Source organism: Albimonas marina (genome assembly GCF_029223255.1).
In the GTDB taxonomy this organism is placed as follows: Bacteria; Pseudomonadota; Alphaproteobacteria; order Rhodobacterales; family Rhodobacteraceae; genus Albimonas.
On sequence record NZ_JARHUC010000009.1, the window covers coordinates 224,682 to 281,830 of the forward strand.

General features: G+C 74.4%; 44 protein-coding genes (2 of these 44 cut by a window edge). 21 read left to right on the forward strand and 23 right to left on the reverse strand.

Annotated features, from left to right (window positions below):
• From P2H44_RS22240 to P2H44_RS22260, 5 genes are all read left to right on the forward strand, one after another.
• Positions 1-123, forward strand: the 3' portion of a protein-coding gene (locus P2H44_RS22240; protein ID WP_275767193.1) for a ring-cleaving dioxygenase. 804 nt of this gene lie to the left of the window's left edge; only the last 123 of its 927 coding nucleotides appear in the window; the start codon falls outside the window, past its left edge; it ends in the stop codon at positions 121-123.
• A gap of 58 nt (positions 124-181) precedes the next feature.
• On the forward strand, positions 182-835 hold the full coding sequence (locus P2H44_RS22245; RefSeq protein WP_275767194.1) for an alpha/beta hydrolase: 654 nt from the start codon (positions 182-184) through the stop codon (positions 833-835).
• Positions 836-860: 25 nt separating this feature from the next.
• Positions 861-1,550, forward strand: coding sequence for a pirin family protein (locus P2H44_RS22250; RefSeq protein WP_275767195.1), 690 nt, complete (start codon positions 861-863; stop codon positions 1,548-1,550).
• 62 nt (positions 1,551-1,612) lie between these two features.
• Positions 1,613-2,563, forward strand: coding sequence for a pirin family protein (locus tag P2H44_RS22255; protein WP_275767197.1), 951 nt, complete (start codon positions 1,613-1,615; stop codon positions 2,561-2,563).
• 258 nt (positions 2,564-2,821) lie between these two features.
• Positions 2,822-3,712, forward strand: coding sequence for a hypothetical protein (locus P2H44_RS22260; RefSeq protein WP_275767199.1), 891 nt, complete (start codon positions 2,822-2,824; stop codon positions 3,710-3,712).
• Between the two features lie 337 nt (positions 3,713-4,049).
• Here the strand turns inward: P2H44_RS22260 and P2H44_RS22265 are convergent, their stop codons facing one another.
• A complete protein-coding gene (locus P2H44_RS22265) occupies positions 4,050-5,453 on the reverse strand; it encodes a M20 family metallopeptidase (protein WP_275767200.1) in 1,404 nt (467 codons plus the stop codon).
• Positions 5,454-5,585: 132 nt separating this feature from the next.
• Between P2H44_RS22265 and P2H44_RS22270 the strand changes: the two genes are divergently transcribed.
• Together P2H44_RS22270 and P2H44_RS22275 are read left to right on the forward strand one after the other, a co-directional pair.
• A complete protein-coding gene (locus P2H44_RS22270) occupies positions 5,586-6,719 on the forward strand; it encodes a M20 family metallopeptidase (protein ID WP_275767201.1) in 1,134 nt (377 codons plus the stop codon).
• Positions 6,720-7,216: 497 nt separating this feature from the next.
• Positions 7,217-8,914 carry a DEAD/DEAH box helicase gene (locus tag P2H44_RS22275; RefSeq protein WP_462976316.1) on the forward strand — a complete coding sequence of 566 codons (1,698 nt, stop codon included), beginning with the start codon at positions 7,217-7,219 and terminating at the stop codon, positions 8,912-8,914.
• 39 nt (positions 8,915-8,953) lie between these two features.
• Here P2H44_RS22275 and P2H44_RS22280 read toward each other — a convergent pair whose 3' ends face one another.
• Complete coding sequence (locus P2H44_RS22280; RefSeq protein WP_275767202.1) at positions 8,954-10,528, reverse strand: winged helix-turn-helix domain-containing protein; 1,575 nt, start codon at positions 10,526-10,528, stop codon at positions 8,954-8,956.
• Between the two features lie 131 nt (positions 10,529-10,659).
• Here P2H44_RS22280 and P2H44_RS22285 point away from each other — a divergent pair, with 131 nt between their 5' ends.
• Together P2H44_RS22285 and P2H44_RS22290 are read left to right on the forward strand one after the other, a co-directional pair.
• The gene (locus tag P2H44_RS22285; protein WP_275767204.1) at positions 10,660-11,262 is read left to right on the forward strand and encodes a DUF1326 domain-containing protein; all 603 of its coding nucleotides are present in this window, start codon (positions 10,660-10,662) and stop codon (positions 11,260-11,262) included.
• On the forward strand, positions 11,262-12,059 hold the full coding sequence (locus P2H44_RS22290) for a DUF2182 domain-containing protein (protein ID WP_275767206.1): 798 nt from the start codon (positions 11,262-11,264) through the stop codon (positions 12,057-12,059). Before P2H44_RS22285 ends, P2H44_RS22290 begins: the two co-directional genes overlap by 1 nt.
• A 123-nt stretch (positions 12,060-12,182) precedes the next feature.
• Here the strand turns inward: P2H44_RS22290 and P2H44_RS22295 are convergent, their stop codons facing one another.
• The 3 genes from P2H44_RS22295 to P2H44_RS22305 form a co-directional block, all read right to left on the reverse strand.
• A complete protein-coding gene (locus tag P2H44_RS22295) occupies positions 12,183-13,124 on the reverse strand; it encodes a hypothetical protein (RefSeq protein WP_275767207.1) in 942 nt (313 codons plus the stop codon).
• Between the two features lie 65 nt (positions 13,125-13,189).
• A complete protein-coding gene (locus tag P2H44_RS22300) occupies positions 13,190-16,306 on the reverse strand; it encodes a FecR domain-containing protein (RefSeq protein WP_275767208.1) in 3,117 nt (1,038 codons plus the stop codon).
• 220 nt (positions 16,307-16,526) lie between these two features.
• Positions 16,527-18,377: a CHASE2 domain-containing protein gene (locus P2H44_RS22305; RefSeq protein WP_275767210.1), complete on the reverse strand. Its 1,851-nt coding sequence runs from the start codon at positions 18,375-18,377 to the stop codon at positions 16,527-16,529.
• Between the two features lie 348 nt (positions 18,378-18,725).
• Between P2H44_RS22305 and P2H44_RS22310 the strand changes: the two genes are divergently transcribed.
• Positions 18,726-20,597 (forward strand): heavy metal translocating P-type ATPase, encoded by a 1,872-nt coding sequence (locus tag P2H44_RS22310; RefSeq protein WP_275767211.1) that lies wholly within the window; start codon positions 18,726-18,728, stop codon positions 20,595-20,597.
• 76 nt (positions 20,598-20,673) lie between these two features.
• On the opposite strand, the gene P2H44_RS22315 is transcribed toward P2H44_RS22310, so the two are convergent.
• The 3 genes from P2H44_RS22315 to P2H44_RS22325 all read right to left on the reverse strand — a co-directional run bounded on the left by P2H44_RS22315 (position 20,674) and on the right by P2H44_RS22325 (position 23,672).
• Positions 20,674-21,447 carry an ATP-binding cassette domain-containing protein gene (locus P2H44_RS22315; RefSeq protein WP_275767212.1) on the reverse strand — a complete coding sequence of 258 codons (774 nt, stop codon included), beginning with the start codon at positions 21,445-21,447 and terminating at the stop codon, positions 20,674-20,676.
• Positions 21,444-22,514, reverse strand: a complete 1,071-nt coding sequence (locus tag P2H44_RS22320; protein ID WP_275767214.1) for an ABC transporter permease — start codon at positions 22,512-22,514, stop codon at positions 21,444-21,446. The genes P2H44_RS22315 and P2H44_RS22320 overlap by 4 nt, the downstream gene beginning before the upstream one ends.
• Before the next feature lie 138 nt (positions 22,515-22,652).
• Positions 22,653-23,672: a sugar ABC transporter substrate-binding protein gene (locus P2H44_RS22325; RefSeq protein ID WP_275767215.1), complete on the reverse strand. Its 1,020-nt coding sequence runs from the start codon at positions 23,670-23,672 to the stop codon at positions 22,653-22,655.
• 191 nt (positions 23,673-23,863) lie between these two features.
• Here P2H44_RS22325 and P2H44_RS22330 point away from each other — a divergent pair, with 191 nt between their 5' ends.
• The gene (locus P2H44_RS22330) at positions 23,864-25,036 is read left to right on the forward strand and encodes an ROK family transcriptional regulator (RefSeq protein WP_275767216.1); all 1,173 of its coding nucleotides are present in this window, start codon (positions 23,864-23,866) and stop codon (positions 25,034-25,036) included.
• A gap of 46 nt (positions 25,037-25,082) precedes the next feature.
• On the opposite strand, the gene P2H44_RS22335 is transcribed toward P2H44_RS22330, so the two are convergent.
• The 8 genes from P2H44_RS22335 to P2H44_RS22370 all read right to left on the reverse strand — a co-directional run bounded on the left by P2H44_RS22335 (position 25,083) and on the right by P2H44_RS22370 (position 29,583).
• The gene (locus P2H44_RS22335) at positions 25,083-26,003 is read right to left on the reverse strand and encodes a class I mannose-6-phosphate isomerase (RefSeq protein WP_275767218.1); all 921 of its coding nucleotides are present in this window, start codon (positions 26,001-26,003) and stop codon (positions 25,083-25,085) included.
• A 104-nt stretch (positions 26,004-26,107) separates the two neighbouring features.
• The gene (locus P2H44_RS22340) at positions 26,108-26,242 is read right to left on the reverse strand and encodes a hypothetical protein (RefSeq protein ID WP_275767220.1); all 135 of its coding nucleotides are present in this window, start codon (positions 26,240-26,242) and stop codon (positions 26,108-26,110) included.
• Positions 26,243-26,510: 268 nt separating this feature from the next.
• On the reverse strand, positions 26,511-27,386 hold the full coding sequence (locus P2H44_RS22345; RefSeq protein ID WP_275767222.1) for a transglutaminase family protein: 876 nt from the start codon (positions 27,384-27,386) through the stop codon (positions 26,511-26,513).
• A 49-nt stretch (positions 27,387-27,435) separates the two neighbouring features.
• Positions 27,436-27,630, reverse strand: a complete 195-nt coding sequence (locus tag P2H44_RS22350) for a hypothetical protein (RefSeq protein WP_275767223.1) — start codon at positions 27,628-27,630, stop codon at positions 27,436-27,438.
• The gene (locus tag P2H44_RS22355; RefSeq protein WP_275767225.1) at positions 27,627-27,938 is read right to left on the reverse strand and encodes a hypothetical protein; all 312 of its coding nucleotides are present in this window, start codon (positions 27,936-27,938) and stop codon (positions 27,627-27,629) included. The genes P2H44_RS22350 and P2H44_RS22355 overlap by 4 nt, the downstream gene beginning before the upstream one ends.
• 116 nt (positions 27,939-28,054) lie before the next feature.
• Positions 28,055-28,855, reverse strand: a complete 801-nt coding sequence (locus P2H44_RS22360) for a hypothetical protein (protein WP_275767226.1) — start codon at positions 28,853-28,855, stop codon at positions 28,055-28,057.
• Between the two features lie 84 nt (positions 28,856-28,939).
• On the reverse strand, positions 28,940-29,290 hold the full coding sequence (locus P2H44_RS22365) for a hypothetical protein (protein ID WP_275767228.1): 351 nt from the start codon (positions 29,288-29,290) through the stop codon (positions 28,940-28,942).
• Positions 29,291-29,319: 29 nt separating this feature from the next.
• A complete protein-coding gene (locus P2H44_RS22370; RefSeq protein WP_275767230.1) occupies positions 29,320-29,583 on the reverse strand; it encodes a hypothetical protein in 264 nt (87 codons plus the stop codon).
• A gap of 443 nt (positions 29,584-30,026) precedes the next feature.
• Between P2H44_RS22370 and P2H44_RS22375 the strand changes: the two genes are divergently transcribed.
• The 8 genes from P2H44_RS22375 to P2H44_RS22410 all read left to right on the forward strand — a co-directional run bounded on the left by P2H44_RS22375 (position 30,027) and on the right by P2H44_RS22410 (position 44,885).
• Positions 30,027-31,643 carry a choline dehydrogenase gene (locus P2H44_RS22375; protein ID WP_275767231.1) on the forward strand — a complete coding sequence of 539 codons (1,617 nt, stop codon included), beginning with the start codon at positions 30,027-30,029 and terminating at the stop codon, positions 31,641-31,643.
• Between the two features lie 277 nt (positions 31,644-31,920).
• Positions 31,921-32,871, forward strand: coding sequence for a COX aromatic rich motif-containing protein (locus P2H44_RS22380; RefSeq protein WP_275767234.1), 951 nt, complete (start codon positions 31,921-31,923; stop codon positions 32,869-32,871).
• On the forward strand, positions 32,868-35,000 hold the full coding sequence (locus P2H44_RS22385) for a cbb3-type cytochrome c oxidase subunit I (RefSeq protein WP_275767236.1): 2,133 nt from the start codon (positions 32,868-32,870) through the stop codon (positions 34,998-35,000). Before P2H44_RS22380 ends, P2H44_RS22385 begins: the two co-directional genes overlap by 4 nt.
• Positions 34,997-35,626, forward strand: coding sequence for a cytochrome c oxidase subunit 3 (locus P2H44_RS22390; protein WP_275767238.1), 630 nt, complete (start codon positions 34,997-34,999; stop codon positions 35,624-35,626). Before P2H44_RS22385 ends, P2H44_RS22390 begins: the two co-directional genes overlap by 4 nt.
• Complete coding sequence (locus tag P2H44_RS22395) at positions 35,623-36,000, forward strand: cytochrome o ubiquinol oxidase subunit IV (protein WP_275767240.1); 378 nt, start codon at positions 35,623-35,625, stop codon at positions 35,998-36,000. The genes P2H44_RS22390 and P2H44_RS22395 overlap by 4 nt, the downstream gene beginning before the upstream one ends.
• Positions 36,001-36,094: 94 nt before the next feature.
• Positions 36,095-38,413, forward strand: coding sequence for an FdhF/YdeP family oxidoreductase (locus P2H44_RS22400; RefSeq protein WP_275767242.1), 2,319 nt, complete (start codon positions 36,095-36,097; stop codon positions 38,411-38,413).
• Between the two features lie 389 nt (positions 38,414-38,802).
• Positions 38,803-43,368, forward strand: a complete 4,566-nt coding sequence (locus P2H44_RS22405) for a molybdopterin cofactor-binding domain-containing protein (protein WP_275767243.1) — start codon at positions 38,803-38,805, stop codon at positions 43,366-43,368.
• Between the two features lie 41 nt (positions 43,369-43,409).
• Entirely contained in the window at positions 43,410-44,885 is a 1,476-nt protein-coding gene (locus P2H44_RS22410) for a hypothetical protein (protein ID WP_275767244.1), read from the forward strand.
• Between the two features lie 58 nt (positions 44,886-44,943).
• On the opposite strand, the gene P2H44_RS22415 is transcribed toward P2H44_RS22410, so the two are convergent.
• The 6 genes from P2H44_RS22415 to P2H44_RS22440 all read right to left on the reverse strand — a co-directional run bounded on the left by P2H44_RS22415 (position 44,944) and on the right by P2H44_RS22440 (position 54,025).
• On the reverse strand, positions 44,944-46,155 hold the full coding sequence (locus P2H44_RS22415; protein ID WP_275767245.1) for an acyl-CoA dehydrogenase family protein: 1,212 nt from the start codon (positions 46,153-46,155) through the stop codon (positions 44,944-44,946).
• Positions 46,156-46,158: 3 nt separating this feature from the next.
• On the reverse strand, positions 46,159-47,265 hold the full coding sequence (locus P2H44_RS22420) for an acyl-CoA dehydrogenase family protein (protein ID WP_275767247.1): 1,107 nt from the start codon (positions 47,263-47,265) through the stop codon (positions 46,159-46,161).
• A 219-nt stretch (positions 47,266-47,484) separates the two neighbouring features.
• Entirely contained in the window at positions 47,485-49,431 is a 1,947-nt protein-coding gene (locus tag P2H44_RS22425; RefSeq protein WP_275767249.1) for an adenylate/guanylate cyclase domain-containing protein, read from the reverse strand.
• A 61-nt stretch (positions 49,432-49,492) separates the two neighbouring features.
• On the reverse strand, positions 49,493-52,903 hold the full coding sequence (locus P2H44_RS22430; RefSeq protein ID WP_275767250.1) for a TonB-dependent receptor domain-containing protein: 3,411 nt from the start codon (positions 52,901-52,903) through the stop codon (positions 49,493-49,495).
• The gene (locus tag P2H44_RS22435) at positions 52,900-53,331 is read right to left on the reverse strand and encodes a hypothetical protein (RefSeq protein ID WP_275767252.1); all 432 of its coding nucleotides are present in this window, start codon (positions 53,329-53,331) and stop codon (positions 52,900-52,902) included. Before P2H44_RS22435 ends, P2H44_RS22430 begins: the two co-directional genes overlap by 4 nt.
• A 322-nt stretch (positions 53,332-53,653) precedes the next feature.
• On the reverse strand, positions 53,654-54,025 hold the full coding sequence (locus tag P2H44_RS22440) for a YchJ family protein (RefSeq protein ID WP_275767254.1): 372 nt from the start codon (positions 54,023-54,025) through the stop codon (positions 53,654-53,656).
• A gap of 207 nt (positions 54,026-54,232) precedes the next feature.
• Between P2H44_RS22440 and P2H44_RS22445 the strand changes: the two genes are divergently transcribed.
• Both P2H44_RS22445 and P2H44_RS22450 read left to right on the forward strand, forming a co-directional pair.
• Positions 54,233-55,183, forward strand: coding sequence for an aminotransferase class IV (locus tag P2H44_RS22445; protein WP_275767255.1), 951 nt, complete (start codon positions 54,233-54,235; stop codon positions 55,181-55,183).
• A complete protein-coding gene (locus tag P2H44_RS22450) occupies positions 55,183-55,902 on the forward strand; it encodes a sulfotransferase-like domain-containing protein (RefSeq protein ID WP_275767256.1) in 720 nt (239 codons plus the stop codon). Before P2H44_RS22445 ends, P2H44_RS22450 begins: the two co-directional genes overlap by 1 nt.
• A gap of 144 nt (positions 55,903-56,046) precedes the next feature.
• On the opposite strand, the gene P2H44_RS22455 is transcribed toward P2H44_RS22450, so the two are convergent.
• Positions 56,047-57,149, reverse strand: the 3' portion of a protein-coding gene (locus tag P2H44_RS22455; RefSeq protein ID WP_275767258.1) for an AMP-binding protein. 457 nt of this gene lie beyond the right edge of the window; only the last 1,103 of its 1,560 coding nucleotides appear in the window; its start codon lies off the right edge, out of view — the gene reads right to left on this strand; it ends in the stop codon at positions 56,047-56,049.

Consider the following 57,149-nt stretch of genomic DNA (forward strand, 5'->3'; position numbering starts at 1 on the left):
GACGAACCCGGCTTCGACCGGGACGAGGCGCCCGAGGCGCTGGGCACGGCCCTGAAGCTGCCGCGCCAGCACGAGCGTCTGCGCACGCGGATCGAGGAGATCCTCGAGCCCATCGACGCCTGATCCCGCCGGAGGGGGGCCTCGCCCCCCCTCCGCCCCTGAAGCAGAGGAGAGCCGAGCCATGACCCGCACCGCCCCCGATCTCGCCGGCGCCGAGCGCATCGGCCCCCTCGACGGCCGCATCGCCCTGGTGCGTCCGCCCAGGCGCCCCGGCGCGCCGCTGGTCTTCGCCTTCCACGGCACCGGCGGGGACGAGACCCAGTTCGCGGAGCTGCTCCCCCGCCTTCTGCCCGAGGCCGGGGTGATCGCGCCGCGGGGCGACGTCTCCGAGCACGGGGCCGCCCGCTTCTTCCGCCGCAAGGCGGAGGGCGTCTACGACATGGAGGACCTCGCCGCCCGGCGCGACGCGCTGGCCGACTGGGTGGCGGCGCGGATCGCCGAGCATCCGGGCTCGCCGGCCTGGGGCCTGGGCTATTCCAACGGCGCCAACATCCTGGCGGCCATGGCCTTCACGCGTCCGACGCTGTTCGCGCGGCTGGCTCTGCTGCACCCGCTGATCCCGTGGACGCCCGAGCCCCAGCCGGGGCTCGCCGCCGCCCGGGTCCTGGTCGCGGGCGGAGAGCGCGACCCGATCGCGCCCGTCGCCGGCACGCGGGCGCTGGCGGAGTGGTTCCGCGCCCAGGGGGCGCGGACCCGCCTCGCCCTGCATCCGGGCGGACACGAGGTCCGGCCGGAGGAGCTGACCGCCCTCGCCGAACTGTTCGGCGAGCCCTGACCCCAGGGACGAAAGGAGACGCGCGATGACCCACCTGATCCATGAGAGCATGAACCGCGGCCGCAGCCGTCTGGGCTGGGTCGACGCGTTCCACAGCTTCTCCTTCGGCGGCTTCCACGACCCCGAGCGCATGGGCCACGGCCGCCTGCGGGTGCTGAACGAGGACCGCATCGCCCCCGGCGCGGGCTTCGCCCCGCACGACCATGCCGACGTCGACGTGATGACCGTGGTCCTCAAGGGCCGCGTGCGCCACGAGGACGACCGCGGCCATGTCGAGGAGATCGGCGCCGGCGAGGTGCAGCTGATGCGCGCGGGCTCGGGCATCCGGCATTCGGAGTCGAACCCCTCGCCCGACGAGGCGGCGCAGCTCCTGCAGATCTGGCTGATCCCGCGCCTGCGGGGCGGCGACCCCGCCTACGCCCGCGCGCGCCTGCCGGAGGGGGAGGGGCCGCACCTTCTCGCCTCCGGCGACGGCACGGGCCTGCTGACGCTGGGCTCCGACGTCCGCGTCTGGTGGGGCCGGCCGACGGAGGGGACGGCGAGCCGCTTCGACCTCGCCCCCGGCCGCAAGGGCTTCGTGCAGCTGGTCGAGGGTTTCGGCACGATGGAGGGCGAGCGGCTGGTGGCCGGCGACGGCCTCCAGGTCGAAGAGGCGCCGCCCGAGCTCGTCTGGGCCTCCGACGGGGCCTACCTGTTCTTCGACCTTCCCGCCTGACCGCCCCGGGCGGCGCGGCCCCGCCGCGCCCCCACCTCGCCCCCCACCGGAAAGGACATGCCATGAGCTGGAACCCCACCCAGTCCCCCGACTGCCCCGCGGCCGGCGGGCTCGACGCGATCGAGACGCTGATCGTCCCCCGCGCCCGCGACCTGGGCGGGTTCGAGGTGCGCCGCGCGCTGCCCGCGCCCCGGCGGCAGATGGTCGGCCCCTTCATCTTCTTCGACCAGATGGGCCCGGCCGAGTTCCTGACCGGCGGCGGCATCGACGTGCGCCCGCACCCGCACACCGGCCTCGCCACCGTCACCTACCTCTACAAGGGGGAATTCCATCACCGCGACAGCACGGGCGCCGACCAGATGGTCTATCCCGGCGAGGTGAACTGGATGATCGCGGGGCAGGGCGTGACCCATTCCGAGCGCACCTCGGAGGAGATGCGCCGCAAGCCCGGCTCGCTGTTCGGCATCCAGACCTGGGTGGCGCTGCCCGACGAGGCCGAGGACGTGGACGCCGCCTTCGAGCACCACGGCAAGGAGGCGCTGCCCTTCCTCGAGGACGGCGGCGTCTCGACCCGGCTGATCCTGGGCCATGCCTGGGGCGCGAAGGCCCCGGTGAAGACCTTCACCGAGACCTTCTACGCCGACGTGGCGCTGGCGCCGAACGCCTCCCTCCCGCTGCCCGACGACCACGAGGACCGCGGCGTCTACATCGTCGAGGGCGCGGTGGAGATCGCGGGCGAGCGGTTCGAGGCCGGCCGAATGATGGTCTTCCGCCCCGGCGACCGCATCACCCTGAAGGCGGGCGAGCAGGGCGCGCGGCTGATGGCGTTGGGCGGCGAGACGCTGAACGGGCCGCGCTACATCTCGTGGAACTTCGTCGCCTCCTCGCCCGAGCGCATCGAGGAGGCCAAGCGCGCCTGGGCGCAGGGCGACTTCGCCCACGGCCGCTTCGCCCTGCCGCCGGGCGACACGTCGGAGTTCATCCCGCTGCCCGACGCGCTGAAGCCCGCCTGAGGCGACCTTCCCTGTCCCAGGGCGGGACAGGGCGGGCCGAGGCGCCTGAGGCATTTCGTCCCTGTCGTCGCGGCGGGGGCGAAATCGAACTGTTTCAATGACCTCGCTTGGGCGATGAACGGCGAGGAGGCCCGGCGCGTCGCGCTGCGGCGCTCATTTCGAAACGCCATTTTCCGGACGCCCGCCCTGACCGACCGCCGTTTTCCGAGCCGCCCCGCCCGACCGCGCGATTTCGGGGCGAAGCTGCGCCTGACGGCGATGATGTGGGGCTGCGACAGCCAGAAGGCGCTGGCCGCGCGGTTCCGCGAGGCCGATCCCAACACCGACTTCGACGTCGCGCGCTCCTACAAGTGGATCCAGGGGCGGGCGGCGCCGCGTTCGGCCAAGCTCTACGAGGAATGGGCGCGGCTGCTCGACGTCGGGCGCCCCGGCGCCTGGCTCGCGGCCTGCGACCTGGGCGCCTTCGTCGCCACGCTGGAGACGCGCCACGGCCCGGCCGCCGCCGGCCTGCGCGAGGCCGCGGGCCTGGCGCCGGAGCCCGCCTCGGCCGGCGAGCCGCATGCCTTCCTGCCCGGCCGCTTCGCCCTCTACGGCCTCGCCCAGTCGCCCTATTACGAGGACCGCATGATCCGCGGCGACCTCCAGATCTCCCCCGGCCTCGAGGGGGAGCCGGGCCACCGGGTGCGGGTGCGCGAGTCCTTCGCGGGGATCGACGCGGTGTGGACCGGCGCCGTCGAGCCCCACGCCCAGGGCGTCTCGGGGGAGCTGCGCAACGAGGGCGGGGTGTTCGGCCCCTGCTACCTCGCGCTGATCGCGCCGACCCTGCCGGCGAGCCTGCTGACGGGGATGATGGTGGGCTTCGTCTCCCTCCAGCCCGGCGCGCAGCGGCCCTATGCGACCCGCTTCGCCGCCGTGCGCGTCCCCCCGGCGGCGGTCGAGACGCTGGTCGCGTCCAACCGCTACCTCGGCGTGCAGGAGCCCATCGCGGACGACCTGCGCGCCCTGGGCCTGCCCGTGGACGACGAGCCGGGCTTCGCCGAGGCGCTCGAGCGCTGGCTGCGCAGCCCCGTCGCTCCCGCGGCGCTGGCGCCCGCGGAGATGACCGAGCTGGTCGCCGGCGCCGACCGGCTGTGGCTCGCCACGCTCTAGGCCCGCGCGCGGCCGCGGCCGTCCCCGGTTTTCCAATCCGTTCCAAAATTCGCCGCCGAAACGACGAACATGCGCGTTGAGGGCGCCCGCCCACCGCGGCAGGGTGCGCGCCGAGGACGCCCGCCGCGGCGGCGTCCGAGGTGATCGCATCGAGGCGAGGGCGGAGGCGCGTTGGGGCGCCCTTCGCCGAACCGGAGGAGACGGCGGCCCGGCCCCGGGGGGGACGCCGGGGAACGCCTCCTCCGGTTCCCCGCCTCGGGGCGGCGCGGGGCGAACCCCAGGCCCGCGTCGCCCGAAGACCCGCCGCTTTGGATGGCGGCGCCGGGGCGGGGCGGGATCAGGCCGCGGCGTCGGCGTCCTCGCCGAGGTCCCACCACAGGGCGGCCATCAGACCCAGCGCCTCGCGGCACAGCGGCAGCAGCACATGCTCGTCCGGCGCGTGCTGGGAGCAGGCGGTGTAGGAATGCGGGACCCAGATCGCCGGGATGCCCAGCAGGTCGGTGAACAGCTCGTTGCAGATCGAGGCGCCCATCTGCGGGATCACCGCCGGCGCCGCGCCCGAGGTCCGCTCGATCGAGCGGCGCACGCGCGCGGCCCAGGGGTCGTCGGGCTCGGTCCGGCTGGCCGCGAAGCCGCCGCGGTTGGCCTCGGGCGGCTCCTCGATCGCGACCATCGGAAAGCCGCGGGCGTCGAGGTGGCGGCGCAGGCCGGGGAGGATGTCGTCGACGTCGGTGCCGGCGATGTAGCGCAGCTGGCAGCTCGCCCGCGCCACCGGCTGGATCGCGTTCACCGGGCTCTCGGGCGTGCCGGTCAGCATCGCCAGCACCGCGAAGCTGTTCCAGGCGTAGACGTTCTCGGCCGGCGAGAAGCCGGGCTCCCCCCAGTCGGGGTCGGGGCGGGGGCCGTCGGGGCCGGCCTCGATCCGCACCCCGGCCAGCAGCTCGCGCACCAGGGCCGAGGGCGGGGCGGGGCGCCAGGCCTCGACCTCGATGCGCCCGGTGGCCGAGACGATGGAGGCGATGGCGTGGCTCAGGATCGCCGCCGGATCCGCCAGCGCCCCGCCCCAGTTGCCGGAGTGATGCGCCCCCTCGCGCAGGGCGCAGACCAGCTCGAAGTTCACCGCCCCGCGCGCGCCCAGCGACACGGTCGGCCGGTCGACCGAGACCCGCGGCCCGTCGGAGGCGACGAAGACGTCGGCGCGGAAGGCGTCGAGATCGCTCTCGATCACCTCGCGCAGGCCTTTCGAGCCGTTCTCCTCCCCCGTCTCGATGATCCATTTCACGTTGTAGCCCAGCCGCCCGCCCCGCGCGGCCAGCGTCGCCTCCAGCGCCTTGAGGTTGATCCAGTGCTGGCTCTTGTTGTCGGCGGTGCCGCGGCCGTAGAGCCGCTCGCCCTCGCGCGCCGTGCGCCAGGGGCCGGCGCCGCGGGTCCAGCGGTCGTCCATGCCGCGCACCGTGTCGCCGTGGCCGTAGCCCAGCAGCGTGGGCAGGGCCGGATCCTCGATCCGGGTCGCCAGCAGCACCGGGCCGCAGCCGGGCAGGGGGTTGTCGTAGACCCGCGTCTCGAACCCCAGCGCCTGGAAGGCGGGGGCCATCGCCTCGTCGAGGTAGCGCCGGCAGTGGGGCAGCCCCTCGGGGACCTGGCTCTCGGTCGGATAGGACACCAGGCGGGCGAGGTCCTGCTCGAACCCGCCGGCGTCGAAATAGGCCTGGGCGTGCTGGATGGCGGCGGCTCGGCTCATGCGGTCGGTCCCTCGTGGCTGTCGGCGGGGCGAAGCGGAGCACAGCGCGCGCGCGAAGGCCAGCGGCCGCAGGGCTCTGGCGCGGCCCGCGGCCTTCGGCCACTGTCGGCGCAGCCAGCTCAGGAGCCTGCGATGCCCATCCCCGACCATTCCCCCGACCCCGCGCGGATCCAGGCGGACCTCGAGGCGCTGGTCGCGCTCGAATCCCCGACCGAGGACGCGGCCCGCGTCACCGCCGCGATCGCCGCGGTCGAGACGCGCCTGGCTGAGGCCGGGGCGGAGACGACCCGGATCCCCGGCCGCGACGGCTTCGGCGATCACCTGGCCGCCACCCTCGCGGGCGGGCGCGAGGGCGCGCCGGTGCTGATCCTGTGCCACCTCGACACCGTCCACCCCGTCGGCGCCTTCGGTCCCGCGCCGGTGCGGATCGAGGGGCGGCGGCTGATCGGCCCCGGCTCGGTCGACATGAAGGGGGGCGTGGCGCTGGCGTTGGCGCTGGTGCGCACGCTGGCGGCCGATCCCGCGCCGCGCCGGCCCGTGCGGCTGCTGTTCACCTCGGACGAGGAGGTCGGCTCCCCCACCTCCCGCGCCCTGATCGAGGCGGAGGCGGCCCCCGCCTCCCACGTGCTGGTGGTGGAGCCCGCGCGCGAGGGCGGCGGCGTGGTGACCGGCCGGCGCGGCGTGGGGCGCTACGTGGTGCGCGCCCACGGGCGGCCCTCGCATTCGGGCCTCGACCATCCGGCGGGGCGCAGCGCGATCCGCACGCTGGCCCGCGCGATCCTCGAGATCGAGGCGATGACCGACTACACGCGCAACGTGGCCCTGAACGTGGGCACGGTGCGCGGCGGCACCGGCGCCAACGTGGTGCCCGAACATGCCGAGGCGCTGGTCGACCTGCGCATCGACGATCCCGCCGACGCCGAGGAGTTCGACGCCCGCATCCGCGCCCTGGCCAGCGGCGACGAGGGCGTGACCCTGACGGTCGAGGGCGGCATCAACCGCCCGCCCTACCGACGCTCCCCGGGGATCGACTCGCTTCTCGCCCTGGCGCGCGAGGCGGGGGCGCCGCTGGGCCTGGCGCTGCCCGACGTGCATACGGGCGGGGGCGGCGACAGTTCCTTCGTCGCGGCGATGACCCCGGTTCTGGACGGTCTGGGCGTGGCCGGCGGGGGCGCGCACACGCTGGGCGAGTGGGTGGACCTCGACAGCCTCGCCCCCCGCGGCGCGCTGCTCGCGCGCCTGACGGATCGCGTCGCCCGCATGTGAGGGCGCGGGGCGGAGGCGGCGCCCCGCGCGCCCCCCGGCCGGTCCCGCGGACGGGCGGGCGCGGCGGGGAGCGTGCGCCCGGAAGCTGTATGTGGGCGGCGCGCTTCGCGCTGCAAGCGTCTGCTCCGGATCGGTAAAATTCGAATGCGGCGGCCCTTGAGCGGGAAGGCCGCGGCATCGGTCCGGGCTGGCCGCAGCGTGGAGGACGCAGGGCCGGACGGGCGCGCGCCGGTCAGCTCAGCGCTTCCGACGCCGGGCGGATCGCGGCGTCTCCGCGCTCCGCCACGGGCGCTCCGACGACGTCCGGCGCGCCCGCCTCCGCCGGCGCCGCGCCAGGCGCGCGAGGGGCCTGCGGGGGCGCCGAAAGGGCGCTCGCGGGGTGTCGCGCCGCGGCCTCGCCTTCGCGGCGATGGTCCGAACATGCTTGCGGAACCGCGCGCGAGGCGTCATGTCCCCCGCCAGAGGCGACGCCGCCCCATCCCTGAAAGGTTTTCCTGATGTCCGACGCGCCGCGCGTTCCGCCGTCGCTCGCCTCCGCGTTGGCGGAGCGCGGCTACGAATCCCTCACCCCCGTGCAGGAGGCTGTGCTGGCCCCCGACGTCGCCGGCCGCGACGCGCTGGTCTCGGCGCGCACCGGCTCGGGCAAGACCATCGCCTTCGGCCTGTCGATGGCCGAGGACCTGCTGCAGGGGGCCGAGCGTCTCGGCCCGGCCGAGGCGCCGCTGGGCCTGATCGTCGCCCCCACGCGCGAGCTCGCCATGCAGGTGCGCCGGGAGCTGGAGTGGCTCTACGCCCCCGCCGGCGCCGTCTTCGCCTCCTGCATCGGCGGCATGGACCCGCGCGCCGAGCGTCGGGCGCTGGAGCGCGGCGCCCATATCGTCGTCGGCACCCCCGGCCGCCTGCGCGACCATATCGAGCGGCGCGCCCTCGACCTCGCCGAGCTGCGCACCGCGGTGCTCGACGAGGCCGACGAGATGCTCGACCTGGGCTTTCGCGAGGACCTGGAGTTCATCCTCGCCGCCGCGCCCGAGAGCCGGCGCACGCTGCTGTTCTCGGCCACCGTGCCCAAGGGCATCGCGGCGCTGGCCGAGCGCTTCCAGCGCGACGCCGCCCGCATCACCACCGCGGGCGAGCGGCGGGCCCATTCCGACATCGACTACCGCGCCTACGCGGTGATGCCGGCGGACCGCGAGAACGCGGTCTACAACCTGCTGCGCTTCCACGACGCCGAGCGGGCGCTGGTGTTCTGCACCACCCGCGCCTCGGCCGCTCACCTGGCGGCGAGGTTCTCGAACCGCGGCCTGCCGGTGGTGGCGCTGTCGGGGGAGCTGAGCCAGTCCGAGCGCACCCACGCCCTGCAGGCGATGCGCGACGGGCGGGCGCGGATCTGCGTGGCGACCGACGTCGCCGCCCGCGGCATCGACCTGCCGGGGCTGGACCTGGTGATCCACGCCGACCTGCCCACCAATTCCGAGACGCTGGTCCACCGCAGCGGCCGCACCGGGCGCGCGGGCCGCAAGGGCCTGTGCGCGCTGATCGTGCCGGTGAAGGCGCGCCGCAAGGCCGAGCGCCTGCTGGCCGGCGCGGGGGTCGAGACGGTGTGGGCCGCGCCTCCGGGCCCGACCGAGATCCTCGCCCGCGACGACGCCCGCATCCTCGAGGATCCGGGCCTCGCCGAGGCGGTGGCCGAGGACGAGCAGGCGCTGGTCGCGGCCCTGCTGGAGCGTCACGGTCCCGAGCGCGTCGCCGCCGCCTTCCTGCGCCGCCTGCGCGCCGGCATGGCCGCGCCCGAGGAGCTGGCCGATCCCGGCGACATGGCCGCCGGCAAGCGCCCCGCGCGCGAGGCCTTCGGCGCCAGCGTCTGGTTCGAGCTGTCGGTGGGCCGCAAGCAGCGGGCCGAGCCGCGCTGGCTGCTGCCGATGATCCTCACCGGCGGCGGGCTGGAGCGCCGCGACGTCGGCGCGATCCGCATCGGCGAGACCGAGACCCACGTCCAGATCGCCGCCGACCGGGCCGACGCCTTCCTCGAGGCGATCTCGCCGGGCCGCACGCTGGAGAAGGGCGTGCGCGTGGCCCCCTCCGACGGCCCGCCGCCGGACAGCGAGCGTCCGGGCGGCCGCGGCGGCCCGCGCCCCCGGCGCCCCGCCCATCCCCGCCCGCATCGCAAGGGCCGTCCCGGCGACGACCGGCGCTGAGCGGATCCCCGGGGGCGGCGCCCGCTCCCGGGGCCGCCTTCAGGCCTCCAGCCCGGCCTTGCGCAGCCCCTCCATCAGGTGCGCGAGGTCCTGGGGGGAGGCGTTCCACTTGCGGATCTCTTCGGCCGGCGACAGGCCGCGGCGCAGGTTGCGCATCCGCGCGATCGACAGCGCCGCCTCGGGCCGGCCCAGCTGGCCCTGCGCCGCGGCGTTGAGGATGTGGGACCAGTAGAACCCCGGCAGCCCCACCCGCGCCATGTCCACCAGCACCGCTTCGTAGTCGCCGCGGTGATAGTGGTGGCGGGCCGAGGCGAAGTGATACCAGCCCGGATGCAGCGGGTTCAGCCGCCGCGCCCGGCGCGAGAGCTCCACCCCGCGGTCATGCTCTCCCAGGAAGGCCAGGTAGTGCCCGGCCTCGGCCAGGATCTCGGGGTCGTTGGGGTTGAGGTCCAGCGCGCGCTGCATCTCGGCCTGGAACGTGGCGTTGTCCTTGCGGAAGAAATGCGCGATCGCCAGCCAGCAGCGGGCGTAGGCGCTCTGCGGATCCAGCTCGGTCGCGCGCTGCGCGGTCGCCAGCGCCCGGCCCAGCGGATCGGGGCGCGGATTGGCGCCGAAGCGGTGCTCGGCCAGGTAGACGTTGGACAGCAGCGCATGCGCCTCGGCATAGGTCGGGTCCAGCGCCACCGCCCGCTCCAGCAGCTCGCGCGCCTCGGCGTGGACCGCGTCGTCGAGGCTCGCGGTCCAGCGCCGCGCGCGCAGCAGGCAGTCGTAGGCGTCGAGCTCTGGCGGGGTCTTGCGCAGCGCCCGCGACAGGGTGGTGTCCTGCACCTGCACGCCCAGGGCGGCGGCGACCATGCGGGTCAGCTCGTCCTGCACCTCGAAGAGGTCGGCCACCTCCCGGTCGTAGCGCCCGGCCCAGAGCGAGACGCCGGTCGCCGCGTCCACCAGCTGCACGTTCAGCCGGATGCGCCGGGCGTCGCTGCGCGCGCTGCCCGCCACGATGAAGTCCGCGCCCAGCCGCCCGGCGATGTCGGGGGGCGACATCGCGCTGGCGCGGAAGTGGAAGGCGGTGCCCCCGGCGATGACGCGCAGCTCCCGGAAGCGGGTCAGCGCGCCGATCAGGTCCTCGGTCAGCCCGTCGCAGAGGTACTTGTCGGTCTCGGCGCTCGCGGCCTTGAAGGGCAGGATCAGCAGGGTGGGCGGGTGCGCGGCGCCGTCCGGCTCGGGCGGCGGCGCCTCCGGGGCGATCTCTACAGGCGGGCCCGCGGGCGCCGCGCCGGCGGGGACCCGCCGCTCGGCGCAGGCGCGCGCCTCGACCTCGGCCACGAAGCGGAAGCCCCGGCGGGGGATCGTGCGCACGTAGCTCTGTTCCGCCCCGCTGTCGCCCAGCGCCTTGCGCAGCGCGAACAGGCGGCTGCTGATCGTGGTCTCGGCCACCGCGCGGCCGTCCCAGATCGCCTCGACCAGCTCGTCGCGGGGCACGATCCGGTCGCGCCGCTCGATCAGGTGCAGCAGGATGTTGAACACCAGCGGCTCCACCGGCAGCGCCGCCCCGTCGCGCCGCAGCTCGTAGAGCTCCGCGTCGGCCTCGAACGGGCCGAAGGCATAGATCATCTCGCCCTCCTGGCCTGACCCTGATCGAACCCTGATGAAATCAGCAGGGTTTCAGCATGCGGCCGACAAGCGGGGAAGTCGACCGGCATCCATCATCCTGTGCGAATATCCCGACGCAACAGGAGGCCCGCATGGCCTGGTCGATCTCCGGCACCTACTTCGAGAGCTGCAACTGCGACACGGCCTGCCCGTGTCTGTTCCTCAGCCCGCCCACGCAGGACGACTGCACCGCCCTGGTGGGCTGGCACATCGCCGAGGGCGAGCATGAGGGGACCCCGCTGGCGGGGCTAAACATGGCGCTGGCGGTGCATTCCGACGGTCCGATGCCCACCACACAGTGGACCGTCGCCGTCTATGTCGACGCCCGCGCGGACGAGGCGCAGAACGCCGCCCTGATGAAGATCTTCGGCGGCCAGGCCGGCGGGCACCCGGCGCGGCTCGCCTCCCACATCGGGGCCATCGCGGGCGTGCGCAGCGTGCCCATCGCCTTCACCGTCGAGGGCGGCCGCCACCGGCTGGAGATCCCGGAGATCGCCGAGGTGGAGATCGAGCCCATCGTCGGCCAGGGCGACGGACCGGTCACCGTCGAGGGCCATCCGCTGTGCATCGCGCCGGGCTTTCCCGGGACCATCTCCAAGGGCAAGCGGCTGACCTACTCCGACCACGGGATGTCCTGGTCGCTGACCGACAAGACGGGGGTGTTCTCGCCCTTCGCCTACTCGGACGCGAGCTGATGGGGGGCGTGGGAACGGGGGCGGCGGCGGGGCGGAGCGCGCGGCCGCTCCGCCTTCTGCCGCTGCTGGCGGCGCCCGCGCTGGTCGCGGCGGGGGCCTGGGCGTGGCTGGCGCTGATGATCGGGGACATGTCGCGCATCCCCGGCTTCTCGCCGATGGCAATGATGGCGCCGCAGCCGGTCTCGGGCGCGATGCTGTGGGGCCTGTTCGTGATGTGGGCGGTGATGATGGCCGCGATGATGCTGCCCACCGCCGCCCCGATGCTGGTCGCCTTCGCCCGGATGCAGGGCGCGGGGAAGGCGGGAAGCTGGGCGCCGGTCGCGGGCTTCGCCGGCGGCTACCTCGCGGTCTGGTCGGGCTTCAGCCTGGGGGCCGCGCTGCTGCAGGCGGCATTGACCGACCTCGCGCTGATGTCGCCGATGATGATGACGGCGGCGGCGCCGGTCTCGGGCGCGATCCTGATCGCCGCGGGCCTCTACCAGTTCACCCCCTTCAAGCATGCGTGCCTGCGGCTCTGCCGTTCGCCGATGAGCTTCCTGATGACCCGCTGGCGGGAGGGCGTGGGCGGCGCCCTGCGCATGGGGCTGAGCCACGGCGCCTGGTGCCTGGGCTGCTGCTGGGCGCTGATGCTGGCGCTGTTCGCCGTGGGGGTGATGAACACCGCCTGGATCGTGGGGATCGCGGCCTACGTGCTGCTTGAGAAGCTGGTCCCCCGCAGCCTGCTGCTGTCGCGCCTGTCGGGGGCGGGCCTGCTGGGCGCCGGGCTGTGGCTGGTCGCGGGCGCCGCGATGGGCTGAGCGGCGGCGGCGAGGCCCGGCGCAGGGGGGGCGGGCGCGAGGCCCGGGCGTGGGGGCGCCCGGGCCGTCTTCGTCTCGCGCGCGCCCGGGCCGGGCGCGATCCCCGGCCCGGGCGCGGCCGCGTCAGTCGCAGTGCTCGGTGGCCGGGTCGAAGGCGCACTGGCAGATGTTGCGGTTCGGCGGGTTCTCCTGGAAGTAGACCTTCGCCTCCTGGATGAAGGGCTTGTCGCAGGTCCTCAGCTTGGTCTCGACATAGACCGAGCCGCCGATGTCGTAGGCCTTCCAGGCGCGGATCAGCCGGTCGGCGCCCACCTCGTTGTTCTTGATCGCGTAGTCGATGAACCACTCGGAGCTCGAGGTGCTCTGCGCCAGGATCACGGTCGAGGCCTGCTTCGCCGCGGGGGTCAGGTAGCGATGGCCCCGAAGCTCCCACACGCCCTTGCGCAGCTCGAGCCGCACCAGCGCGGTGCGCGGCCGCTCGTAGGGGCTGCGCAGGTTGTAGACGTCGCCGAACACCACCAGTTCGCGCAGGTCCGCGCCCTGCATCCGCTGGCGGAACAGGTCCTCGGCCCGCACGGCCAGCGCCCGCAGCTCCCGGCCGTTGCGCAGCTTCGGGCCGCCCGGGGGCATCGGATCGGCGCCCACGTCGCGGTCGTCGCGGCAGGGATCGACCCCCGCGGGCGGGAAGCGGTTCGAGGCGTCGAGCTCCCACCGCGATCCCGCCTCGGGGACGGGGGCGTCGTCGGCCGACGCCTCGGAATAGCGCAGGTAGACGCAGCGCTGCGCGGACCAGCCGTGGAAGTTGAGGTTCGTCGGCCGGAACGCCCGGCCCTTGCCCGGCAGCCCGTCGTTGATCAACAGGCACAGGTCGTGGGCCAGGTTCTCGACGTCCGCGGCGCCCGGCTCGGAGGGCGCGGCGCAGACGGCGGGGGCCTGCGCGGCCTCCTGGGCTGCGGCGAGCGTGTAGGTCGCATCCGAGACCGCCCCGGCCGGCGCTGCGATCAGGGCGGATAGGACCAGCGCCGACCCCGCGGCGGCGACGGCTTTCGGAAGCGGCAGGGGCATCGGTGTTCTCCTGGGTGACGCTCGCCGGGGCGGACCCGGCGAGACCCTGCGATGTGGGGAAACGCTCAGAAACGCACCGCCAGGCGGCCCATGACGGCGAGCCCGGCGGAGAACCGGCGCAGGCCGGGGTCTTCGACGCGATACACGGGTTCCTGGAACCGCACGTCCTGGTCCGTGAGGTTCAGGGCATCCAGCGACACGACCACCGGCCGGTCCGAGAAGCGCCAGCCGATCGAGGCGTCGAGCACGTGGCCCGCCACGCTCTCCTGGCTGGCGATGCCGGCCGCGGTGCGTCCCGCCTGCTGCTGGTAGAAGGTCAGGCGGGCCATCGCGAACAGGCCCGAGGGATCGTGCCAGGCGACGGTGGCGGGGAAGGTCCAGCTTTCGAGGGACTCGGTCAGCAGGCCGCGGCGCTCCTGGTCGATCCGCTCGGCCGCGAGGTTGACGGACAGCGACTCCCCGATCACGCCCGAGATCCAGGCGCGGAACCGCTCCTCCTCCCAGGGCTGGGGGACGAAGGCGCCGGAGAGCTGGATGGGCGTCTCGATGCTGCGGGTCACCCACTCGGCGCCCAGGCTCAGCTCGTCCAGCGGCGTCCACTCGGCGCCCAGGCCGAAGGCGTCGTACTCGGCGCCGTTGTAGTCCTGGAAGCTCTGGTTGAAGCCCGCGAACTGCGTGGGCTCGAGCTGCTGGTCGAAGATCAGGCGCTTCTTGATGCCCTGGAACCAGGCGGCGCGCAGGGACAGCGTCTCGACCGGGCGCAGGACCAGGCCGAACCGGGGGGAGATCTCCTCCTGGTTCAGGCGGCCGGGGCCGGCCGGGTCCTCGACGTAGCTGTCGAAGGAGAGGCCCCCCTCGACGTCCAGCCAGTCGGCGGCGGCCCAGGACAGGTAGGCGTAGAGGGTCGCCTGGCTGGACTCGAGGTCGGTCGTCCCGAAGAAGGGCGTCGCGGTCTCGGCGTCCGAGGCGCCGACCTCGCCGCCGAAGGTCAGCGTCAGGTCGTCCGTCGGCCGCCAGTCGCCGCGCAGCTGCACCTGGCCGCCGTCCTCCTGGTTGCGGGTCGCGCCCAGCGGGCTGAGGACGCGCGCGTCGACCGAGCGCCACACCGCCAGCGCCAGCAGGTCGAGGTCCGGGCCCATCCGCGCATGGGCGCCCAGGCGCGCGCGGTGGTCCTCCTGCGCGAAGCGGGTGCTGGGGCGCACGGGGGTCAGCAGCCGGTCGTTGATCACGCCGCGCTCGGATTCGAGGAAGCGATACTCGCCGAACAGGTCCAGCCAGGGCGCGGCGGAGGCGCGGAGCTGGCCCACCAGGATCTCGTCGCGCACGTCGTTGTTGGGGCCGAAGCCGTCGTTCTGGAAATGGAACTGCCCCAGCGCCGCCGACCAGCGCCCGCCGTCGTAAGCGGCCGAGGCGGTGTCGCCGTAGGTGTCCTGCGTGCCGGCCTCGCCCGCGAATTCGCCCGCGAAGCCGGGCTGGCGGAAGAAGGCGGAGTATTCGCGGAAGCTCGGCCGCAGCTCGCCCAGCCCGTCGAGCAGGCCCAGGTTCACCTCGCCGTCCTGGGGGCGGATCGGGGCGTTGGTCGGGCCCGAGAGCAGATCCGCGACCAGCGTCTGGGAGCTGCGCGCCACCTCGTAACCGCTGCGCGGCGTCAGCGCCCGGGCGAGGAAGCGATGCGCCCCCGCCGAGGTCGGGTCCGCGGCCACCGCCTGGCCGGCGGAGGCGACCGCGGCGTCGTCCTGGCCCAGCGAGCGGTAGGTCTGCGCCAGCGCCGCGCCGCGCTGGGCGGCGTCTTCGTCGAGGCCCCGGCGGTCGCGCACCGGGGCGCGGGCCGCCCCCCGACGCTCGGCCGCGCGCAGGGCGCGCAGGGCGCCCACGGGATCGTTGTCGGCATAGCGCTGGAGCGCGGCGAACAGGTAGGGCAGGGGGGAGTCCGGATCTTCGGCCCGCGCCAGCTCGTACTGGGCGGCGGCCTTGTCGTCCCGGCCTTCCTCGTAATAGGCGCGGCCCAGCCAGACCCGGAGCGAGGCCTGCCGGGGCGCCAGCGCCGCGGCCGCCTCGAGGTCGGCGCGCCCGCCCGCGACGTCGCCCTCGCGGATGCGCAGCAGGCCCCGGCCGAGCCAGCCCAGCGGCTCGTCCCCGTCGCCCTCCAGCGCGCAGTCGAGGCGCACGCGGGCGGCGTCGAGGTCCTGCTGGGACAGCAGCGCGAAGCCCGCCACCGCGTTCACGAAGGGGATCGGGTCGCAGGGCGTCTGCGCTTCGAGGATGTCGAGCGCGCCCGACGCGTCGCCGCGCAGCAGGCGCAGCTCGGCCGCGCGGGCGCGGGTCAGCCGGTCGGCGGGGGCGAGCGCCACGGCCGCTTCGGCGTCCGCCTCGGCCGCGCGCAGGTCGCCGCGCGCCTGCCGGGCGTAGGAGGAGGCGATCAGCCAGGGCGCGCCGGGCGCGGGCGGGGGCGAGGCGAGCCGCGCCGCGGCCGCCTCGGCGTCGTTGCGCCCGACCGCCACCAGCAGGCACAGCTCCGCCGTCGGGGAGGGCGCGCCGGGCCTGCAGTCGAGCGCCGCCTCGGCCGCGTCGAGGTCGCCGTCGGCCAGCGCCGCCAGCGCCGCGGGCGGCGCCTCGCGCAGCGGGTCGAGGGCGGGGGCGGGGTAGTGGATCGCCCAGTCCACCGCGCCCTCGGGGTTCAGCACGTAGGCGCGGAACGGGGCGGGCAGGGCGTCGGCGTCCGCCGCGCCGACCGGCCTGACGGGGCCGCCCGGCGGGGCGAAGGCGGTCTGCCCGCCCGCCACCGGGGTCGAGGCGCCGCCGCCCGTGGCGGTCACCCGCCCCTCGCGCACCGAGACCGCGGCGCCCAGCGCGGGCAGCACGTGGACCACCGCCTCGGTCCCGTCGATGCCCGCGGTGACCAGCGGCGTGTCGATCGAGAAGAACACCCGCGTGGAGGAGAGGAAATGCAGCAGGCCCCGGGTCAGCCCGACGCCCGGCGTGGGGTCGGAGGCGGGGCGCAGCCGGAGTTCGGAGTTGCGGTTCAGCCGGATGACGGTCTGGGTCGCGGGCATCCGCAGCGCCAGCCGCCCGTCGCCCGAGGTGCGCAGCGTGTCGCCGGGGCACAGCCAGCCGCCCGGCGCCAGCGCGATGGCCGCGCCGTTGGTGGCCGTCGCCTCGACCGCGCCGGAGACGGAGATCACCTGCGCCGCATCGCAACCCGCTTGCGGACGCGCACCCGTTCCAGGCGGCGGCGCGCCCGTCTGGGCCCGCGCCGGCTGCACGCCAGCGGTCAGCGTCGCGCAAATGGCGACGACGCATGCGACGAGACCGGCGGCCAGGCGCGGCCGTTCGCCCCGAGTGTTCAGCATAACCCCTCCGGCGCCCAGCCGGACAGGACCCCCGCGGACAGCGGTCCCGTCGTCAGGCGCTTTCAATCCCTCTGCGCGTCGACGGGCAAATGAACACCGTGACCGGCTCGTCATGGCCCGCGAAGATCTGGCTCCCGATCTCATGGACCGGCCAGCTCGACCCCGAAAGCTGCGACGCAACGCTCCCTGAACACAGTATGGTCGTGATGTCGCCCGAGTCTAACCTTTTTCCATGTTGTTCAAGGCGTGTGGCCACGATCACGGGGTCCCCCAGCACGTCCGCCGCGATCTGCCGGGCCGAGCCCACGGCGACCAGCGCCACCGTCCCGCAGTCGATCCCGACGCGCATCCGCACCGGCAGCGGGGGCAGGGAGGGGGGGCGCGGCGCCTCGTCCACCCGCTCGCCCAGGGCCTGGGCGGCGGCCATCGCGCGCCGCGCATGGTCGGGGCCCGAGACCGAGGCTGCGAAGACCGCGATCAGCCCGTCGCCGGTGTACTTGGCGACGAAGCCGCGCTCGGCCTCGATGGCGGTGGTCATCGCGTCGAGGCAGGCGCGCATCAGGCGGGCGTAGGCCTCGCCCCCCGCCTGCACCGCGAGGCCGCTGGAGTTCACCACGTCGATCACCACCACGGTCGCAGTCTCGCGCCGCAGCGGATCGCCGGAGTCGCCGACCGCGCCGCGCAGCGCGGCCTGCAGCGGGCGGGGCACCAGCCGGGTCAGCATCGCCGCCGCCTCCCGGTAGCCGAGCGCCAGCCGCAGGGCCGCGGCGGCGGGCGCGGCCAGGATCGCGGGCCCCGCCACCGGCAGCCAGATCGACCACAGCGAAAAGGCCGCCGTCGCCCCCGCGATCCAGGCCAGCGCGCCCCCCAGCGCCGCGAAGGCGCCCGGCAGCCCCGGCCAGGGCCCGCCCAGCGCGAAGAAGCCCAGCCCCAGCGCCAGGGTGATCGCCATCTCCGCCGCCGGCGCCGGCCGGCGCAGCTCGGATCCGTCGAGCCCGTTGAGATAGGCGGTCGCCACCAGCTCCACCCCGCTCAGGTCGCCCTGGCGCAGGGTGCTCCACGGCGTCTCGAACCGGTCGCGCACCGGCCCGTCGCCGGGCTGCGAGGCGCCGATGAACACCGCCCGGTTCGCCGCGGGCGCCGTCGCCGCCGGATCGCTCAGCAGCCGGCTGAGGCGAAGGGTGGGGATGGTCCCGCCGGGGCCGTAGAGGTTGAAGTTGCGGTAGATCACCTCCCCCGGCGCCGGCGGGGAGACCGACGCTGCGGCCGCCGTCGGCGCGGCCGCCAGCTCCAGCGCCCGCGCGGCCAGGTTGCGCGCCTCGGGGTGATCGCCCAGCGCGTCGGCGTAGCGATAGGTGTCGCCCGTGCGCCATTCCGCCAGGAAGAAGCCGGTCCGCGCATGGGCGGCGAAGCGCCGGGCGGGCAGCCGGCGCACGAGCTGGCCCGGCGCCGCCGCGCTCAGCTTCTCGAGCAGGATCGCCACGCCCAGCCGGTCGAGCCCGCGCACCAGGACCTCGTCCTCCGCCGCGTCGCCCTCGGCCGCGAGGTGGATGTCGACCGCCACCGCCGCGGGGCGACGCTCCGACAGCGCCTCGAGCACGCAGCCGTGGATGCTGCGGGGCAGGTCCTCGACGTTGCGCACATGGGCCAGCGCCTGCCGCGCGGCCTCGGGCAGGCAGGCGCGCAGGTCGGGGCGCAGGGGCTCCAGCGCCGGGGCGTGGAACGCCAGCCAGTCGACGCTGTCCTGGTCGACGGCGACGATCAGCGCGGCCTCGCCCGGGTCGCGCTCCCCCCGCAGGGCGTAGAGCAGCGGCAGCCCGAGGTCCGGCTCCAGCGAAGGCGCCACGACCGCCGCGGCGGCGGCGGCGACCAGCGCGGCCAGCCATCTGGGACGCAGGCGCATACGCGGCCCCCCTCGCCGCCTGAAGATCGTCTCGCGCTCCGGCACGGCGCACGCTTCGCCCCGGGTCCGGCGCCGCTGCGGCGCGACGGATCGGGCGTCGGGGGGAATCGTGCCGCCCCTGCGACCCGGTGGCAAGGGGAGGGCGCGTCTCGGCGGGCCTCGCCGGCGCCGGCGGATACGGGCGAGGGGCGGGATTCCAGCGGCGCGCGGGCCCGCCGGAGCCGCGCCTCGGGGGCCTGCGCCCCGCTCTCGACCTCGCGCCCGGGCTGCACGATGATGGCGGCCGGGGACGGGCGGCGACGGGCGCCGCCGGGCCTTCGGGCCGACCGGCGGGGGGATCGCGGCCGCATGGAGCAGATCCGCATGGATCGCGTGAAGACGGCGGTCCTCGTCGCCGCGGCGCTCGGCCTCGCGGCCGGGCTGGCGCTGCATGTCGCCGGGCAGGGGGAGGCGGCGCGCCTCGCCTGGATCGCGGGGACCGCGCCCGCGCTCGCCGCGCTCGTGGTCGAGATCCTGCGCAGCGTCGCGCGGGGGGAGGCGGGGCTCGACATCGTCGCGGCCCTCTCGATGAGCGCGGCGCTGATCTTCGGCGAGACCCTGGCGGCCTCCGTCGTGGCGGTGATGTACGCCGGCGGCGCCTTCCTCGAAAGCTTCGCCGAGGGGAAGGCGCGGCGCGAGATGCACGCGCTGCTCGCCCGCGCGCCGCGCACCGCCGCCCGCCACCGCGACGGCGGGCTCGAGGACGTGCCCCTCGACGCGGTCGCGCCGGGCGACCGGCTGCTGATCCGGCAGGGCGACGTGGCGCCGGTGGACGGCACGCTCGCCTCGGACGCGGCCTTCGTCGACACCTCCGCGCTGACCGGCGAATCCCTGCCCGTGCGCCTCGCCCGCGGGGCCGAGGTGCTGAGCGGCTCGACCAACGCCGGCGACGCCTTCGACCTGGTCGCCGCCCGCCCCGCGGCGCAGAGCACCTACGCCGGCATCGTGCGGCTGGTGGAGGCGGCGCAGCGCTCCAAGGCGCCGATGTCTAGGCTCGCCGACCGCTGGTCGCTGGGCTTCCTCGCCGTGACGCTGGCCATCGCCGGCGCGGCCTGGGGGCTGAGCGGCGATCCGATCCGGGCGGTCGCGGTGCTGGTGGTGGCGACGCCCTGTCCGCTGATCCTCGCCGTGCCGGTGGCGCTGGTGGCGGGCCTGTCGCGGGCCGCGCATTTCGGGGTGCTGATCAAGGGCGCCCGCCCGCTGGAGGCGATGACGCGCATCCGCACGCTGGTGCTCGACAAGACCGGCACGCTCACCGACGGGCGCCCGCGGATCGTGGCGATCGAGACGGCCGAGGGGCTGGGGGAGGACGAGATCCTGCGCCTCGCCGCCGCGCTCGACCAGGCCTCCAAGCATCCCGTCGCGCAGGCGACCGTCGCCGCCGCCCGCGCGCGGGGCCTGGCGCTGCCCGTGCCTGACGGGGTGGCCGAGGTCCCGGGCGAGGGCGTGCTGGGCCGGGTCGAGGGCCGCGAGGTGATCGTGGGGGGCGAGGGCTTCGTAGCCTCTCGTGTCGGCGCCCCGCCCGGCGCCCACCCCGCGCTCGCCGCCGGCTCGGTCGTGGTGGCGGTGGCGGTCGAAGGGCGCTTCGCGGGGCGGCTGGTGATGGCCGATCCCCTGCGCGAAGGGGCGGGGGAGATGCTCGCCGGCCTGCGCGCGCAGGGGGTGGGGCGCATCCTGCTCGCCACCGGCGACCGGGTCGAGGTGGCCGAGCGGGTGACCGAAGGGCTGGGCCTCGACGGGCTGCGCGCCGGGCTGACGCCGGACCAGAAGGTCCTGCTGGTGCTGACAGAGCGCAAGAACGGCCCGGTGATGATGGTCGGCGACGGTGTGAACGACGCGCCGGCGCTGGCCGCGGCCGACGTGGGCGTGGCGATGGGCGCGCGGGGGGCCGCGGCCTCGGCCGAGGCGGCGGACGTGGTGCTGCTGGTCGACCGGATCGACCGGCTGGGCGCGGGGATCGAGATCGCCCGCGGCGCCCGGGGCATCGCGCTGCAGAGCGTGGCGGTCGGGATCGGCCTTTCGGTGCTGGGCATGATCGCGGCGGCGGCGGGCCACCTGACCCCGGTCGAGGGCGCGCTGTTGCAGGAGGCGATCGACGTGGCGGTGATCCTCAACGCCCTGCGCGCCCTGCGCATCGCCCCCGCCGACGTCCCCGGCCGGGGCGACGGCGCCGCCCCCTGAAACGGACCCGCCCGGCGGGCGCAGGGCGCCGCCGGGCGGGGAAGGGGGCGTCGGGGCCGCCCGTGAGGCCGAGGGCTCAGGCGGCCAGCGCCTCGGGCTCCTTGGCGCCGGTCATGTAGGCGACCGCGTCGGACATGGTGCAGTCCTTGGGGTCGATCACGCACAGCCGCCGGCCGAGGCGGTGGACATGGATCCGGTCGGCCACCTCGAAGACATGGGGCATGTTGTGGGAGATCAGGATGATCGGGATCCCGCGGGAGCGGACCTCCTGGATCAGCTCCAGCACGCGCCGGCTCTCCTTCACCCCCAGCGCCGCCGTCGGCTCGTCGAGGATCACCACCTTCGAGCCGAACGCCGCCGCCCGCGCCACCGCCACCCCCTGGCGCTGGCCGCCCGAAAGCGTCTCCACCGCCTGGTTGATGTTCTGGATGGTCATCAGGCCGAGTTCGGCCAGCTTCTCGCGGGCGAAGGTCTCCATCCGCCGGCGGTCGAGCTTGCCGAAGACCGAGCCCAGGATCCCGGGCATCTTCAGCTCGCGCCCCATGAACATGTTGTCGGCGATCGACAGGGCGGGCGACATGGCCAGCGTCTGGTAGACCGTCTCGATCCCCGCCTGGCGGGCGTCGTTGGGGGTCTCGAAGGCGATGGGCTCGCCGTCGAGGCGGATCTCGCCGCCGTCGGGGCGGATCGCCCCCGACAGCGCCTTGATCAGGGTGGACTTGCCCGCGCCGTTGTCGCCGATCACCGCCAGGATCTCGCCGGGCATCAGGTCGAAGTCGCAGTTGTTCAGCGCGGTCACCTTGCCGTAGCGCTTCACGAGGCCGCGCGCCTCCAGGATGGGCCGGGTCATGCCGTCACCTTTCTGATCCACTGGTCCACGGACACGGCGGCGATGATCAGCACGCCGATCAGGAGATAGGTCCACTGCGGGTCGGCGCCCGACATCCTGAGGCCGAGCTCGAACACCCCCACGATCAGGGCGCCGAAGAAGGCCCCGAGGATCGAGCCGCGCCCGCCGAACAGCGAGATGCCCCCGATCACCACCGCGGTGATGGACTGGATGTTGCCGATCACGCCCGTCGTGGCCGAGGGAGAGACCGAGCCGAAGCGGCCGATCATCACCCAGCCGGCCAGCGCGCAGATGAAGCCGACCAGCATGTAGACCGACATCAGCGTCCGGTGGACGTTCACGCCGGCGAGCTTCGCGGCCTCCGGGTCGTCGCCGACCGCGTAGACGTGCCGCCCCCAGGCGGTGGAGCGCAGCGCGTAGGCCAGGACCAGCACCAGCAGCAGCATCAGCACCACGCCCAGCGTCAGCGTCGCCCCCCCGACCTGGAGCTTCAGGCCGAGGAACTGGAGGAACGGCGCCTCGGTCTCGATCTCCTGGGCGCGGATCGTCTCGTTGGAGGAGTAGAGGTAGTTCGCCGCCAGCACGATCTGCCACATGCCCAGCGTCACGATGAAGGGGGGCAGCTTCATGCGGCTGACCAGCCAGCCGTTGGCGGCCCCGATCAGAGTGCCCACGGCCATGCCGCACGCCACCGCCGCCGGCGCCGGCAGCCCGTAGCGGAAGGTGAACTGGCCCATGACGACCGAGCACAGCACCGCCACCGCGCCCACCGACAGGTCGATGCCCGCGGTGAGGATGATCAGCGACTGGGCGGCGGCCAGCACGCCCACGATCTGCACCTGCTGCAGGATCAGCGTCATCGCGAAGGGCGAGAAGAACTTCTCCCCCAGCACGATCCCGAAGATCGCCAGCGCCGAGACCAGCACGATCAGCGGCACCAGCGAGGGGGTGGAGTGCAGGGCGTTGTGGAACCGTCCGAACAGTCCCGGGTGCTGGTCCTCGAACTCGGCGAAGCTTTCCTCTCGCCGCGTCTTGACCACGTCTTCAAATCGATCCGCGTCGGTCATCGTCGCCTCCTCGGAACGGCTCGCGCGACGCGCCGGCGGCGCGGGGCGAGGGGGCGCCTTCAGGCGCGCCGCCGTTCGCTGGGTCAGGGGTGGGGCGTCAGGATCCGGGCGGCCGCGCGCCGCCCGGACCGGTCGGGATCAGCCCCAGCAGCGCTCGAGCCCCTCCTTGGAGGTGATCGAGTCCAGGCCCTCCACCGGCTCGTCGGTGATCAGGGTCACGCCGGTGTCGAAGAAGTCCTTGCCCTCGGTCGCCTGGGGCTTCACGCCGTCCTCGGCCCAGGCCTTGATCGCCTCGATGCCCTTGGAGGCCATCAGCAGCGGATACTGCTGGGAGGTCGCGCCGATCACGCCGTCGGCCACGTTCTGCACGCCGGGGCAGCCGCCGTCGACCGAGACCACCAGCACGTCGTTCTCGCGCCCGATCGAGCGCAGCGCCTCGTAGGCGCCGGCGGCGGCGGGCTCGTTGATCGTGTAGACGACGTTGATGAAGGGATCCTGGGCCAGCAGGTTCTCCATCGCCTTGCGGCCGCCCTCCTCGTTGCCCTGGGTCACGTCGTGGCCGACCACGCGGGGGTCGTCCTCGTCGCCCCACTTGCCGGGGTCCTTCACGTCGATGCCGAAGCCGGTCATGAAGCCCTGGTCGCGCAGCACGCCGACCGTCGGCTGGGAGACGTCGAGGTCGAGCATCGCGATCTTGGCGTCCGCCGCGTCGGCGCCCAGCTTGCCGGCCGCCCACTTGCCGATCAGCTCGCCGGCGCGGAAGTTGTCGGTCGCGAAGGTCATGTCGGCCGCGTCGATCGGGTCCAGCGGCGTGTCGAGCGCGATCACCAGGATGCCCGCGTCCCGCGCCTGCTGGAGCGAGGGCACGATGGCCGAGGTGCTGGACGCGGTGATCAGGATGCCCTCGGCGCCGTTGGCGATGCAGGTCTCGACCGCGCTGACCTGGGCCTCGTTGTCGCCGTCGACCTTGCCGGCGTAGCTGTTGAGCGAGATCCCCAGCTCCTTCGCCTTGGCCTCGGCGCCTTCGCGCATCTTCACGAAGAACGGGTTGGTGTCGGTCTTGGTGATCAGGCAGGCGGAGATGTCCGCGGCCTGGGCGGCCCCGCCGGAGGCGAGGGCGATCGTGGCGAGCGCGGTGGCTGCGAGAAGCGGCTTCATGGGGATCCTCCCGAGTGTCTGGTCGCCGGATCGCAGGCGTCCGGCTGTTCCTCCCGGCCGCGACTCGGCGACCGGCGCACCCCTTGGATGCGGGATTCGCGCCCTTGCGTCAATTAATAAATCCATTTGATATACAAATCGGGAGCAGGCATGCTTTCCCCGGGGATCGAGGCACAGGCGGGCGACGCGAGATGAAGGACACCGAAATCCGGGGCCTGCGGCCGGGCGTGAACCTGACCGGCGTGCGCGCCCATAACGAGCGGCTGATCCTGTCCCTGATCCAGCGGCACGGAGAGATGCCGGGCGCCGAGCTCGCGAAGCTCGCGGAGCTGTCGCCGCAGACCGTCTCCAACATCCTGCGCCGGCTGGAGGCGGACGGCTTCCTGCTGCGCGGGACGCCGCAGCGGGGGCGGGTGGGCAAGCCCTCGGTCCCCATGGCGCTGGACCCGGACGGGGCGCTCTCCTTCGGGCTGAAGCTGGGGCGGCGCACCTCGGACCTGGCGGTGATGAACCTGCATGGGACCGTGCTGGAGGAGCGGCGGATCGCCTATCGCTATCCCATGCCCGAGCAGATCTTCGGCTTCCTGCGCGAGGGGATGACCACGCTGTCGGCGGGCCTGTCCGAACGCCAGCGGTCGGCGCTGTGCGGGGTGGGCATCGCCGCGCCGGCGGAGATCTGGCGCTGGGTCGACGCGCTGGGCGCCTCGGACGAGATGTCGGTCTGGCAGGACGTCGACTTCGCCGAGGAGCTCGCCGCCTTCTCCGGCCTGCCGCTGTTCACCGAGAACGACGCCACCGCCGCCTGCCGGGCGGAGCATGTCTTCGGCCGGGGGAGGGAGTTCGGCGACTACGCCTATTTCTTCATCGGCTCGTTCATCGGCGGCGGGGTGGTGATGAACTCCTCGGTGGTGGTGGGGGGGCGGCGCAACGCCGGCGCCTTCGGCTCGTTGCCCGCGATCGGGGCGGACGGGCGGCGCACGCAGCTGCTCGACACCGCCTCGATCCACCTGCTCGAGGCCGAGATCGCGCGCGCGGGCGGCGACACGGGCGCCCTGTGGACCGAGCCGCAGGACTGGTCCGCCTTCGCCCCGCAGCTCGCCCCCTGGATCGAGCGGACGGCGGTGCAGCTCGCCGAGGCCGCCTGCACGGTCTGCGCGGTGATCGACTTCGAGGCGGTGCTGATCGACGGCGCCTTCCCCGTCGCGGTGCGCGAGGCGATCGTGACCCGAGCGCGGGAGGCGATGGAGGGCATGGACATGCGCGGCCTGATCGCCCCGCGGATCGAGGCCGCCCGCGTCGGCGGAACCGCCCGCGCCATCGGCGCCGCGGCCCTGCCGATCTTCTCGCAGTTCTTCCTGGAGTGATCCGAGGCGGGCGCGGCGCGCGCCGCTCGCTCGCCCGGGCCGCCGCCTAGCGGCCGGAGGGGCCGGCCTGGGCCCGGTGGTCCGACGGCGCGCCGGCCGCGCCCCGGGCCGAGCCGGACAGCGCGAACAGCAGTGCGGGATCGGGGGTGGGGCCGGGGTAGGCGCACAGGATCGTGGCGCCCAGCGGGCCCGCCTCGATCACCGCGCGGTCGGCGTTGAGGTGGAACGCGTCGCCCACCTCGCCGGGGTTGAGCCCGATCTCGGCGGTTCCGTCGGTCACCAGCAGCCAGGTCTCGCGCGCCGCGGCGATGCGCCAGCGCGCGCCGGGGGCGAAGCTCAGCCGCTCGAAGATGAAGGGGGCGCTCTCGACCAGCACGCTGCGCGCCGCGCTCAGGCGCAGGGCGGGGGAGGCGTCGGGCGCGGTCTCGCGGTCGGCGGCCCCGACCGCGGCGTCGCGGTGCAGGGGGCGGGCGCCTGCGAAGTCGAACATGCGGTAGGAGTCGTCGCAAAGCTGCTGGATCTCGGCCACCACCAGCCCCGCGCCCAGCGCGTGGATCGTGCCCGCCGGCAGGTTCAACACGTCGCCCTCCGAGACCGGACGCCAGTCCGCGAGCTGCGCGATCGAGCCGTCGTCGATGGCCGCGCTCAGCTGCGCCGAGGTCTGCGGCCGGTTCAGCCCCAGCGCGACATGTGCGCCGGGGGCCGCGCGCAGCACGCACCAGGCCTCGCTCTTGCCCCGCCGGCGTCCGGCGAGATGCGCGGCCGCGTCGTCGGGATGCACCTGGAGGGAGAGGGGCGCGTCGGCGAACAGCAGCTTGAGCTGCAGCGCCGGCGCCGGCGCCTCGCGGTCGTCGAGGTCATAGCGGATCTCGCCGATGCGCCGGCCCGCGCCCTCGCGGCTCCAGGGATGCAGATCGTCCGTGCCCCAGGGCTTCGCCACCAGCCGCGCCTGCGCCCGTTCCACCATCGTCGCGGTCTCCTCGGCTGTGGGGGCGGCGGCCCGGCGTCCGGGCCGCCCTGTGCTGTCCGCAAGGACCGCGAGGTCCCTGCGGACCGGCGAGGCCCGGGGCCTCACTTCTGCTTCTTGGCGCCCGTCGTGGCGAGCTCGCCCTTCGCGAACGGCGACACGGCCGTCGCGGCGACGGTCGGCTTCTTCGTCTTGGGCTTCTTGGCTTCGCGGTTGCTGCGTTTCTGACCTTTGGCCATCGGGATCTCCCTGCGTGCCGGACGATGGGGGTGCGCCGCCCGCGACGGCCGGCGGCGTCGGGCAGCGGGCGCCGGCCGTCCCGTCTCGCGGGATGGTCGTCGTCAGGCGGAGGCGTCGATGCCGGAGGCTGCGCGGCGCGCGGATCGTCGGGCGCGCCGGCGGGTCGATCGAAATCGAGGTCAAGTATTCAGGTGGTCGTGGGGCTGGAGAATGCAAGACGTCCCAGATATTTATTCGGGGGCGGCCCCGGCCCGCGGCGCCCGCCCGTCAGGCCGGGACGGCGGTCACCTGAACCTCGACCTCCAGCGTCCCTGCAGCGCCCTCGGGCCCCGCGAAGCGGCCCGAGACGGGCGTCGCCTGGGCGATGTCGCGGGCCACGGCGACGGGGATCAGGTCCGCGCCGCCGACGCTGCGGTTGGTGGGATCGAAGGCCACCCAGCCCGCGCCGGGCAGGTAGATCTCGGCCCAGGCGTGGGTCGAGCCCGCCCCGGCCGAGCCGGTCAGCCCCGTTCCCTCGCGGTCGTGCAGGTAGCCCGAGACCAGGCGCGCACCGAAGCCCAGCGCGCGGGCCGCCTCGGCGAAGAGCACCGCGAAGTCGCGGCACGAGCCCTCGCCGCGGTCGAGCGTGTCCAGGGGCGGCCGCGCCCCCTCCTCCTCCCGGCTGCGGTAGACCAGCGCCCCGGCGACGCCGGCGCAGAGGTCCTTGAGCAGCGACAGCGTGTCGGTGCGCGCGCCCAGCACGAAGCCCCAGGCCCAGCGGCCGAGACGGCCGTCGGGATCGGGGTGCTGGGGGAACGGCAGCGCGCCCAGGTCGGTGCGGTCGTCGTCCGAGATCGCGAAGGGGAAGACGATGGCCTCGGCCGCGATGTCGAAGATCGGCCAGGCGACGGCGTGAAGCTCCACCTCGCTGCGCGAGACGATCTCAAGCCGGTCGGTCGTCCGCTCGAAGGCGGCGGTGGCCACCGCGTTGCCGGCCACGTCCCGCGCCCAGACGATGCGCCCGGGCGGGTCCGTGGTCACCTCGTGCGACAGCAGCCGCAGGTTGCGGCTCTCGCGCGGGCGCAGCAGCAGGCGGTGGGGGCTCAGCGCCACCGGACCACGGTAGCGGTAGAGGGTGCGGTGGAGGATCGACAGCCGGATCATGCCGCGGCCTCCCGAAAAGGGCGCAGGAAGGGCGAATGGAGCGGCGCCCTCATCCGCGTCCGGGGCGGCCGAAGACATGGGGCGAGCCGCTGCGCCAGGCCTGCTTGCTCTTGCAGGTGCGGCAGATCCGTTCGCCGGACCACTCGCTCTCGAAGGGCGTGCGGCAGCGCAGGCAGTCCCGCGTGCGCGCGGTGTCGCCGGCGCGGCGAAGAGGCTCGAAGATCGTATCGGTTCGGCTGGTCATGTCGCGTCCTCTTCCCGTTCCAGCAGCCGCGCGATGTCGCCCAGTGCGCGCTCGACGAGCTTGCGGCGACGGGGGTCCTGCGCGTCGCCGGTCCTGGCGAACAGGCGGATCAGGTACTGGGCCTTCACCGCCGCCTCGGGCCAGGTCTCGGCCGGCTCGGCCATCAACTGGGCCTCCAACTCCTCCTGGCGTCGGCGCAGGGTCTCCTGGGCCGCTTCGAAATCTCTCAGCGCGTGGCGGCGATGCGCGGCCGCCATCTGGCCGGTCGCCGTGCGGCGGGCGTCCAGGTCCACGGGGTCGTCGGTCATCGCCGCGCCTCCCGGTTCGCCGTCACCTGGGCTGCGGTCGTGGTCGTCGGTCGCCTCATGGCTCGCCTCCGTTCTTCGCAGGGCCGCGGCAGGGGGCCGGACGGGCGGACGGGTCTTCACTGCCCGCGGGAGGTCGCCTCGCAGCCCGAGCCGCGGCGGCGGTAGGGCGGGTCGCACTCCCAATCGTTGCCGGAGCGGTCGATATGCGCGTTCTCCGGCAACTCCAGCTTCAGGCAGGCGTGTCCGTTCGAGCGGTAGCCGCGCAGGCATTTCCAGGCGTCGCCATAGCCGACGTCGACGAAATAGCCGTTCTCGGGCACCTTCACCGCGACGCAGGCGTCGCCCTTCGCGATGTAGCCCCGCTCGCACACCCAGCCCGGGCCGGAGCGGAGGCCCGAGAGGTAGCCGTTCGTCGGCACCACGATGGGCTCGCAGCGGTCGCCGCGCACGCGGTTGCCGCGGTCGCAGGCCCAGCCCGGGGCGCGCCCGTCGTCGGTCAGGTAGCCGTTCTCGGGCACCGCGATCTCGACGCAGGCGGCGCCGTCGGCAAGGTAGCCCCGCTCGCAGGCCCAGTCCTCGCCGGAGTCGTCCAGGTAGCCGTTCTCCGGCACCGCCACTGGCTCGCAGCGGGCGTGGTCGACCTCGCGGAAGCCGCGCATGCACTGCCAGCCGCGGCTGTAGGGGCGCAGGGTGGCGAAGGCGTTCTGGGGAATCTCGACCGCCTCGCAGCGCCCGGCGGCCTCGCGGAAGCCGGAATCGCAGCTCCAGCCGCCGCCGTAGTCGTCGGCGCTGGCGTTCGCCGGCGCCTCGGAGGCCGCCGCGGCCGGAGCGGCCGGGACCAGTCCCAGCGCCGCGACCAGTCCCAGCGACGCGAACAGCGCCGCCCAGCGCGGGCGTCGCCGCGATCGATCGTCCATGGAGGTCACCTCGTCGCCGTCGTCAGGAAGCGGTCGTCGCAGAGCGGGCGGGGCGGGCGCCCTGCGCCCGCCCCGCCCCGAGGCTCAGGAGCCTTCCATGATCCGCTCGGCGCAGGCCGCCGCGAGGTCGCGGTCGGGGCCGTCGGCGCCCGGAGGCGTCGCATAGCCCGCGTCCATCACGATCTGGCGGCGCTGGTAGGACTGCGCGGCCTTCAGTTCGGTCAGGGTCTGGCCGCCCATCGGGTCGGCGCGGTACTTGGCGAAGCACACGGGCGACAGCGCCAGCACCACCTGCTCCTCGGCCCGGTCGCCGGCCATCGTCTCGGCCGAGCCTGCGGTCATCCAACCGCCCCAGCCGAAGCCCACGATGGCCAGGGCCGCGGCGCCTGCGACGGCGCCGAAAGCGGCGGGCTGGATCCATTTGGTGTCGATCATTGGTGATGTTTCCCTTGTTGAACCTGGAGTCAGGACGCCGAGCGATCGCGCGCCAGCGCGTCGTCGAGATCCTGCGGGTCGACCGGCAGAAGCTCCATCCGTCCGCCGAGATCCGAGACCGCGGGCAGGCGAAGCAGCGTCGCCTCGCGTCGATAGGCGTGGAACGAAAGCCCCTCGATCAGCGTCTCGTCGGTCTCGACCCGGTAGCTTCCCGCAGGAAGCTCCCGGTCATGGCCGCTGATGCGGAAGGGCCGTGCGAAGGTCACGACAGTCTCTGTGGTGCGGGTGGTCATTGCGCGTCTCCGCCGGGCCGGGGGTTTCGGGCCTGCGCGGCGGTGCGGCGCCGGTCGATCGGAGCCCCTCGCGGAGGAAGAGCGCCCCTCGAAGCGGTTGGAGCGATTTCAGTTTAAAATGGGCATCGATTTCAAAATTTCAATGAAGTCCAGAGTTATTATTTGATAAATATTTTTGAGTCTACCCGTATTTCATTGGATATCACGGCGTCATGCAAGGCGATCCTGCCTCACGGGCGCTCTCGCCGGCCGCCTGGCCTCGCCGGCGATCCCGGGGCGCAGCAAAGCGGCGCAGCCCGCCTGCCGCGTGTCGCGAGGGCGCAGCGCGCGCGCTAGGATCGAGCAATGAGCCGCCTCCGCGACGCCCTCCCTCCGCCCGCCTCGGCCTCCGCCGCCGGACCGCTGCGCCGCCTTCTCCCTGCGGCCGGCGCCGGGCGGCCGGGATGAGCACGCCGGACTACATCGTCGTCGGCGCCGGCTCGGCCGGCTGCATCGTCGCGGCGCGGCTGGCGGAGGATCCGGGCGTCTCGGTCCTGCTGCTGGAATCCGGGCCGCGCGACCGCTCGGTCCTGCTGGCGATGCCGGCGGCCGTCTCCTACCCCCTGCGGCAGGCGAAATGGACCTGGCGCTACGAGACGGGGCCGGAGCCGGGGCTGGGCGGGCGCACCGTCTCCCATCCCCGCGGGCGGGTGCTGGGCGGATCCTCCTCGATCAACGGCATGGTCTTCGTGCGCGGCGCGGCCCATGACTTCGACGGCTGGGCGGCGGAGGGGCTGGCCGGCTGGTCCCACGCCGACTGCCTGCCCTACTTCCGGCGGATGGAGCGCTTCGAGGACGGCGCGAGCGCCGAGCGCGGCGGCGACGGTCCGCTGAGCGTGATCCGCCTGAAGGGCGACCATCCCCTGTTCGAGGCGATGATCGAGGCCGCCGAGCAGGCGGGCCTGCCCGCCAACCCCGACTACAACGCCCATTGGCGCGAGGGCGTGCATCGCCACCAGGCGACGATCCGCGACGGCCGCCGGCACAGCGCCTCGCGCGCCTGGCTGCGCCCGGCCCTGCGTCGCGGCGGGATCGAGGTGCGCGCCGGGGCGACCGTGCGCCGGATCCTTTTCGACGACGCCCGCCGGGCGGTGGGCGTGGAATGCGAGCGCCGAGGCGTGCGCGAGGTCGTCCATGCGGGGCGCGAGGTGATCCTGTGCGCGGGCGCCTACGAATCCCCTCACCTTCTGCTGCTGTCGGGCGTGGGACCGGCCGACCAGCTCCGCGCCCATGACGTGCCTCTCGTCGCCGACGTGCCCGCGGTGGGGCGGGGGCTGGAGGATCACCTGGGCGTCGGGATCGGTCGGCTCGCCTCGCGCCCCGGGGTCTCGCCCGCGATCCATGCGGGGCCCCTGGGCAAGGGGCTGATCGGCCTGCGCTGGCTGCTGACCGGCGGCGGGATGGGCGCGCGCAATTTCTGGGAGACGGGGGCCTTCCTGCGCAGCGATCCGTCGCTGGCGCATCCCGACATCCAGCACGAGTTCCTGCCCGTGGCGGGCGGCCTCTCGGGCGGGGCGCTGCGGGTGGCGGACGGGTTCCGCTACTCGGTCTCGCTGATGCGGCCGCGCAGCCGGGGGAGCGTCTCGCTGGCCTCGGCCGACCCGCGCGCGGCGCCGCGGATCGTCAGCGGCTATCTCCGCGCGCCCGGCGACCTCGAGGCGCTGATGCGGGGCGTGCGCCGCACGATGGAGATCGTGCGCCAGCCCGCCTGGGACGCGCTGCGCGGCCCCGCCGACGGGCCGGACCCCGACGCGATGGACGACGCGGAGCTGGCGGCCTGGATCCGCGCGACGGGGAGCACCTATTTCCACCCCGCCTCGACCTGCCGCATGGGCGTGGACGAGACGAGCGTGGTCGACGCCGAGGGCCGGGTGCACGGGGTCGAGGGGCTGCGGGTGATCGACGCCTCGGTGATGCCGCACGTGGTCAGCGGCAACACCAACGCCGCCACGATGATGATCGCCGAGAAGCTCTCCGACGCCGTGCGCGGCCGCCGCCTGGCCCCCGCCGCGCCGGGCTGAGCCGCGCCCGCCCGCTCTACCCGGCGTCGTCAGGGCGAGGGCCTGGCCCCGCCGCGTCGACTTGAGCCGCCGTCCGCCGGGTCGGCCCGGCGCCGCCCGGGCGACGTCTCCGCTCGCTCCGCCTCCTCTCTCCGGCGCGGCCTGCGGCGATGCGTCGGGCCGCGCCGCGGGCTTGGCGCCGCGGGGCCTTGGTTTCGTCATCCCCGGCGCCACCTTGGAGCTCCAGCGCCGTTCGCGCGCTTGGCCGCCGTCAGCCGTCAGCCGGAGCCCCCGTCGCATGTCCGTCCTCCCCACCGCCCCCGCCGCGACGCAGGTCGACGCAGGGGGGGCAGGAGGCGAGCCCGCCTCGCCGCGGCCCCGCCCGGGCCTCGCCGGGGCGGCGCGGGCCGGGATGGCGGCGCTCGCGGCCGTGCCGCTCGGGGGCTGCGCCTGGCGGCCCGGCTTCTTCGACGCCGCCGGGCCCGTGGCCGCGGCCCAGGCCGACCACTTCCGCTTCGTGACCCTCGTGATGCTCGCCGTCTGCGCGCCCCTCTTCCTCGCCCTGCCGGTGGTGCTGTGGACCTGGCGGCGCGGGGGCCGGGGGCCCTGGCGGCCGGACTGGAGCGGCTCCCGCGCCGTCGAGGCGGTGGTCTGGGGCGTGCCGGCGGTGGTGCTGGTGGTGCTGGGAACCCAGCTCTGGCGCCGCACGATGGAGTTCGACCCCCAGGCGCCGCTCGGCCCCGCGCCGCTGGAAGTGCGGGCGGTGATGCTCGACCGCCATTCGCTGTTTCTCTACCCCGCGCAGGGCGTCGCCAGCCTCGACCGGCTGGTGCTGCCCCGGGGCCGTCCCGTGACGCTGGAGCTGACCTCCTCGGGCGTGATGCGCTCGCTCGCGATCCCGCGGCTGGCGGGGCAGGTCTACGCCATGGGCGGGATGGCGACGCGGCTGAACCTGCGCGCCGACCAGGTCGGAACCTTCGAGGGACGCAACATGCAGTACGACGGCCCCGGCTTCCCGCGGGAGGGCTTCGCCGTGGCCGTCGAGCCGCCCGAGCGGTTCGAGGCCTGGCTCGCGCAGACCCGCGCCCAAGCGCCCACGATGAGCCCCGAGGCCTACGCCGCCCTGTCCGCCCCGCCGGCCGCGGAAGCTCCGCGCGTCTTCTCCGCCTATCCCGCGGGGCTGTTCGACCAGGTCCTGGCGGCGACCCGGGGCGAGGCGCCCCCGCCGGGCGGGGAGGGCGCGCGATGAGCTGGGCGGACCTGCTGGGCCGGCTCGACTGGTCCTCGCTGGTGTTCCTGCGCGCCTGGCGGGAGCCGACGCTCAGCCAGGGGATCGCGGCGGGGGCGGGCGCGGTCGAGGTCCTGGCGGCCCTCGCGGTCGCGGCGTGGCTGACCGCGACGGGGCGCTGGGGGACGCTGTGGCGGGACTGGCTGACCAGCCTCGACCACAAGAAGATCGGGATCATGTACATGGTCCTCGGCCTCGCGATGTTCGTGCGCGCGCTGATCGAGGCGGCGCTGATGCGCGCCCAGCAGATGGCCGCGGTGGGCGAGCCGGGGTTCCTGACGCCCGAGCATTTCGCGCAGCTCTTCTCCACCCACGGCACGATCATGATCTTCTTCGTCGCGATGCCGCTGCTGACGGGGCTGATCAACTTCGTGATGCCCCTGCAGATCGGGGCGCGGGACGTGAGCTTTCCGCTGCTCAACGCCGTGTCGCTGGCGCTGACGGCGGCGGGGGCGGCGCTGATGCTGGTCAGCCTGGTCGTGGGGGACTTCTCGACCGGCGGCTGGACCGGCTACGCGCCCTTCACCGAGGCGACGGTCAGCCCCGGGCCGGGGGTCGACTACTGGATCTGGGCGGTGTCGCTCAGCTCCATCGGCTCGACCCTGACGGGGCTGAATTTCGCGGTCACGCTCTACAAGCGCCGGGCGCCGGGGATGGGGCTGTTCCGCATGCCGCTGTTCTGCTGGACGGCGCTGTGCACCTCGATCCTGATGATCTTCGCGATGGCGCCGCTGACCGCCTGCACGGCGATGCTGGCGCTGGACCGGGCGGCGGGCTTCCACTTCTTCACCAACGCCGCCGGCGGCGACATGATGAACTACGCCAACCTGTTCTGGCTGTTCGGGCACCCGGAGGTCTACATCCTGATCCTGCCCGCCTTCGGCGTCTGGTCCGAGGTGGCGGCGATCTTCGCGGCCAAGCGCCTGTGGGGCTACCGCAGCCTGGTCTACGCGACCATGTGCATCGCGGTGCTCAGCTTCACGGTCTGGCTGCACCACTTCTTCACCATGGGCCAGGACGCCGCGATCAACGCGGTCTTCGGCATCGCCACCATGGTGATCGGCGTGCCCACGGGGGTGAAGGTCTACGACTGGCTGCTGACCATGGTCGGCGGGCGGATCCGCTTCGCGACCCCGATGCTGTTCCTGGTCTTCTTCCTCGCCGCCTTCGTGATCGGCGGGCTGACGGGCGTGCTGCTGGCCAACCCCACGATCGACTACCAGGTCCATAACTCGCTGTTCCTGGTGGCGCATTTCCACAACATGCTGATCCCGGGCGTGCTGTTCGCGATGTTCGCGGGCGTGCAGCTGTGGTTCCCCAAGGCCTTCGGCTTCCGCCTGCACGAGGGCTGGGGCCGCGCCGCCTTCTGGTGCCTGGGCCCGGGCTTCCTGCTGGCGTTCCTGCCGCTCTACGGCCTGGGGCTGATGGGCGCGCCGCGGCGCATGGCGATGTGGTCCGACCCCGCCTACACGCCCTGGCTCGCGGTCGCGCTGGGGGGCGCGCTGCTGATCCTCGCGGGCGTCGCGTGCCTCGCCGTGCAGCTCGTCGTCTCGGTCCGGCGGCGGGCGGAGCTCGCCTCGCCGCTGGGCGATCCCTGGAACGGGCGCACGCTGGAGTGGTCGGTCCCCTCGCCGCCGCCGGAGTGGAACTTCGCCGTGATCCCGAAGGTCGAGGATCGCGACGCCTTCTTCGAGGCCAAGCGCCGGGGCGAGCCCTGGCCCCGGCCCGCGCGCTACGAGGATATCGAGATGCCGCGCAACACCGCCGCGGCGCCGCTGCTGGGCCTCTGCGCCGCGGTCTGCGGCTTCGCGCTGACCTGGTGGATGTGGTGGCTGGCGGCCCTGAGCCTCGCGGCCGGCTGGGCGGTGGTGACCGCGCGCGCCTTCGCGCAGACCACCACGGAAGTCATCCCCGCCGCCCGCGTGCAGGCCGAGCATGAGCGCTTCCTCGCCGCGCTCGACGCCGCGCCCGCCGTGGGACGGGACGCCGAGTTCACGCCCGCCAACCGCGGCAAGGCCGACCCGTCGGAGCTGTTCGCCGATCCCGCCCCGCGCCCCGCCGCCGCCGCCGCGCCGAGGGCCGCCCGATGAGCGCGCGCAACCTCCACCCCGGCCTCAACCTGGGCCGCACCGACGCCGACACCCACCGCGCGGCGGAGGAGATCCTGTTCGGCTTCTGGATCTTCCTGATGAGCGACCTGGTGCTGTTCGCCATCCTCTTCGCCACCTACGCCTCGATGAGCGTGCATGGCGTCGCCGGCGGCCCCGGCCCCCGGGACGTGGCGGCGCTGGGCCCCGCCTTCGCCGAGACGCTGCTGCTGCTCGCCTCCACCGTCGCCGTCGGCTTCGCCTCGCTGGCCATGAAGCACCGGGAGCGGCGCGGGCCGGTGCTCGCCTGGCTCGCCGTCACCGCCGCCTGCGGGCTGGGGTTCCTGGCGCTGGAGGGGCGGGACTTCGTGAGGATGGCGACCGAGCTCGGCGCCGCCCCCCAGGTCAGCGGGTTCCTCTCGGCCCACTGGCTGCTGACGGGCACGCATTTCGTGCACGTGGCCGCGGGCCTGATCTGGATGGCCGTCCTCGCGGTGCAGGTCGCGACGCGGGGCGTCGTGGCGCCGGTGAAGCTGCGCCTGATGCGGCTGGCGCTGTTCTGGCACATGCTCGACGTGGTCTGGGTCGGCATCTTCACTTTCGTCTTCCTGGTGGGAGCCGCCGCATGACCCGCCGCCCCGAAGACAGCCGCGACGACCGCCCCGACGCCGCCCCGCATGACGAGGCCTCCCTCCACGAGAGCGACGCCGAGGCGCGGCGCGACCTGCGCCGCCTTCTGACGGGCGGGGCGGTCTCGCTGGCGCTGGTGCTGGCGGCCTTCGGGCTGGTGCGGTTCGAGCTCGTCTCCGGCCTCCCGGCGCTGGGCTGGCTGGGGGCGCTCGCCGCCGTGCACGTGATCGCCCAGTTCCGCTTCTTCCTCCACATCGACCTGCAGCGCTCGCATCGCGACGACCTGCTGCTGGTCCTGTTCTCGTTCCTGGTGGTGGCGCTGATGGTCGGCGGCACGATCTGGATCCTCTTCAACCAGCACGCGCAGATGTAGCCGCGCGCGCCTCTTCCGCCGCCCCGCCGGGCGGCTTCACCCCGGCCCCCGCCGCCGCAGCCGACGACGGGACCCAGCAAGGAAGGACCCGCCCATGGCCTCCTCCGACGCCCCCCGCCCCGGATCCCGCCACGATCCCGCCGCCCAGGACCCCGACACGCCCTTCGACGGCGACGCGGCCGGGGGCTGGGGCTCCCTGCGCGGCGTCGCCCGCATCTTCGGAGAGGTCGACGCGAACGGCCGGGCCCTCTCGATCCTGTCGAAGCTCAACAAGCCGGGCGGGGTCATGTGCTCCTCCTGCGCCTGGGCCAAGCCCGCCAGGCCCCACCGGTTCGAGTTCTGCGAGAACGGCGCCAAGGCCACCCTGTGGGAGCTGGACGAGGCGCGCGCCGACCCCGCCTTCTTCGAGGACCACCCCGTCGCCGAGCTGCGCGGCTGGCATGACCACGACCTCGAAAAGGCCGGCCGCCTGACCCACCCGCTGCGCTACGACGCGGCCGCCGACCGCTATCGCCCCGTCTCGTGGGCGGAGGCCTTCGCCGAGATCGGGCGGGAGCTGGCGGCCCTGCCGGACCCGCGCCAGGCGGTGTTCTACGCCTCGGGCCACGCGGGGCTGGAGGCGTCCTACCTCTACGCCCTCTTCGCCCGCGCCATGGGCCACCAGAACCTGCCGCAGTCGTCGAACATGTGCCACGAGACGACCTCGGTGAACCTCAAGAGCTTCATCGGCACCCCGGTCGGGACCTGCACGCTCGAGGATTTCGAGAGCTGCGACGCGATCTTCTTCTTCGGCCAGAACACCGGGACCAACAGCCCCCGCTTCCTGCACGTGCTGAAGGCCGCGGTCGCGCGGGGCTGCCGGATCGTCACCTTCAACCCGGTGCGCGAACGCGGGTTGATCGAGTTCGTGGACCCTCAGGACATCGTGCAGATGACCGTGGGCTCTGCCACGAAGATCTCGGAGGAATATTTCCAGGTCCGTCCCGGCGGCGACGTGGCGGTGCTGACCGGCCTGATGAAATGCGTGCTCGACGCCGAGGACGCGGCCCCCGGCACGGTGCTGGACCGCGCCTTCATCGACGCCGAGACCTCCGGCTGGGCCGAGACCGAGGCCGCGGTGCGCGCCGCCCCCTGGGCGGAGATCGAGGTCCACGCCGGCCTGACCCGCGCGATGATCGAGCGGGCGGCGGAGATCTACCTCTCGGCCGAGCGGCCCATCGGCATCTACGGCATGGGCCTGACCCAGCATGTGAACGGCTGGCTGAACCTCGGGATGCTGGTGAACCTGCTGCTGATGCGCGGCGCCATCGGGCGGCCGGGGACCGGCATCTCGCCGGTGCGCGGCCACTCCAACGTGCAGGGCCAGCGCACGGTGGGGGTGGGGGAGAAGTCCGCCCACATGCCCGCCGACCGCCTGCGCGCCCAGTTCGGGATCGAGCCGCCGGAGGAGGAGGGCATGAACGCCGTCCACGCCTGCCAGGCCCTGCTGGAGGGGCGGGTGCGCGCCGTCGTCTCGCTGGGCGGCAACCTCCTGCGCGCCCTGCCGGACCGCGAGCGGATCGAGGCCGCCTGGCCGTCGCTGCGCCTTTCGGTTCACATCGCGACCAAGCCCAACCGCTCCCATCTCGCGCCGGGGGAGGTGGCCTATATCCTCCCCTGCCTGGGGCGCACCGACCAGAACCTGCAGCCCTCGGGCGTGCAGGCGACGTCGATGGAGGACACGTTCTCCCACATCTACGGCTCGCTGGGGCGCGCCGAGCCGCCGGGGCCGGAGGTCCGCTCGGAAACCGCGATCGTGGCGGGGCTGGCGGAGGCGACGCTGCCGGCGAACCCGAAGCTGCGCTGGCGGGCGTGGTCGCAGAACCACGAACAGGTGCGCGACCTGATCGCCGAGACCTTCCCCGACGATTTCGCCGACTTCAACGCGCGCCTGTTCCAGCCCGGCGGCTTCTACCGCGGCAACCCCGCGCGCGAGCGCGACTGGAAGACCGACGACGGCCGCGCGCGGTTCACCGCGCCCACGACGCTCTCGGCACTGGGCGAGGCGCCGAAGGGGGAGGAGATGACCCTCATCACCCTGCGCTCCAACGACCAGTTCAACACCACGATCTACGGCTTCTCCGACCGGCTGCGGGGGCTGGAGGGCAGCCGGATGGTGGTGCTGATGAACCGCGACGAGATCGAGCGGCGGGGGCTGGAGGAGGGCGCCTCGGTCGCCCTCGTCTGCGCGGTCGAGGACGGTCATGACCGCCGGGTCGGGGGCCTGACCCTGACCGCCTACGACCTGCCCCCGGGCTGCGTGGCGGGCTATTACCCCGAGCTCAATCCGCTGGTGCCGCTGGACTACTGCGAGAAGAACTCCCAGACGCCGGCCTACAAGGGCACGCCGGTGCGCATCCTGCGCGACGGCTGACGGGGAGCGGCCGGGGGAACGGGTTGCGATCCCCCGGCGCCGCGCAGGCGATCCGCATTCGGTCCCGGCCATGGACGGGCCAGGATCCAGGCCGCGGAGGGGCGCCGCCTGCGCCGTGCTACGCGCGTCTCCGGCGCCGTTGCGGGCCCCCCGCGCCCTCGCTCCGGGCGCGCAATCAGAGCGCGAACCGAGCGATGCTTGTTGACCCTGCGTTCGTCTCGGCGCAGGCTCCCTTCCGCCGGGGAATATCTTAACGCTTTGAAATTCAAGCGTTGTTCATCTTCGGCCAAGTGCATCGGGGGGCGCCGGCCGGACGTGGACGACGGTCCGCACGGCCCTCCCCGCAGAACAGCCGGGCTGCGTATCGCCCGGCGGGGGGAGCGAAGCGCGTGTCCAGCTCGCAGGTCACTTTCTTTCTCAACGGGCGCAGGGTCGCCCTGTCCGATCCGGACCCGGATCTCCTGCTGATCGACTGGCTGCGCTCGCCGCAGGTCGGACTGGCCGGGCCCAAGAAGCCCTGCGGCCAGGGCGGCTGCGGCGGCTGCACCGTGATCCTGTCCCGCTGGGACGAGGGTCGGGGCGAGGTCGAGCACCGCGCAGTGAATTCTTGCCTGCGCCCGGTCTGCGCGCTGGACGGGCTGTCGGTGACCACGATCGAGGGCACCGGCGCGGCGCGCAAGCCCAACCCGCCCAGCCTGCATCACGCCGAGGTCTACAGCCGCCACGCGCCGGCCCCCGGCGTCCAGTCCGCGCGCCTGCAGGCCGCCCGCGACGCCGCCGAGGACAAGCGCGAGGCGGTGCTGGCCGCCGTGAAGGCCTGCGCCGACGGCCCCGCCGAGGTCTCGGCGACGCTGGCGCCGGAGGCCGAGCCGCACCCCTCCGAGGTCGAGCACGAGGGGATGAACCTCGTCGCCTGGCGGCTGGCGGCGAACAACGGCAGCCAGTGCGGCTACTGCTCGGTCGGGTTCGTGATGAACATGTCCGAGTTCCTGTCCAGCAACCCCCGGGCCACCAAGCGCGAGATCGAGCAGGCGCTGGACGGCAACCTGTGCCGCTGCACCGGCTACCGGCCGATCCTGACCGCGATGAAGACCTTCGCCTCGGACTGGACCGAGGCGGACGAGGCCGCCCGGATGAAATGCGTGCTCGACGACGACGCGGCCTCGCAGAAGCCGGCGTCGAGCATCGTCATCCCGTTCCCCGAGGCCGCCAAGGCCCCGCCGCAGCCGGTCGACGTGACCGGCCCCCGGCAGGCCTGGCGCACGCCCGCAGACGTCGCCGCCCTGCTGGCGATGATGCGCGAGGGCGATCCGTCGGCGCGTCGGCTGGTCTCGGCCAACACCTCCTTCGGGATCTACAAGGAGGAATACGAGGACGCCTGCGTTCTGATCGACGTCCGCGGCCTGCCGGAGCTGAGCCCGCCGACGGAGATCGCCGAGACGGCGCTGCGGGTCGCCGCCTCGATGACCTACACCGACCTGATCGCGCTGCTGGAAGCGCAGATGGAGGCGCGCGGCGAGGTCGAGACGGGGCCGGACGGCGACCGGCTCTATCCGGTCGGCACGGCGCTCGGCGCGCTGCACCACATGGCGATGCGCACGGCGGGGCGGATCGTGCGCAACGCGGCCACGATCGGCGGCAACCTGATGCTGGTCCTGCACCATATCGCGAAGGGGGAGCCGTTCCCCTCGGACCTCGCCACCGCGCTGGTCGGGGTGGGGGCGGAGGTCGAGCACCTCGACGCCCGCCAGGTCGACGGGGCGCCTGGGCGGAGCACGGTCGAGGCGCTGGTCGCGGCCTGCGCCGCCGATCCGGGCCTGCCGGACGCGCTGGTGCTGCTGGCCTTCCACCTGCCGGCTCAGGCGGGGGGCGACCTGCTGCTGCCGCAGAAGACCGCCCTGCGGGAGGTGAACGCCCACAGCCTGGTCAACGCCGCCTCGCGCCTGTCGGTCGCGGGCCAGGCGGTGTCGGCGGCGGTTCTGGTCTTCGGCGGCGTCGCCCCGTTCCCCTGGCGCGCCGGCAAGACCGAGGCGCTGATGCGCGCGCTGCCGCTGACGCTGGCCTCGGCGCCGGCGCTGGCCGAGTCGATCCGCGCCGAGACCGAGGCCGAGCTCGCCCGCTGGCGCGACCGCATGGCGGGCCTGCCGAGCGAGGGCGTGCCGGACGCCTACCGGGTGCAGCTCGCCGTCTCCTACGTGTTCAAGACGCTGGTGAACGCGATCGTGCGCACGGGCGGCGCGGTTCCGCCCGACGTCGCCTCGGTCGCCGAGACGGCCTGGGGCCGCTGGCCGGTCAGCGACGGGCGCCAGTCCTGGAAATCCCGCAGCTTCGAGCAGCCGGTCGGCGTGCCCTACATCAAGCACATGGCGATGGACCAGACCTCGGGGCAGGTCCACTACGCCCATGAGCTGGCCGTGCCGCCGCTGACGGTCTTCGCCTCGCTGGCGCAGAGCGCGCGGGCGCTGGCGGACTTCTCCTGGCGCGTGCCGGGCGAGGAGACGACGAGCGTGGCGCGCCTGCGCGACCACCTGAGCGCGACCTTCCCCGGGTTCATCGACATAATCACCGCTCAGGACATTCCCGACGGCGGCGTGAACCTGCAGGGCATGGGCGCGGACCAGCCGGTCTTCGCCGACGGCACGGTCGACTACGTGGGCCAGTGCCTGGCGCTGATCGGGGCCGACGACCCGCAGACGGCCGAGCGGATCGCGGACTACGTCTCGGCGAGCTGCGTGACCTGGCGCGAGCGGGCGCCCCGGCCCGGCGAGCCGGAGTGGTGGAGCCGCCCGGTCCTGACGCTGGAGGACGCGATCCGCGTCGGCTCGATCTTCCCCGACTGGCCCAAGCGGCAGAACTTCGTCTCCCACATCTGGCGGATCGTGCGGCCGGGCAGCCGGCTGGACTGGGTGCAGGCGGTCGAGGATCCCCTGGACCGCGAGTCCTTCGTGCGCCCCGGCACGGTCGACGGCGTCGCCTGCCGGATCGTCGGGGGCGCCCAGTCGGCGGGCGCGCAGATCCACTTCTACATGGAGCCGCAGGCCGCGGTGGCCGAGCTGATGGACGACCGGCGCATGGTGCTGCGCCCCTCGACCCAGAGCCCGATGGAGATGCACCAGACCGCCGCCATGGCGCTGGGGGCGATGTACAACCACGTCCAGGTCGACGTGCCCCAGGTGGGCGGCGGCTTCGGCGGCAAGACCGAGCAGACCCGCTTCGTCGTGGGCCCGACCGCGGTCGCGGCCCGCGCCATGAAGCGCCCGGTGCGCCTCGCGCTCGACCGCGAGCGCGACACCGCGATGATCGGCAAGCGCCACGCCTATTACGGCCAGTACCAGGTGGCGATCGACGCGGGCGAGACGAACCCCGACGACCGCGGCCTGATCCGCGGCTTCGACAACCGCATGTATGGCGACGGGGGAGCGTTCTACGACTGCTCCTTCATCGTCTCGAACTGCATCCAGACCCGGATCGACAACGCCTACCGGGTGGAGAACTTCCGCAACCAGATCGACGTCTGCCGCACCAACACCGCGCCCTCGACCGCCTTCCGCGCCTTCGGCGACATCCAGGGCAAGATCATCCTGGAAAGCGCCATCGACGACGCCGCCTTCGCGGTGGGCATGACCGCCGAGGCGGTGCGCGAGAAGAACCTCTACCAGCGCGGCGACGTCACGCCCTTCGGGCAGGCGCTGTCGTTCTGCTACATCCGCGAGGTCTGGGACTGGCTGAAGACCGAGATCGGCTACGACGCGAAGCGCGCCGAGGTCGAGGCCTTCAACGCCGCGAACCGCTGGCGCAAGCGCGGCATCGCCATGCTGCCGGTCAAGTACGGCTCGGGCTACAACCTCGCGATGCTCGAGCAGGCGACGGCGGTGATCTCGATCTACCAGGCCGACGGCACGGTGATCATCCACCAGGGCGGCGTCGAGATGGGGCAGGGCCTGCTGACCCAGATGCGCCAGGTCGCGGCCTACGTGCTGAACCTGCCGATGGAGATGATCGTGATCGAGGCGCCGCGCACCGCGGTGGTGCCCAACCCGACCTCGACCGGCGGCTCGACCGGCACGGCCTACAACGGCGAGGCGGTGCGGCGGCTGTGCGCGCAGATGCGCGGGCGGCTGATGGAGTTCGCCCAGAAGATGCTGACCGAGAACGGGGACGAGTGGTGCCGCGCCCAGGGCATCGACTGGTGGAACCACGGGGCCGAGGGCTGGCGGGCCGAGACCGCGGCCGGCGACGGGCTGATCTGGCAGAAGCTGGTGGCGATGGCCTACGCCAACCGGGTCGGGCTGACCGCGGCCTTCACCGCGCCGATCGCGGGCGGCGACACGCCCACGCCGGCGGTGGAATACAAGCCCCACGACCTGCAGCCGAAGATCCCGGGCTACGAATCCGACCCCGACGCCAACGGCGGCGCGTTCGACAATTTCGTGGGCTTCACCTACTCGGCCGCGGCTTCGGTGGTCGAGGTGGACGTGCTGACCGGCGAGACCAAGATCCTCTCGTCCGACATCGCCTACGACATGGGCTGGAGCCTGAACCCCGCCGTCGACATCGGCCAGGTCGAGGGCGCCTTCGTGCAGGGGATCGGCTACGTGCTGACCGAGCGGCTCGCCTTCCAGCCCGACGGGCCGGAGGCGGGGCGGCTCAACACGCTCAACACCTGGCGCTACAAGCCGCCCGCGGTCACCACCATCCCGCTCGAGATGAACGTGCGCCTGTTCCCGCGCGACCTGGTGCCGTTCCCGCCGGCGCCGGATGCGGGCGTCCTGTCCTCCAAGGAGGTCGGCGAGCCGCCGCTGGTGCTGGCGACCAGCGTGTTCCTCGCGGTGAAGGGGGCGGTGCGCGCCTCGCGCCTCGAGCGGGGCCTTCCGGGCCTCTTCCGTCTCGACGCCCCGTGCACCGTCGACACGGTGCGCGAGGCCTGCGCGGTCGATCCCGCATCCTTCGCCTGAGCCACGCCCCGAAGAAGAGCGCAGCCCCAATGGAGGCCGTCATGACCCATCTCCAGACCCCGAACGCCCCGGCGCGACGCAGGACGCGGCGCGCGGGCCCGCCGCTCGTCGTGGCGCTGGCCCTCGTCGTCGCCGGACCGGCGGCCGCGCAGGGCGTGTCCTCGGTGAACCCGAACTGCCCGTCGAACGCGACGAAGCCGCTGCCGCCGGGGACCATGCCCACGGCGAAGGTCGCCCCCGCCGACGCCATCGCGCGGCCAGGCCCGTTCCCGGACTTCGGCTTCATGGTCTCCGCCTCCGAGTACCACGAGTGCTGGAGCGACCAGCCCGTCTTCCGCCTGAAGACCGACTACCCGAGCGAGAAGCCCGAGGCCCTGCCGGCCTTCATGGAGATCGACTTCCGCACCGATCCGCAGGCCTACCTGATGGCGGTGCGCGACTACGCCTTCGCCGGCAACCTGCCGCACTGGGACCCGTTCCAGAACGCCGAGGCGCGCTGGTATCACCTGCCGTGGCTGCATTCCGCCACCGCCGCCTATCCGCCCAACGGCGGCACCGAGGGCTTCCGCGGCCTGATCAAGGAGGCGCCGCTCAGCCCCGGGCAGCTCGGTCCGGGCCAGCTGGGGCAGGACGGGGGCTATTCCGTCTACGCCACCACCCTGGTGAACGAGCAGGCGGGCTGGCTGCTGGGCCGGATGTGGGCGGACCCGCGGAACCCCGACCCCCGCGTGACCGACGCCCGCTACGGCGGCGGCTTCCCGGAGGGGACGGTGTTCGCGAAGCTCCTGTTCACCGATGCGCCCAAGGGCGTGGACGACCTGCCGTTCCTCGAGAACCCGCTCGCCTGGATGGCCTACATCACCCCCGACTTCTGGACCGGCGCGACCCGGGAGGTCACGCAGGTGAACCTGCTGCAGATGGACGTCGCCGTGCGCGACAGCCGGGCGCCGGTCACGCAGTGGGTCTTCGGCACCTTCGCCTACAACGGCGCCCTGAACCGCGAGAACCCGTTCGAGAACCTCGTTCCCGTCGGGCTGATGTGGGGCAACGACCCGGACGACACGACGAACCGCACCACCCCCTTCCCCCCCACGAAGACCGAGCCGAACCCCGACCTGAAGGAGACGGTGATCTTCGAGAGCCCCGACCTGCCGCCCCAGCACCTGGGCTGGAACGGGCGGCTGAACGGGCCGGCGGACCTCAACACCACCTCCTGCATGTCCTGCCACATGGCCGCGCAGTACCCCGCGGTGGTCTCGCTGGTGCCCGACGGGGCGGTGCCCGACGGCGGCCCGCGCCCTCCGACCCAGGGGGGGAGCGAGGCGTGGATGAAGTGGTTCCAGAACATCCCCGCCGGAAGCTCGATGAGCGAGTCCGCCTACTCGACCGACTTCTCCTTCCAGGTGGCGATCGGGCTGACCAACTTCTTCGCCGCCCGCGACGCCGCCTCCGAGGGGATGTGGGCCGAGGAGTTCGAGCTCGCCCCCGTCCCCATCCAGCGCGGCTTCGCCGACTGAGCGCAGGCGAGGACGCCGAGCCGGGGCGTCGTCCCGGCCCGGCGCGGCCGCGGAGCGCTCAGCCGCTGCGCACCTCCCGGAAGGGGCGGCCGCGGTCCGGCTCCGCCTCGCGCGGAAGGCCCAGGACGCGCTCGGCGATGATGTTGCGCTGGATCTGGTCGGTGCCGCCGCCGATGGAGGTGAAATAGGCGTTCAGCGCCAGGAAGTTGGCGTCGTCGGCGAGCGGATGCTCGGGCCCGTCCAGCAGGCTCTGCGCGCCCAGGATCGCGGTGCGCATCCGCGCCTCCTCGTGCAGCACGCGGCTCATCGCCAGCTTGCCCAGCGACATCACGGGGGAGGAGGTGTCCCCCCGCTCCAGCGCCGCCTTGCCGCGGGCGTTGTTCAGCGCCAGCAGCCGGCGCAGCGCGACGACGCCCGCCAGGTCCTGGCGCAGCGCGGGGTCGTCCAGCCGCCCCTGCGCGCGGGCCAGCGCCACGAGGTCGTCCGAGATCCGCTCCCGCCGCGCGCCGCGGGGGCCTTCGCCCATCACGCCCCGCTCGTAGGCGAGCGCGGTCTGCAGCACCCGCCAGCCGCCGTTCAGCGGACCCACGACATTGGTCGCCGGCACGCGGGCGTCGGTGAGGAAGACCTCGTTGAAGTGCGCCTCGCCGGTGACCTGGGGCAGGGGGCGGACCTCGACCCCCGGCTGCTTCATGGGCAGCATGAAGAAGGTGATGCCGGCGTGCTTGGGCGCCTCCCAGTCGGTGCGCGCGATCAGCATCCCGTAGTCGGCATGGGCGGCGCCCGAGGTCCACACCTTCTGCCCGTTCACGACGTAGTCCTCGCCGTCCCGGTCCGCGCGCGTGCGGATCCCCGCGAGGTCGGAGCCGGCGGCAGGCTCGCTGTAGAGGAGGCAGGTGGTCAGCTCCCGGCGCAGCAGCGGGGGGATCATCGCGCGCTTCAGGCCCTCGTCGCCCAGGTCGAAGATCGTGCAGGCGGCGAGGTTCGACTTGTCCTGCCGGGCGCCGGGGGCGCCGACGCGCGCGAATTCCTCGTCCACCACCAGGGCCTGGTCGGTGGTCAGGCCGCGTCCGAACCAGCTCTCGGGCCAGGTGGGCACGCCCCAGCCGGCCTCGAGCACGCGCACGAACCAGGCCTTCACCTCGGCGGGCAGGGCCCACTTGTCCTCGATGGGGGGCAGGTCGTCGCGCCAGTTCGCCTCCAGCCAGGCGCGGACCTCGGCGCGCAGCGTCTCGACGTCGGGGGCGGGGGCGGTCGATGCAGGGGTCATGGCTCAGCCTCCGATCGCGGACAGGAAGCGCTCGCGGTGGAGCGGGGAGGGACCGAACAGCTGCGCCGTGGCGCGCGCCCGGCGCAGGTAGAGGTGGGCGGGATGCGCCCAGGTGAAGGCGATGCCGCCGTGCATCTGGATCGCGTCGGCGGCGACCCGCCCGTAGGCCTCGGCGCAGGCGAAGGCGGCCAGCGGCACGGCCTCCCCGGCGCGCGCCCCGCCCTCGGCCAGCGCCTCGGCGGCGTCGCGGGCGGCGGAGATCGCGGTCTCCACGTCCAGCAGCCGGTCGGCGGCCATGTGCTTGATCGCCTGGAAGCTGCCGATGGGCCGGCCGAACTGGATGCGGTCGCGGGCGTAGTCGACGGTCATGTCGAAGACCCGCCGCGCGCCGCCGGCCTGCTCCCCCGCCATCGCGACGAGGACGAGGTCGAGCGCCGCCTGGATCGAGGCCCAGCCCGGAGCGCCGACCCGCGTCGCGGGCGCGTCGCGGAAGGCGATCCGCGCCAGCCGCAGGGTCCGGTCGAAGGTGGGGAGGGGAGCGACGCTCACGCCCGGCGCGTCGGCGGGGAGCGCGAAGAGGGCGATCTCCCCATCCGTGCGCGCCGCGACCAGCAGCAGGTCGGCGACCTGGCCGTGGGTGACGTAGTCCGCGACGCCGCTCAGCGCGGCCGTCCCGCCCGCGCCCGTGGCCGAGACCGCGACGCCCGCCGGCGTCCAGTCCCCGCGCGCCGAGGTCAGCGCGGCGGTGGCGAGGGTCGTGCCCGCGGCGATGCCCGGCAGGTGCGCCGCCTGCGCCGCGCGGTCGCCGCTGGCGGCGAGCAGCCCGGCGGCCAGCACCGAAGAGGACAGGAAGGGCGAGCAGAGCAGCGCCGCGCCCATCGCCTCGGCCACCAGCTCCAGCTCGACCGGGCCCAGGCCGGCGCCGCCGAACTCCGGATCGACGATCAGGCCGACGACGCCCATCGCGGCCAGCTCGCGCCACAGGGCGGGGTCATGGCCCGTCTCGGTCTCCATCGTCGCGCGCACCTGCGCCTCGTCGCTGCGGTCGCGCAGCAGCGCGGCGATCGCGTCGCGGATCGCGCCGCGCTCTTCGATCGTGGTGTGTTTCACCTCGGCATCCTCCCGGCGGTCTTGTCGACGGCGGCCGCGCAGGGCCGCCGGCCCGCCTTCACCGGGCGGGTCCGGACACCACCGTAAGGTTGCCTTCGATCATTTTCCAAGCGCGGAGATTGAAAGGCCGAGGGTTCGCCTCCGCCGGAAGCGCCGGTTCGGCGCCTCGGCCCGGCCTCCGTTTCCACGGCCTTCGGATCCCAGGTTCGCCCCGCGCGGCTACTTGCTGTCCGCCGCGACCGACCCGTCCCAGTCGGGCGGCGGAGGGGCCGCGCGGAACGCCTCCGCCTGGCGGATCATCGCGGCGGCGTAGTCGGCGGCGGCCGGCTCCAGGGCCGCAAGCCTGCGCCAGCGCTCCGCGGCGCCGGACCAGTCGCGGCCGCGGTAGAGGCGCAGGGCCTCGGCCTGCAGCGTCGTCGCCCCGGCGGCGGGCCAGAGCGCGGCCGGCACGTGGATGCGCGTCGGCGCCGCCCGGCCCTTCACCGCGATCAGGTCCAGCTCGACCAGGGCCGGCGCCTCCGCCGCCTCCGCGGCCAGGGCGGCCGCGCCCTCGCCGACCAGGACCGTCGCGCCGTAGCGCTTCGTCAGCCCCTCCAGCCGGGCGGCCAGGTTCACCGGATCGCCCAGCGCCGTGTAGTCGAAGCGGCGGTCCGAGCCCATGTTGCCCACCACGCAGTCCCCGCTCTCGATCCCGATCCCGCAGGCGAGCCCGATGGGCGGCAGGCCGGCGGCGCGCGCCTCGGCGTCGATGCGCGCGGACAGGCGGTCCATGCGGCGGGCGGCCTCCAGCGCCGCGGCGACGGCCCTTGCGGCGTGGTCGGGCTGGTCGAGGGGCGCGTTCCACACGCCCATCACGCAGTCGCCGATGTACTTGTCGACCATGCCGCCGCTTTCCAGCACCGCGTCGGCGATCTCGGTCAGGGCGCGGTTCAGGATCCCGGTCAGCGCCTCGGGGCGGTCCTTCATGCGCTCGGTCAGGGTGGTGAAGCCGCGCAGGTCGCAGAACATCAGCGTCGTCGTCCGCCGCTCGCCCCCCAGGCGCAGCGCCGCCGGGTCCTCGGCCAGGCGGCGCACCATCTCGGGAGCCAGATACCGTTCGAAGGCGCGCAGGATGCGGCGGCGGGCCAGCCGTTCGCGCGCGTGGTCGAGCCCGGCATGACCGAGCCCGGCGACGAGCGCGGCGAAGGCGGGCGCGGCGGGCACCAGCCAGACCCCGCCGGCGAGCCCCGCCGCGCAGGCCGCCGCCGCCGCCAGCGCGACGCCGGCCGCCGCGGCGGCGCCCGCCGGCGGAGGGACCCGGCGGGCGAGCGCCACGGCCGCCGCCGCGGCCGCCATCGCCGCCAGCGCCGTCGCCCAGCCGGGCGCCGGGACCGTCCAGCGCCCGCGGGCCAGCGTCTCGATCGCGCGGGCATGCATCTCGACGCCCGAGGCGAGGCCGGCGCCCCGCGTGGTCCAGGCGGTGCGGAACCGGTCCGGCCCGGCCTCCGTCGCGTCGGGTCCGGCGCGCAGGTCGAAGCCGACCAGCGCCACGCGCCCGCGCAGCAGGTCCGGCGGCAGCATCCGCGCGGCGTCGAGCGCCTGGTAGACCGAGACCCGCGCCATCGCCCCGGGCGCCCGCGACACGTCGATCAGCGCGCCGGCCGGCGGCGTGGGCGCCCCGGCCAGCGCCTGGGCGGCGAAGGCGTCCGGCCCCGTCGGCAGCGCCCTCAGCGCCCCGTCGGGGTCGAGCGGCAGGCCCACCTCGCCGCAGCGCGCGCCTTGGCCGGCGAAGACCGGGGCGGGCGTCACCTGCTGGGTCAGCACGCCCTGCGCCGTCTCGATCCGCGCCTCGTCGCAGGCGAGCGTCACGTCGGGCCCCAGCGCCGCGGCGAGCGCCGCGTCCTCGGCCGGGTCGGAGGGGTCGGCGAACAGGATGTCCACCGCGATGGACGCGGCGCCGGCGGCGCGCAGGGACTCGATCAGCCGCGCATGCAGGCTCCGCGGCCAGGGCCAGGGCAGGCCGATCTCGGCGAAGGAGGGCTCGTCGACGGCGACGATCACCACCGGCGACGGCCCGGCGGGCGCCGGCAGCCGCGTCGCCGCCTGGTCGTAGGCGATCCGGTCGAGGGGCGCGAAGACCCCGGCGAGCCCCAGCGCCGCCGCCGCGACGCCGGCGAGCGCGGCCACGGCGAGGCTCGCGCGAAGGGAGGCGCGGGCGGCCCCGCGGTTCGCCGCGTCCGCGGCCATCTCAAAACCGCACCGCGGCGGTCAGCCAGATCGACCGGCCCAGGGGGCGCTGGCCGAAGGGCCGCTCCAGCTCCGCGTCCAGCAGGTTGCGCAGCTCGGCCCCCAGGGCGAGGCGCTTGTCGAGCGGCTCCCACGACAGGGCCGCGTCGACCGTCCAGACCGGGCCCAGCCGCCCCGCCCCCGGCCCCGCCCAGGCGTCGGAGGTCCACACCGCCTCGAGCGAGGCGCGAAGCTGCGCGGGGTTGGCCCAGGCGAGGCCCGCCCGCCCCGTCCAGTCGGGCGTCGCGGGCAGCCTTCGCCCCGTGGCAGGGCCGTCGTCGATGCGCCCGTCGGCATGGACCAGCCCGGCCGACAGGCCGAAGCCGCCGCCCAGCCACAGGTTCGCCGTCGCCTCGGTCGCGTGCAGCGTCGCCCGGGGCGCGCCGAAGTCGACCAGCATGTCGCCGGTGTCCCAGCGCAGCCCCTCCAGCCGCAGGCTCTGGTGCTCCACGGCCAGGTGCAGGCGCGCGCCCAGGTCGGCGTCCCAGCGCAGGATGCCGCCCCACAGCTCCCCGTCCGCATCGAAGCCCGGCCGCAGCGGCGCAAGGCCGAGCACCGTGGCCGGCGACAGCGAGACCGAGGCGGGCGCGGCCTCCCGCAGGATCGCCGCGCGGAACCGACCCCCGACCGGAGGCCGCCAGGCGAGGCCCGCGCGCGGGGCGATCCAGGGCTCCCCCCCGCCGTCGTCCCGCGCGCCGAGGCCGATCCCCGCCTCCGCCTCCAGCTCCGGCGTCAGGCGCTGGCGGCGGTCGAGGAAGACCTGGCCCAGCGTCGAGGACTCGGCGCTGCGCTGGGGCGTGACGACCAGCACGCCGGTCCCGAGATCGAGCAGGCCGAACGCCCCGGTGGTGCGCGAGCGGGCGCCCTGCGCCTCGATCCCCGCGGCCCATTCCCCGCCCGCGTCCGCCGCGCGCCAGCCGAGGCCCGCGAACCACGACTCCGCCCGCTGAGAGGCCTGCGCCTCCAGCAGCGAGGGCGACGGGCGGGGGACCACGCGCAGCGCGGCGTCGTCGCTCTCCTGCCGCGCATAGGTCGCGAAGCCGGTCAGGTAGGCGCGCCCGGCGAGGCGGACCGACCCGCCCAGGCCCACCGACGTCTCCCGGCTGCGGGCGGCGTCCGAGGCGGGCAGGCCGTCGATCGGATCGTCGTCGCGCGGCCCGTCCTCGGCCCAGGACAGCAGCCCGAACAGCCCCAGCCGCGGCGAGGGCGCGGCGCCGATCAGCAGGTTCGCGTCGCGCGGGGAGGCGGAGGTCCGCCCCGGCCCCTCCGCCTGCAGCCCGCCCAGCTCCGCCGACAGGGCGAGCGGCGTCCAGCGCCGGTCGAAGGCCTCCAGCTGCATGCGTCCGCCGCGGGCGTCGACGTCGTCGAAGCCCGCGACCGCCTCGGCCTGCACGTCGACGAACGGCCGGCGCAGCAGGTCGGTGGTGCGCAGGCGGGCGCTCGCCGCCAGCGGCTCGATCTGCAGGCCCTGCACCGCGCCCGCGTCGCCGCCCGAGGCGTCGAGCGCCCCGCGGCCCACCGAGATCCGGCGCGCGACGCTCTCGGCGAAGAGGCTGTCGGCGGCGAGCGGGTCGTAGGCGGCGTCCCCCACGTCGCGCGCCCAGTCGTCCAGCCCGATGAAGGAGAAGGCCTCGGCCAGCCGCGAGCCGGCGCGGCGGTCGGCGGCCAGCCGCCAGGCCTGCCCGCCCTGGCTGCGCTGGAGCCTCAACGCCTCGCGGGCCTGTACGATCGCCGCGTCCGCCTCCCCGCGGTCGAGCGCGATGGCGGTGCGGATCTCGGGCGTCAGCGGGTCGTTGGGGTCGAGCCTGCGGGCGGCGTCCAGCTCCTGCTCCGCCCGGCGCAGGTCGCCCGCCTGCCAGGCGGCGACGGCCAGCATCAGAGAGGTCTCGCCCGCCGCCGGCTGGGCGGCGAGCGCGCGCAGGAGGGTGTCGCGGGCGCCGGGGTCGTCCTCCTGGATCTGGATCCGCCCCAGCGCGCGCAGGCCGAGATAGCCGCCCGGATCGTCGCGCAGGAGCGAGTCCGCGAGGTCGCGCGCCTCCTCTGACCGCTCCGCGTCCATCAGCAGGATGGCGAGGTTCGCCCGCGCCTCCACCCGGCCGGGGGCGAGGGCGATCGCCTGCCGGAAGGCCGCCTCCGCCCCCACCCGGTCGTCGAGCGCGTCGCGCGCGAGGCCGAGCGCGTTCCACAGCGACTCGCGCTCCGGGTCCTGCGCCAGGGCTTCCATCAGCAGGGCCTCGGCGGCGCGGTGATCGCCCTCCATGTCCGCGAGGCGCATCGCCTCGGCCTCCAGCGCGGGGAGGGAGCGGGGGGCGTCGGCGCGCAGGCGGGCGGCGAGCGCCTGGGCCCCCTCGGCGTCGTCGCGCAGGACCGCGAGCTGCAGCGCCGCGGCGAGGTCGGCGGGCGTCGCGCCCTGCGCCAGCGTCGCCTGCGCCGCGTCGAGATCGCCCGCCAGCGCCTGCGCCACGCCGCGCCCGGTCCCGTCGATCCGCGCGCCGGCCTCGGGCGGGGGCGCGAAGCCCTCCCCCGCCGACGCGCGGGCGAAGGCGGCGAGCCATCCGGCGGCGGCCCGACGCTCGGGGTCGAGGCCGGGCGCGGCCGCCTCGAAGCCCCGCGCGGCCTCCGCCGGGCGGCCGGCGCGCAGGGCCTGCGCGGCCTCGGCGAAGCGCGCCTCGGACAGCGGCGCGGCGCCGGGGCCGGCAAGGGCGGCGGCGGCGTCCAGCAGCGGCTCGACCGCGTGGTCGGGCGACAGGGTGTAGATCATCTGCGCCTGTTCGCGCCGCGGCGCGACCAGCAGCTTCACCGGCGCCCGGCCGGGCGCCGCCAGCGCCTGCTCCCCCGCCCCCGCCGTCACCGAGCCCAGCGCGTTCGAGAGCGCCACCGACCCGTCGTAGACCGCGAGCCGGGTGGTCCCGTCGCCCGTCACCTCGACCGACCAGTCGGTGCCGCGCACCGCGGCCGCGGCGGTGGGGGTTCGCAGCTCGGTCCCGCCCTGGCCGCGGCGGCTGCGCGCCCAGATCGTCCCGCGCCGAAGGGTCAGGGTCGCGCCGTCGGCCGAGACCGCGTTCACCACCAGCTCGCTGTCGCGATGCAGGCGCATCACCGTGCGGTCGGCGAAGAGGATCGAGACCAGCCCCGCCGGCCCGGTGCGCAGCACGTCGCCGGCCAGCAGGTCCTGGCCCAGCAGCAGCGCGTCGAAGGCCTGCGCCTCGACGAAGCGGATGGTCTCGCCGGACTGGCGGGCGACGACCGATCCGCTGGCGACGCCCGGGCGCGGGATCGGCGCCTCGGCGCCCCGGACCTCGCCGAGGCTCGTCGTCGCCGCCGCCAGCGCGAGGAGGAGGCGGGCGACGGCGCCCGTCCCGGCCCGCGTCATGGCAGGACGAGCGCGGCGCTCAGCGCCGTCACGTAGATCCCCACCAGCACCACCCCCGCCCGCATCCGCCGGCGCTTGGCGAGGTAGATGCCGTGCAGCACCCCGATCGAGGCGGCGTAGTCGACCCCGAAGTCGGTGCGCGAGACATGCGCGGCCACCTCCTCGGGCGTCCGGGCCGAGTCGAACAGCATCCCGGTGCCCGGCCGGCCGGAGCGGGGCAGCAGGCACAGGATGAACAGCAGCGTCGCCGCGCAGAAGAACGCGGCCTGCAGCGCGCGCGCCCACAGCGGCAGATGCGCCTCGGACAGGCGGGCGGCCAGCGGCGAGACGGTGATGGTCAGCACCGCCAGGAAGATCTGCGCCTTGGTGTCGAGCGCGCGGATCGCGCCCTCGTACATGCGCAGGATGGTGTCCTGCGGATCAGCCATCGCGGCGCCTCTCGCCCCCGCGGCCTGCACCCCGACCTGCCGTCGAGCGACGTTTGCGACTCGGCATATGCCTGAAACCCTGAACCTGAAGCCTCAGGATGCACTGCGACCGCAGGCGCCCGCTCTCCCGATCCCGACCCGGGGCGACGGATTTGGAAGGGGAAGCCGGTGAGGTCGGCGGTCCGCGGCCGGAGACGCGGTCCGCCCGCCGCGCCCAGGCGCCGTCGGAGGGGGGACTCGGCGCGCGCAGCCATCCGTGACGCCGTTCAGGACCGGCTGCGGGGGGGGGGCGACGTCAGGCCGTGATGCGGAGGCCCCGGGGTCAGCTCACCTCGCCGTCGACATAGACCCATCCCGGCCCCTCGCGCCGGAAGCGGCTGGTCTCGGTCAGCCGGCCCGTGCGGGCGCCCTTGCGCCAGGTCGCGGTGAAGCGGACCCGCGCCGTGGCGGGCCCGGTCGTCTCGTGGGAATGGACCGTCAGGCCGGTCCAGGCCTGGGCGGGGTCGAGGGTCAGGTCCGCGGGGCGCGTCTCGGCCGCCCAGCTCTTGCGCAGATAGGCCGCGTCGCCCCGGTGGAAGGCGCAGTAGCGGGAGCGCATCAGCTCCTCGGCGTCGCGCGCCGGGGCGCCGAGGTGCAGCCGACCGCAGCACCCGGCGTAGGTCTTGCCGCTTCCGCACTCGCACGGCTGAAACATCCGCCCGTTCCTTTCGTCTCATCCCGCCGGCGCGCCTCGCGCTCCGCCGGGCCGTCTTGCGCACGATACCGCAGGCCATGCGGGGCGGCGCAAGTCCAGCCCGAACGATCCGGCGGGGACGACGGGAGCGTCGCCCCCTTGCGCCGCTCCGCCCCGCCGGCCGATCATGCGCGCCCCGTCCCCTCGCCCCCTGGAGCCAGCCGCCCCATGCCAGACGAACAGACCGCCGGTTCCGGCGGCGCCGCCCATGCCGCCGAGGTCGACGCGCGCAACGAGGAGATCCTGATCTGGATCGACGGCGCCCTGCGCCCCAGGGCGCAGGCGACCGTCTCGGTCTACGACTCCGGCTTCCTGCTCGGCGACGGGGTGTGGGAGGGGCTGCGCCTGCACAACGGCCGCTGGGCCTTCCTCGACGACCACCTCGACCGCCTGTTCGAGGCGGCGCGCGCCATCGACCTCGACATCGGCCGCGACCGCGCCGGCGTCGTCGCCGCGCTGGAGGAGGTGCGGACCGCCAACGGCATGGTCGAGAACGCCCACGCCCGCCTGATGGTCACCCGGGGCGTGAAGGCCCGGCCCTTCCAGCACCCCTCGCTCAGCCGCTCCGGCCCCACGATGGCGATCATCGCCGAGCATTCGGTGCCCGCCGGCAAGGCGGGGCAGGGGCTGCGGCTCGCCACCGTGCCGCAGGTGCGCGGCCTGCCGATGAGCCAGGACCCGAAGCTGAACTCCCACTCCAAGCTCAACTGCGTGCTGGCCGCGGTGCAGGCCGAGAAGGCGGGCGCCGACGAGGGGCTGATGCTGGACCCCCATGGCTTCGTGAACACCACGAACTCCTGCAACTTCTTCATCGTCCGCAAGGGCGAGCTTTGGACCTCGACCGGCGACTACTGCATGAACGGCATCACCCGGGCCAAGACGCTGCAGCTGGCGCGCGAGGCCGGCATCCCCGCGTTCGAGAAGAACTTCTCCCTCGTCGAGACCTACGGCGCCGACGAGGTCTTCGTGACCGGCACCTTCGGCGGCCAGACCCCGGTCGCCGAGCTGGACGGGCGCCGCTACGGCGACGGGACCGCGGGGCCGGTCACGCGGAGGATCCAGGACCTCTACCGCGCGCTGGTGCGCCGCGACGTCGGGCTGGACGGGGCCCGCGGCTGATGCGGATCGTGATGTGGTCGGGGCCGCGCAACCTCAGCTCGGCGATGATGCGCAGCTTCGGCAACCGCCCGGCGACGGACGTGGTCGACGAGCCGTTCTACTCCGCCTACCTGACCGCCACCGGGCTCGACCACCCGATGCGCGAGGAGATCATCGCCTCCCAGCCCTCGGACTGGCGGGAGGCGGCGCGGGCGCTGGCGGCGCCGCCGCCCGCAGGCCGCGTGCGCTATGAGAAGCACATGGTCCAGCACATGCTGCCGGGCATGGACTTCGACTGGATGGAGGGGGCGCAGGTCGCCTTCCTGATCCGCGACCCGCGCGAGGTGGCCGCCAGCTTCGGCGCGAAGCGGGCGGGGTATCTCGAGAGCGAGCTCGGCTTCGCCCGCCAGCAGGAGATCTTCGACCTCGTCGCCGCGCGGCAGGGCCATCCGCCGCCGGTGGTCGACGCCGCCGACGTCCGGCGCGACCCGCGCCGCGTGCTGTCGGCGCTGTGCGCCGCGCTGGGGCTGCCCTTCGACGAGGCGATGCTGGCATGGGCGCCGGGGCTGCGCCCCTCCGACGGGGTCTGGGCGCCCCACTGGTACGGGTCGCTGGAAACCTCGACCGGCTTCGCGCCGCCGTCCGACGCGGGGCCGCCGCGGCTCGACCCGGAGGTGGAGCGGGCGCTTCGGCCGGCGATGGAAAGCTGGCGGCGGCTGTCGGAGATCGCGCTGCGCTGAGCGGCCGCCGGGTCGGGCGGCCGCCCGGGGGCGGGGCGAATGCAGCCGTCCGGACGCTGGCGCGACGCCGGTGCCGAAACGCCCCGCGGCGGCCGGGCCGGAGGCGCGCCGGACCCCGCCGCAGGGCAGGGACCGGGGCACGGGTCAGATCGCGCGGTCCAGCGCCTCCCAGTAGGGGGCGCGGATCTTGCGCTTGAAGATCTTGCCCGTGTCCTCGCGGGGCAGCGTCGCCTCGAACACCACCTTGCGCGGGATCTTGTAGGAGGCGAGCGAGCCTTTCAGCGCCGCCTTCAGCCCCTCCTCGGTCAGGGTCGCGCCGGGGTCGGGCTGGACATGGGCGCAGACCACCTCGCCGTAGGTCTCGTCGGGGATGCCGAAGACGGCGCAGTCGTAGACGCCGGGGACCTTGTGGATCTCGGCCTCGATCTCGGCCGGATAGACGTTGGTGCCGCCGAAGATGATCATGTCCGAGGCGCGGCCCGAGAGGTAAAGGAACCCCTCCGCATCGAGGCGCCCCATGTCTCCCGGCGCCAGCAGCCCCCGCGCCCGCCCGGCCGACCGGCGCTTGGCGTCGTCGCCGTGATAGGTGAAGTCGGGATAGCAGACCCGGCGGGCGACGATCTCGCCGCTCTCGCCCGTCGGCAGCGGATTGCCGTCGGCGTCCTGGATCTCGATCTCGCAGCCCGGCAGGGCGCGGCCGACCGTGCCGGGATGGTCGAGCCATTCCTGCGCCGTGCAGAAGGTCACCGCGCCCAGCTCGGTCGAGCCGTAGTGCTCGGTGATCACCGGGCCGAACCAGTCGATCATGGCGCGCTTCACATGCGGCGGGCAGGGCGAGCCGACATGGTTGACGCTGACCAGCGAGGAGACGTCGTGGCGCGCCTTCACGCTCTCGTCCAGCGACAGCAGGCGCACGAACATCGTGGGCACCATCAGCGCGTGGGTGATGCGGCTTTCCTCGATGCGCGCCAGCACCCGCTCGGCCTTGAAGCGGGGCTCGACCACCAGGTTGCCGCCCATGCCGTAGACGCCGAACAGCCAGCCGTTGGGCGAGGAATGGTAGGCCGGGCCGGGGATCAGGAACACCACCTCGTCCATCCGGTCCTGCCAGCCGTCGAGCCCGCCGACGATGCGGATCATCTCGGCCGAGGCCTCGACCTCGGCCTCGGTCGGCGGGGCCCGGCGCACGCCCTTGGGGTTCCCGGTGGTGCCGGAGGTGTAGATCATCGAGCCGGGGGCGACGGCGA

Bases quoted from the DNA above. Each gene is read 5' to 3' on its own strand.
- P2H44_RS22245 (WP_275767194.1), top strand. From the start codon at position 182: ATGACCCGCACCGCCCCCGATCTCGCCGGCGCCGAGCGCATCGGCCCC.
- P2H44_RS22250 (WP_275767195.1), top strand. From the start codon at position 861: ATGACCCACCTGATCCATGAGAGCATGAACCGCGGCCGCAGCCGTCTG.
- P2H44_RS22255 (WP_275767197.1), top strand. From the start codon at position 1,613: ATGAGCTGGAACCCCACCCAGTCCCCCGACTGCCCCGCGGCCGGCGGG.
- P2H44_RS22260 (WP_275767199.1), top strand. From the start codon at position 2,822: ATGATGTGGGGCTGCGACAGCCAGAAGGCGCTGGCCGCGCGGTTCCGC.
- P2H44_RS22265 (WP_275767200.1), bottom strand. From the start codon at position 5,453: ATGAGCCGAGCCGCCGCCATCCAGCACGCCCAGGCCTATTTCGACGCC.
- P2H44_RS22270 (WP_275767201.1), top strand. From the start codon at position 5,586: ATGCCCATCCCCGACCATTCCCCCGACCCCGCGCGGATCCAGGCGGAC.
- P2H44_RS22275 (WP_462976316.1), top strand. From the start codon at position 7,217: ATGTCCGACGCGCCGCGCGTTCCGCCGTCGCTCGCCTCCGCGTTGGCG.
- P2H44_RS22280 (WP_275767202.1), bottom strand. From the start codon at position 10,528: ATGATCTATGCCTTCGGCCCGTTCGAGGCCGACGCGGAGCTCTACGAG.
- P2H44_RS22285 (WP_275767204.1), top strand. From the start codon at position 10,660: ATGGCCTGGTCGATCTCCGGCACCTACTTCGAGAGCTGCAACTGCGAC.
- P2H44_RS22290 (WP_275767206.1), top strand. From the start codon at position 11,262: ATGGGGGGCGTGGGAACGGGGGCGGCGGCGGGGCGGAGCGCGCGGCCG.
- P2H44_RS22295 (WP_275767207.1), bottom strand. From the start codon at position 13,124: ATGCCCCTGCCGCTTCCGAAAGCCGTCGCCGCCGCGGGGTCGGCGCTG.
- P2H44_RS22305 (WP_275767210.1), bottom strand. From the start codon at position 18,377: ATGCGCCTGCGTCCCAGATGGCTGGCCGCGCTGGTCGCCGCCGCCGCC.
- P2H44_RS22310 (WP_275767211.1), top strand. From the start codon at position 18,726: ATGGAGCAGATCCGCATGGATCGCGTGAAGACGGCGGTCCTCGTCGCC.
- P2H44_RS22315 (WP_275767212.1), bottom strand. From the start codon at position 21,447: ATGACCCGGCCCATCCTGGAGGCGCGCGGCCTCGTGAAGCGCTACGGC.
- P2H44_RS22320 (WP_275767214.1), bottom strand. From the start codon at position 22,514: ATGACCGACGCGGATCGATTTGAAGACGTGGTCAAGACGCGGCGAGAG.
- P2H44_RS22325 (WP_275767215.1), bottom strand. From the start codon at position 23,672: ATGAAGCCGCTTCTCGCAGCCACCGCGCTCGCCACGATCGCCCTCGCC.
- P2H44_RS22330 (WP_275767216.1), top strand. From the start codon at position 23,864: ATGAAGGACACCGAAATCCGGGGCCTGCGGCCGGGCGTGAACCTGACC.
- P2H44_RS22335 (WP_275767218.1), bottom strand. From the start codon at position 26,003: ATGGTGGAACGGGCGCAGGCGCGGCTGGTGGCGAAGCCCTGGGGCACG.
- P2H44_RS22340 (WP_275767220.1), bottom strand. From the start codon at position 26,242: ATGGCCAAAGGTCAGAAACGCAGCAACCGCGAAGCCAAGAAGCCCAAG.
- P2H44_RS22345 (WP_275767222.1), bottom strand. From the start codon at position 27,386: ATGATCCGGCTGTCGATCCTCCACCGCACCCTCTACCGCTACCGTGGT.
- P2H44_RS22350 (WP_275767223.1), bottom strand. From the start codon at position 27,630: ATGACCAGCCGAACCGATACGATCTTCGAGCCTCTTCGCCGCGCCGGC.
- P2H44_RS22355 (WP_275767225.1), bottom strand. From the start codon at position 27,938: ATGACCGACGACCCCGTGGACCTGGACGCCCGCCGCACGGCGACCGGC.
- P2H44_RS22360 (WP_275767226.1), bottom strand. From the start codon at position 28,855: ATGGACGATCGATCGCGGCGACGCCCGCGCTGGGCGGCGCTGTTCGCG.
- P2H44_RS22365 (WP_275767228.1), bottom strand. From the start codon at position 29,290: ATGATCGACACCAAATGGATCCAGCCCGCCGCTTTCGGCGCCGTCGCA.
- P2H44_RS22370 (WP_275767230.1), bottom strand. From the start codon at position 29,583: ATGACCACCCGCACCACAGAGACTGTCGTGACCTTCGCACGGCCCTTC.
- P2H44_RS22375 (WP_275767231.1), top strand. From the start codon at position 30,027: ATGAGCACGCCGGACTACATCGTCGTCGGCGCCGGCTCGGCCGGCTGC.
- P2H44_RS22380 (WP_275767234.1), top strand. From the start codon at position 31,921: ATGTCCGTCCTCCCCACCGCCCCCGCCGCGACGCAGGTCGACGCAGGG.
- P2H44_RS22385 (WP_275767236.1), top strand. From the start codon at position 32,868: ATGAGCTGGGCGGACCTGCTGGGCCGGCTCGACTGGTCCTCGCTGGTG.
- P2H44_RS22390 (WP_275767238.1), top strand. From the start codon at position 34,997: ATGAGCGCGCGCAACCTCCACCCCGGCCTCAACCTGGGCCGCACCGAC.
- P2H44_RS22395 (WP_275767240.1), top strand. From the start codon at position 35,623: ATGACCCGCCGCCCCGAAGACAGCCGCGACGACCGCCCCGACGCCGCC.
- P2H44_RS22400 (WP_275767242.1), top strand. From the start codon at position 36,095: ATGGCCTCCTCCGACGCCCCCCGCCCCGGATCCCGCCACGATCCCGCC.
- P2H44_RS22410 (WP_275767244.1), top strand. From the start codon at position 43,410: ATGACCCATCTCCAGACCCCGAACGCCCCGGCGCGACGCAGGACGCGG.
- P2H44_RS22415 (WP_275767245.1), bottom strand. From the start codon at position 46,155: ATGACCCCTGCATCGACCGCCCCCGCCCCCGACGTCGAGACGCTGCGC.
- P2H44_RS22430 (WP_275767250.1), bottom strand. From the start codon at position 52,903: ATGACGCGGGCCGGGACGGGCGCCGTCGCCCGCCTCCTCCTCGCGCTG.
- P2H44_RS22435 (WP_275767252.1), bottom strand. From the start codon at position 53,331: ATGGCTGATCCGCAGGACACCATCCTGCGCATGTACGAGGGCGCGATC.
- P2H44_RS22440 (WP_275767254.1), bottom strand. From the start codon at position 54,025: ATGTTTCAGCCGTGCGAGTGCGGAAGCGGCAAGACCTACGCCGGGTGC.
- P2H44_RS22445 (WP_275767255.1), top strand. From the start codon at position 54,233: ATGCCAGACGAACAGACCGCCGGTTCCGGCGGCGCCGCCCATGCCGCC.
- P2H44_RS22450 (WP_275767256.1), top strand. From the start codon at position 55,183: ATGCGGATCGTGATGTGGTCGGGGCCGCGCAACCTCAGCTCGGCGATG.